A 57671-nucleotide genomic window follows, 5' to 3' on the forward strand; every position below is an offset into this window, starting at 1 on the left:
CTTCGGCTAAAGGGTTTCCTGTAGAAGTGTTTTATTTAAGAAATGGAGACATTCCTCAATATTTAAAAGATGGCGTTGTAGATGCCGCTATTATTGGCGAGAATGTTTTAATTGAAAAAGGAGAAGGCATTAATGTAGTTGAAAAATTAGGTTTTTCTTCATGCCGTGTTTGTATTGCTGTGCCAAAGGACGCCGATTACAATGGTGTTAAAGATTTAGATGGTACGCGCATTGCAACATCTTACCCAAATACAGTACAACAGTATTTAGAGAAAAATGGTATCACCGCAAACCTTCATATTATTAACGGTTCTGTAGAGATTGCTCCAAATATTGGTTTAGCCGATGCTATTTGCGATATTGTTTCTAGTGGAAGTACATTGTTTAAAAACAATTTAAAAGAAGTTGAAACGATTTTAACTTCGGAAGCAGTACTTGCGGTTTCACCAGTTTTAAGTGAAGAAAAGCAAGCTATTTTAGATACCTTTCAATTTAGAATTCAATCGGTTTTAAAAGGAAGAAATTCTAAGTATGTGCTTTTAAATGCACCAAATGATAAATTAGACGCTATTATTTCATTATTACCAGGTATGAAAAGTCCAACGGTATTGCCATTAGCGCAAGAAGGATGGAGTTCTGTACACTCGGTAATCCCGAAAAATGATTTTTGGAAAATTATTGAAGGCCTAAAAGCAAATGGCGCACAAGGTATTTTAGTTTGTCCAATTGAAAAAATGGTACTATAATTTATTTGTTTTTCTATTTCCGAGAAGTCGGAAATCGCATTAATAAATTGAGATAGTGTCGTTTTAAAAGATTTTCGCTTTCGCGGAAATGAAGAAAAAGAGATTCAAAATGCAAATAATAAATAACCCAAATAAAAGCGATTGGTCGGAAATTTTAAAACGCCCAACCCAAACGGTCAATGATATTGAAGGCACGGTAACAAGTGTTTTTCAAGATGTCATCGCTAGAGGAGACGCGGCTATAAAAGAATATACTATTCGTTTTGATGGTGTAGATTTAGAGTCGAATATTGTGTCTGCAGAAGAGATTGAAGCGGCTGTAAAAACAGTTGCAGAACCACTTAAAAATGCTATAAAGAAAGCAAAACACAATATTGAAGCCTTTCATAAAGCTCAAAAAACAACTAAAGTTGAAGTAGAAACAACAAACGGTGTATCGTGCTGGCAAGAAAAAAGACCTATTGAAAAAGTAGGTTTGTATATTCCTGGAGGAACAGCGCCTTTATTCTCAACGGTTTTAATGTTGGCAGTTCCAGCACAAATTGCAGGTTGTAAAGAGATTGTTTTATGTTCTCCTCCAAATAAAAAAGGGGAGTTGGCGCCAGAAATTTTGTTTGCGGCAAATTTATGTGGTGTTACTAAAATCATAAAAGTTGGCGGCATTCAAGCTGTTGCTGGTTTAACATTTGGAACAGAAAGTATCCCTCAGGTTTATAAAATTTTCGGACCTGGAAATCAATTTGTAACCGTGGCTAAGCAATTAGCAACCAAACACGGCGTAGCTATAGATATGCCTGCGGGACCAAGTGAGTTATTGGTTGTTGCCGATAAGAGCGCAAATGCAGCTTATATTGCTTCAGATTTGTTAAGTCAAGCGGAGCATGGCACCGACAGTCAGGTTATTTTGGTTTCAACGTCAAAAGATATTATTGAAAAGGTTTCTAACGAAATTGAAAAACAATTAGAGGTGCTTCCGCGTAAAGCGATTGCAGAAAAAGCGATTGCTAATTCTAAGCTGATTTATGTTGAAAATCATGAAGTTGCCTTAGAAATGATAAATGAGTACGGCCCAGAACATTTTATTATTTGTACTGAAGCTAACGACTTTTATGTGGATGGTATTCGCAATGCGGGTTCTGTTTTTATTGGTGATTATACACCAGAAAGTGCAGGAGATTATGCTTCGGGAACCAACCATACTTTACCAACTAACGGATTTAGTAAAGCGTATTCGGGTGTGAATTTAGATAGCTTTTTAAAGCAAATGACGTTTCAAAAAATATCTAAAGAAGGACTTTTAAATATTGGTGAAACTATTGAGTTAATGGCAGAAGCGGAAGGTTTACAAGCTCATAAAAATGCGGTTTCTATCCGATTAAAAGATTTAAAATAGGCAGGTCGTAAAACTTGTTTCAGTAAAACATAAATAATTAGACGCTGTGATAAATGCAGTGTAGCAGAATAATGAACATTCAAAATTTAATAAGGCCAACCATAAAAGCATTAAAGCCGTACTCGTCTGCAAGAGATGAGTTTCAGGGCAACAGTGATGCTATGGTGTTTTTAGATGCTAACGAAAACCCGTATAATAACGGTGTAAATCGTTATCCAGATCCGCAACAAAAAGGGGTGAAAGCCATTTTATCAGAAATTAAAGGGGTTTCAGCAAAACATATTCTTTTAGGAAATGGAAGTGATGAAGTACTCGATTTAATTTTTAGAGCCTTTTGTGAACCACATCAAGATAACGTGATTTCTTTACCGCCAACTTATGGTATGTATGAGGTTTTAGCGAATTTGAATGCTGTTGAAATTCGTAAAGTTAATTTATCGGAAACCTTTCAACCTAAAGTTGAAGCCATTTTGGAAGCGAGCGATACGAATAGTAAAGTGTTGTTTTTATGTTCACCAAATAACCCAACAGGGAATAGCTTTTCAACGGAGTCTGTAGAAAAATTATTGAAAGCATTTAAAGGTTTAGTGGTTATTGATGAAGCGTATATCGATTTTTCAACTGAAAAAAGTTGGTTAACACGTTTAGAAGAGTTTCCTAATTTAGTTATTACTCAAACGCTTTCAAAAGCTTACGGTATGGCTGGAATTAGACTGGGAATTTGTTATGCTTCTGAAGATATAATTGCTGTTTTAAACACCATTAAGCCGCCATATAATGTTAATGAATTAAGTCAGCAGAAGGCAATTGAATTATTGACAGACAGTAACTTAGCTAAAAATCAAATTAATAGTATTCTTGAGGAACGAACAGCGCTAGGTTTAGAGTTAGAGAAGGTTTCTTTTGTTTCAAAAATATATCCATCTGATGCTAATTTTATTTTAGCAAAAGTGGATGATGCTACAAAACGCTATAATCAATTGGTAGAAAAAGGGGTGGTTGTTAGAAATAGGACCACGCAGTTTGGTTGCGAAGAATGTTTGAGATTTACCGTTGGAACGAAGGAGGAAAATCAGGAATTAATAAAAAATCTTTTATTAATTTCGAAATCCTGAACTCGTTTCAGTAACTTATAAAAGTATCATGATTAATTAAAAGACCCTGAAATAAATTCAGGGTTATAACAAGTTATATGAAAAAAGTATTATTTATAGATCGTGATGGCACTTTAATTAAGGAGCCAGCAGACGAACAAGTAGATTCATTTGAAAAACTGGTTTTTTATCCGAAAGTATTTCAATTTTTAGGTAAAATTTGTAAAGAATTAGATTTCGAAGTTATCATGGTAACCAACCAAGATGGTTTGGGAACACCCGATAATCCTTCTGAAAAATTCTGGCCAATTCACAATTTTGTATTAAGTACATTCAAAAATGAAGGCATCGATTTTAAAGAAGTTTATATCGATGAAACTTACGCTAAAGATAATGCACCAACAAGAAAGCCAAACACCGGATTATTAACCAAATTCTTTTCCGATGATTACGATTTAGAAAATTCATTTGTAATTGGGGATCGCTTAACGGATATAGAGTTGGCTAAAAATCTTGGCTCTAAAGGCATTTTTATTAATGATGAAACGCATTTAGGAACCGATGAAATTACGGTGAAGCGTGACGCGCTAGATCCTTATATTGCTTTGGAAAGTAACGATTGGGAAGCTATTTATAATTTTTTAAAATTAGAAGATCGCGTTCAAGAAATTACGAGAAACACCAACGAAACTAAAATTTACATCAAACTAAATTTAGATGGTACTGGTAAAAATGATATTGATACTGGTTTATCGTTTTTCGATCATATGTTAGATCAAATTGGACGTCATGGCGCTATGGATTTAACAGTGAAAGTAGATGGCGATTTAAATGTTGATGAACACCATACTATCGAAGATACCATGATTGCTTTAGGGGAGTTATTCAATAAAGCTTTAGGTAATAAATTAGGTATTGAGCGTTACGGATTCTGTTTACCAATGGATGATTGTTTAGCGCAAGTTGCTGTGGATTTTGGTGGTAGAAATTGGTTAGAATGGGATGCAGAATTTAAACGTGAAAAAATTGGTGATATGCCAACTGAAATGTTTTTCCACTTGTTTAAATCGTTTACCGATGGTGCAAAATGTAATTTAAATGTTAAGGCCGAAGGCGTAAACGAACATCATAAAATTGAAGGTATTTTTAAAGCCTTTGCTAAAGCAATGAAAATGGCGGTTAAACGCGATTCCAACAAAATGTTTTTGCCGAGTACGAAAGGGATGTTATAGAATGGTTTTTTGGTTTTTAGTGGATGGTTATTAGTGTAATCATGCGATAAAGAATCAAAAACGAACAACAAAAAAATGAAATTAGTTATAATAAATTACGGAGCTGGAAATATAAAAAGCATACAATTTGCTTTTAAACGCTTAGGTGTTGATGCTATTTTATCGAACAATCCCGAAGAAATTTTGGCAGCCGATAAAATTATTTTTCCTGGTGTTGGAGAAGCGAGTTCTGCCATGAAAATGCTTGAAGAAAGTGGTTTAGCCGATTTAATTCCTACTTTAAAACAACCTGTTTTAGGCATTTGTTTGGGTATGCAACTCATGTGTAAAACTACGGAAGAGGGTAATACCAAAGGCTTAGGCATTTTTCAAACCGATGTAAAACGTTTTGATCATTCTGTAAAAGTACCACACATGGGTTGGAACGTGATTAAAGATTTAAAATCCGATTTATTTAAGGGTCTTAAAGACAACGAATACATGTATTTGGTGCATAGTTATTATGCTGAGCATTGTAATGAAACTATTGCAAAAACCGATTATGGCTTAAATTATGCATCGGCTTTACAACACAATAATTTCTATGGTGTACAATTTCACCCAGAAAAAAGTGGAACCGAAGGCGCTAAAATTTTACAAAACTTTTTGGATCTTTAGTTTCATTCATTATAATAGAACAATACAAAAACTATTAACGAGTAACCAATAACGATGAGAATAATACCTGCAATAGACATTATAGACGGCAAATGTGTACGACTTTCAAAAGGTGATTACAACACAAAAAAAATATATAATGAGCATCCTTTAGAAATCGCTAAACAGTTTGAAGCTCATGGTATTGAGTTTTTACATTTAGTAGATTTAGATGGCGCTAAGGCTAGCCATATTGTAAATCATAAAGTTTTAGAAGAAATAGCTTCTAAAACGAGTTTGAAAATTGATTTTGGTGGTGGTTTAAAAACAGATGACGATTTACGAATCGCCTTCGAATCTGGTGCTGGACAAATTACTGGTGGTAGTATTGCGGTAAAACAACCTGATGTTTTTAAAAATTGGTTATCCAAATTTGGTTCAGATAAAATCATTTTAGGAGCAGATGCCAATAACGAAAAGATTGCTATTAGTGGTTGGTTGGAAGAATCTGATGAAGATTTAATTCCCTTTGTTCAAAATTATCAAAAAGACGGTGTGCAGTATGTTATTTGTACAGATATAGCTAAAGATGGGATGTTAGAAGGTCCTTCTTTCGACTTGTATGAAAAAATGTTAGCACAGCTTCCAAATATAAAATTAATTGCAAGTGGAGGTATTTCAACGTTTGATGAATTACCAAAATTAGCCGAATTAGGCTGCGAAGGCACCATAATCGGGAAAGCCATTTACGAGAATAAAATAAGCTTAAAACAATTAGAGGATTTCATTTTAAATAAATCCTAATCCGTTTTTAGAAGGTTAGTTGCTGATTAACAGCAATCAACTAAAAACCAACAACATTAAAAATAATGCTTACAAAAAGAATAATTCCTTGCTTAGATATTAAAAACGGTCGTACTGTAAAAGGTGTGAATTTCGTTGATTTACGTGATGCAGGAGACCCCGTGGAACTAGCGAAACAATATGCCGATGTTGGTGCAGACGAACTTGTTTTTCTGGATATTTCGGCGACTTTAGAAGGTCGTGGTACCACGTTGGATATGGTTTTGCGTGTTGCAGAACAAGTTAATATTCCGTTTACAGTAGGTGGTGGAATTTCTTCTGTAGAGCATGTAGACGAACTTTTGCATTGTGGTGCAGATAAGGTATCTATAAACTCATCGGCAGTAAAACGTCCTGAATTAGTAAACGAGTTATCAAATAAATTCGGAAGTCAGTGTGTGGTTGTCGCTATCGATGCTAAACAAGTGGACGGACAATGGAAAGTACATTTAGCTGGTGGAAGTATTCCAACAGATATTGATTTATTCGAATGGGCAAAAGAGGTTGAAACTCGTGGTGCAGGTGAAATTTTATTTACATCAATGAATCATGATGGTACAAAAAACGGTTTTGCTAATGAAGCTTTAGCGAAATTATCAGAAAGCTTGAATATTCCAATAATAGCATCGGGAGGTGCGGGTAATGTTCAACATTTTATTGATACCTTTGAAATCGGAAAATCGGATGCAGCTTTGGCTGCTAGTGTTTTTCACTTTGGTGAAATTCCAATTCCTGAATTAAAAAAAGAATTAAAAGCAAATAATATCGAAGTACGACTTTAGTCGTCATACTGAATCTAATTCAGTAACCTATAAAAATTTATTATGATTATTAAATACGACAGTAACGGACTAGTGCCTGCAATTATTCAAGATGCAACAACAAAAAATGTTTTGATGTTGGGGTATATGAATGCTGAATCTTACGAAAAAACTTTAGAAACTAAGACAGTTACTTTTTTTAGCAGAAGTAAGCAACGTCTTTGGACTAAAGGTGAAGAAAGTGGTAACTTTTTAAATGTAGTCGATATTAAAAACGATTGTGATAACGATTCTCTTTTAATACAAGTAAATCCTGTTGGTCCAACCTGCCATACCGGAACTGATACGTGTTGGAAAGAAGAAAACAAATCTAATTACGGATTCTTTTCAACGTTAGAAGATGTTATAACCGAACGTGTTGCTAATAAGGATACTCAAAAATCTTATGTAGCGAGTTTGTTTGCAAAAGGCATTAATAAAGTGGCTCAAAAAGTAGGCGAGGAGGCTGTAGAAACGGTTATTGAGGCAATGGATAATAACGATGAGTTGTTTTTATACGAATCTGCAGATTTAATGTTTCATTACCTGATGTTGCTTCAAGCTAAAGGCTTCACGTTAAAAGATATTGAAAAGGAATTAGTAGGCAGACACAAGTAAACCGTTCCTTTTGAAAAAATATTTTTATTTAATTACCATTCAATATTTGGGCTATCGTTTTCATGGTTGGCAAAAACAGCCAGACGTGAAAACGTTGCATTTAATGGTAGATAGAACGTTTAATTTCATTTTAGAAGGTAAGCGTTTTAAAAGTTTAAGTTCTGGTAGAACAGATGCTATGGTGTCTGCCGAATGTGCAGCAATAGAGTTGTTTTTATTTGAACCTATTGAAGATCTATCTGCTTTTTTAGAACTCTTTAATCGTAATTTACCTCAAGATATTCGCGCCTTAGATATTAAGGAAGTTGATGCGAAGTTCAATATTATTCAGAATTCTAAAATTAAAGAATATTTATATTTATTTGCGCATGGCGAAAAATGTCATCCGTTTTGTGCACCTATAATGACCACTATTCTTGATGAGTTGGATATTGAGCTTATGAAAGAAGGAGCTAAGTTATTCGAAGGTGAGAATTATTTGAAAACGTACTGCTACAAACCTACCGATAATGGTATCTACACACGTGAAATTATGCTGTGCGAATTGGTAGAAAACACACTATATACTGCTAATTATTTTCCTGAAAAAACCTTTATTCTACGGGTGCAAGGCAAAGGTTTTATGCGAAATCAAATTCGTTTAATGATGGGAACACTTATAGATTTAGGTAAAGGTAAACTAACACTTCAAGACATAAAAGATAGTTTAAAACCTGATAATGATATTAAAATGAATTATATCGCTCCAGCATCTGGTTTAATTCTAAAAAACATCGATTTCATAGATTAATTTATAATCTTTTCTTCTTAATTAATTTAACTTTTTGTGTTTTATTTAACATAATTTAAGTTAAATATATCTTAATACCGTTAAAGCCTGTTAAAGGGCTTGACAATTTTTATATAGCCCTTATATTGAGTGGGAACACAAACAATAAATTATGAGCTATTTAAAAATGAACGATGAAGAAGTATTACCCGTGGTGGTAGAAATGAATATTTTACTAGCTGACTACCACGTTTATTATCAAAAATTACGAAGCAACCATTGGAATATTGTTGGAAGAAATTTTTTCGATTTACATGAAAAATTTGAAGATATGTACAATGATGCTCGTATTAAAATTGATGAAATCGCAGAGCGTATTCTTACGTTGCGCTATCATCCAATGAGTCAAATGGAAGATTATCTTAAGTCTTCAACTATAAAAGAAAAGGCAGCTCTTAAGTCAGATCGTGCAATGGTTTTAGAAACCCTAAATGATCATAAATTACTTTTAGAACAAATGGGAAAAGTAATGAAAAAAGCAAATGTTGCTTCTGATGAAGGAACCGCAGATTTAATTGGTGCTTACATTCGTGAACTTGAAAAAACAAGTTGGATGTTAGAGGCATGGACAAAAAAGCCATCTGAAATTGCACATCCCGAATCTGCAGAGGTTGTTTAAGTTTTGTTAATTTTTCTTAAAACTTAATTAATAAATCATAAAAATATATTTACAAAAATGGAAACAGCATTTAATAAGGCTTTTGATGGCCTAGTTATAAAATTAGAAAGTTGGTTTGCAACTATTATAGAATATTTGCCAAATTTAGCTTTAGCACTGTTAGTATTGGTATCTGCATATTTTGCAGCGAAGTACGTTAATAGATATACGTACAAATTAGTTTCAAAACGAATACAAAAGGACTCTGTTGCAAGCATGATTTCAAGAATTGCGGCAGTTGCTTTAGTGTTGGTAGGCTTGTATATTTCGCTTGGTATTTTAAACTTAAGTAAAACATTAACCTCTTTATTAGCAACAGCAGGTGTTGCCGGTTTAGCTATTGGTTTAGCGTTGCAAAATACCTTAAGTAATACGGTTGCAGGAATCTCGCTTTCCTTTAGAGATAAAATACGAATTGGAGACTGGGTAGAAACCAATGGGCATTCTGGAGAAGTTATGGATGTCAATTTAAAAGAATTTGTTATTAAAGAAGCCGATAATAATATTGTGGTACTTCCGAATAAAATGATTCTAGAAAATCCTTTAAAAAACTACTCTTTAACTACTCGAATGCGCGTTGCTTTAGAGTGTGGTGTCGGGTATGAATCGGATTTAGAAGAAGTAAAAACACTTACAAAACAAACTATTACAGACACTTTTGATCAAGTAGAAAACGTAGATGATGTGGAATTTTACTACGAAGAATTTGGAGGAAGTTCTATTAATTATTTATGTAGATTTTGGATTGATTCCGAAAGTTTACTTGAAAAATATAGAGCAAAAACAGCTGCCATTATAGCTATTAAGAAGGCTTACGATAAAGCTGGAATAAATATTCCTTTTCCAATCAGGACCCTGCAATTTGATAACAAATTATCTGTTGAAGGTGGCGAAGTTGCTAAGCAAAATGAATTCTCTAATAACTAGAGTTGGTTTATCATTTATGATAAATTATTAATTCAAATTATAAAAAATAAAAATGATGAAAAATTATATATATCTGTTTGTACTGCTTATTTGTGGTACAACCATAGCACAAGAAAAACCGAAACAAGTAAAACAAGAAACTATTGAAAAAACGGTTAAATATAACAACGGAGAAGAAATTACTGAAAGTAAATTAAAGGTAATTTCAAGAGAAACATCTAATGTAGAATTGGATTTAAGTGATAAAGAAAAAGTAAATCAAAAACGTATTGCTACAACTAAAAAAGTTGAAACTATGGTGATGGTTGATGATAATCGCGATCCTGGTTTTGACTTATTATCAAAAGAAACTCATTTTGTGAGCGATGATAAAAGTTTTAAGTTTTCTCCTAGTGATGGCGGCTTCAATATTGTTTTCGATAATAATGAAAATGAATTTGTGGTTGTTGGCAAAGCGTGGAGCACGAAAAACCCAGGTAGTTATATTGTAAAAGGTGAAACCTATAATGGCATTGGCTATATAACCGAAACTGGCGATTTTATTGTAGAATATTACAGCACCGATTCAAAAAGTATAGAAACAATTTCATACAAGCCCGTAAATAAATAGAGGCGGTGTTAAGTTATTAATAAAAGTCCCGATTCGTTCGGGACTTTTTGTATTTTAGATGTCTATTAAAAAGACTACAAATTTATGAGTGTATCCGTGCCTAAATCAGCTTTTACCTATTTAAAAAAGTTAGAAAAAAATAACGATCGCGATTGGTTTAACGATAATAAAACTGAATTTCAAGCCATTCAAAAAGAGATTAAAGTTTTTTTTAATGAGCTTATGGCACAGCTGAATGAGCACGACGAAATTGATAAACTTAAAATATTTAGAATATACAGAGATGTTCGTTTTTCTAAAAATAAGTTACCTTATAAAACACATTTTAGTGGCTCGTTTCACAGAACAAAACCCAGATTGCGTGGCGGTTACCATGTGCAAATAAAACCTAATAATGAAACCTTTATAGCAACAGGATTTTGGGATCCTGCTCCGGCCGATTTAATGCGTATTCGAAAAGAGTATGAAATGGACGATTCGGAAATACGTGAGATTATTAATGAAAAGATCTTTAAAAAAACATGGGGAGGTTTTGTTGGAGATGAAGTAAAAACAGCACCACGCGGTTTTAATAAGGAGGATAAAGCCATCGATTTAATTAAGAAGAAACAATATATTTTTATTAAGAAATATGCCGACGCTGAAGTTTTGAGTCCTAACTTTATCAATGAAGTGAGTGCTGATTTTAAAGTTATCCGACCATTTTTTAATTATATGAGTGATGTATTAACTACGGATTTAAATGGAGTTTCTTTGATTGAGGATTAATTCGTTTTCGGAAATAAATAAAAAACCGCCATTAAAAACAACTTGTTTTAATGGCGGTTCTTTTATAATCTAATATTACGTTTACACAGCTTCGCGTAATTCTGGTTTATCAAAAAGTTGAATATTACTCAATAATCTATCTTTTACAATATTCATCATGCGTTTGTTTAAGGCTGATGAATTTTCAGTATAAATTAAATATTCTTCCACGGTAAAAACGCCAATGATCATACCTTTTAAGGAGTTTCTAAACTTCATGTTTTTCTGAATGGCATTTTCAATATACTCCATACGTTTATCGAGCGTTAAACTATGAAAAACCGATTTATGCTTTATAATATAATTCCTAAAAGCAGCAACAAGTAAATCGTTTTGCATTTTTATACATGGACGGAGGACTAGGTTTTGGAACCGTTCCTCACCACTCATGGAGTCATTAATGGTTGCTGTTAAAATCTCTGGACGAATACTCTTCAAATTAAAATCTCTTGAATTCATAGTTTTGATTTTTACTCAAGATAGAAATTAATTAAGTTGTTTTAGTATTTCTACATTTTAATTATTCACGAGGTTATTAACATTTAATATTTTTTATCTTTATACGCTTATTACTCCGCATTTTTTTAAACTTCATTAATACAACGTTTTACATGAAATTTGGCAGTGTTACAAACCCCGAAACCATAGATTTTACGCTACCCCAAGACCATCTGGATACGAAGCGGGTTTTACAAAAGGTAAAGGATGATAATATACCTGAAATTTATGTAGGTTGCGCTAAATGGAATAGGGCAGATCTGAAGGGATTTTATCCTCGTGGTACAAAAGATGAACTTAAATATTATGCTTCGCAATTTAATTCTATAGAGTTAAACGCTACGTTTTATCGCATTTTTCCTGCGGAACAATTTGAAACCTGGTATAATAAAACACCCGAAGGTTTTAAGTTTTTTCCGAAGCTGAATCAAGAAATAAGTCATTATAAACGTCTAAATAATATTGAAGATGTTCTTCAGCAATATCTATATAATGCTTCTCATTTAAAAGAAAAGCTAGGCACTGTTTTTTTACAAATGCACAGTAATTTTACACCGAAAGATTTTGATAAAGTAGTCGCTTTTGCTGAAAATTGGCCAAAAAGTATCCCGTTAGCTATCGAGTTCAGACATACCGATTGGTATAACGATAAAGTGGTTTCAGAAGACTTGTATCAACTTTTGGAAGATAAGAATATTTCCAATGTTATTGTAGATACCGCTGGGCGTCGCGATTTAATGCATATGCGGCTAACTAATTCTACAGCCTTTGTGCGCTACGTTGGCGCAAATCATCCTTCAGATTATGCGCGATTAGACGATTGGGTTGACCGGATAAAACTTTGGAAAGAACAAGGAGTTAAAGAAGTCGATTTTTTCATTCATCAAAATATTGAGGAAGAATCGCCTTTGCTTTCAGCATATTTTATAAAACAGATTAATGATACCTTAGGATACACCTTAAATATTCCGAATGAGGAAAAACAGCAATCCTTATTTTAAGTTAATAATAAAAACACATACTAGAATAAGTAAGAGTAATTAAAAGGGTTGTTTTAATGCTGAGTTTTAGACTACCTTTATTTTATAAAAGAGCTAAAAAAATTAAAGATATATAATATGAGATTTCATACTAGAAAATGGGTTAAACCCGAAGATTTAAATGCCAATGGTACATTGTTTGGCGGTCGGTTATTAGAGTGGATTGATGAAGAGGCTGCTATTTATGCCATTATTCAATTAGAAAACCAAAAAGTGGTTACTAAGTACATGAGTGAAATCGATTTTAAATCATCAGCAAGGCAAGGTGATATTGTAGAAATTGGCATTGAAGTTGTTAAGTTTGGTAGCGCATCACTTGTGTTAAGTTCAGAGGTTAGAAATAAAATGACAAGAGAAACTATTATTACAATTTCTAACATTGTTATGGTTAATATTGGGCCAAATGGTAAAGCACTAGCGCATGGTAAAACAGAAATTGAATATGTGGCCGACAGGTTATAAAAATCAACCTAAAAACCTTTTAAAAATTGTAATCATTTCTAAGGTTTCATTGCATTAAATTCAAATAATATCAGTTCCGTTGGTAATTTTATAAAAATAAAGTAACTAATGGCTATAAAGTTTTGAAATACTGTAATAAACTCTAAATTTGTTACTCTTATAGCTTTAAAGCTATTTTAATACAAAAATTTAAATTTTTTATGAGTAGTACATTATTTGACAAAGTGTGGGATTCGCATGTAGTGCGAAACATTGCAGATGGACCAGATGTGTTTTATATAGACCGTCACTTAATTCACGAAGTTACAAGTCCTGTGGCTTTTGTAGGTTTAAAAAGTAGAGGCTTAAGTGTGTTGTACCCAGACCGTACATTCGCTGTTGCCGATCATAATACACCAACAATTAATCAACATTTACCTGTTGAAGATCCGTTATCTGCTAATCAGTTAAAAACATTAGAAGATAATGCTAATCAATACGGTATTAGTCACTGGGGATTAGGTCACCAAAATAATGGTATTGTTCATGTTGTAGGACCAGAAAATGGTATTACACTTCCTGGAGCAACTATTGTTTGTGGAGACTCTCATACATCTACTCATGGTGCTTTTGGAGCTATTGCCTTTGGTATTGGTACTTCAGAAGTAGAAATGGTGCTTACTACACAATGTATTATGCAACCAAAACCTAAAAAAATGCGTATTAGCATTAATGGGCCATTAAGTAAAGGTGTTACGCCTAAAGATGTTGGTTTATACATTATTTCTCAATTAACAACGTCTGGTGCAACTGGATATTTTGTTGAGTATGCTGGTGATGTTTTTGAAAACATGTCTATGGAAGGTCGTATGACGGTTTGTAACTTATCTATCGAGATGGGTGCACGCGGTGGTATGATTGCTCCAGATGAAAAAACGTTTGAATATATTAAAGGACGTGCCATGACTCCAAAAGGAGCTGATTGGGATAAAGCGATGACCTATTGGGAAACTTTAAAAACTGATGACGATGCTACTTTCGATAAAGAATTAGTGTTTAATGCAGCAGATATTGAACCAATGATTACCTACGGAACAAATCCGGGAATGGGTATGGGTATTTCTAAAAATATTCCATCTGCAGAATCTGTAGAAGGAGGTAAAGCTACTTACGATAAGTCTTTAGCTTATATGGGGTATGCTGAAAATGAAATAATGATCGGTAAGAAAATCGATTACGTATTTATTGGAAGTTGTACTAACGGACGTATTGAAGATTTCCGTGCATTTGCTTCTATTGTTAAAGGAAGACAAAAAGCAGATAATGTTACCGCTTGGTTAGTACCGGGTTCTCACATTGTTGAAGCTAAAATTAAAGAAGAAGGTTTACTAGATATTTTTGAAACAGCTGGTTTTGTATTAAGAGAACCAGGATGTTCAGCTTGTTTAGCAATGAATGATGATAAAGTACCTGCAGGAAAATATGCAGTAAGTACATCAAACAGAAACTTTGAAGGTCGTCAAGGACCAGGATCTAGAACGTTATTAGCTAGCCCTTTAGTTGCAGCAGCAGCAGCAGTGACAGGTGTGGTTACAGATCCTAGAGACTTACTATAAGTAGGCAGTGTATAATCAACAGTTTTTTAGTTAATGACTCAAGAATATGTTGATTTTATAAAAGAATAAAAAAATAATCGTCAGTTTATGGCAGCTTGCTGCCCACTGAATACTGGCAAACTGAATATTAAAAAAATGGCATACGATAAATTTACAACATTAACGAGTAGCATAGTACCGTTACCAATAGAGAATGTAGATACCGATCAAATTATACCAGCTCGTTTTTTAAAAGCGACCACTCGTGATGGTTTTGGAGACAACCTTTTCCGCGATTGGAGATATAATGGTGATAATACACCAAAAGAAGATTTTATATTAAACAACCCAATTTACACAGGGAAAATTTTATTAGGAGGAAAGAACTTTGGTTCTGGATCTTCTCGTGAGCACGCTGCTTGGGCGGTTTACGATTATGGTTTCCGTTGTGTAGTGTCTAGTTTCTTTGCAGATATCTTCAAAAATAACTGTTTAAATATTGGCGTATTACCAGTACAAATTAGCCCAGAATTTTCAAATGAAATTTTTGAAGCTGTTTATGCAGATCCAAAAACAGAAGTTGAAATTGATTTAAAAGCTCAAACTATTACATTACTTTCTTCTGGAACGAAAGAAAGTTTTGATATTAATGGTTATAAGAAAGACAACATGCTTAATGGTTTTGATGATATCGACTATTTACAAAACATGAAAAGCGAGATAGAAACATTTACAGAATCTCGTCCTTTCTAAAAAATGGAAGTAAAAAGAATTGAAATAATGGATACGACATTGCGCGATGGTGAACAAACCTCGAGCGTGTCGTTTTCTGCTTCTGAGAAGCTTACTATTGCCAAGCTTTTATTAGAAGAATTAAAAGTAGACCGTATTGAAATTGCCTCGGCACGTGTGTCGGAAGGAGAACTTCAAGCGGTTAAAGATGTTACAGCATGGGCTAAGGAAAGCAACTATTTAAATGCTGTTGAAGTTTTAACTTTTGTTGACAAAGGCATCTCTATAAATTGGATGCTAGAAGCAGGAGCAAAGGTGCAAAACTTGTTAACCAAAGGTTCGTTAAACCATTTAACACATCAGCTTAAAAAAACTCCAGATCAGCACTTTACAGAAATCAAAGAAAATATTTTACAAGCCACAGAGCATGGTATTGAAACTAATATTTATTTAGAAGATTGGAGTAATGGCATGCGAAATTCTAAAGCTTATGTTTTTGAATTTTTAGAATTTTTAGCGACACAACCTGTAAAACGTGTTATGCTTCCTGATACTTTAGGCGTGTTAACACCAGAGGAATCTTTTAATTTTGTAAAAGAAATTAAAGATAAATACCCAAGTTTACATTTCGATTTTCACGCACATAACGATTATGATTTAGGTGTTGCCAATGTTATGGCTGGTTTAAAAGCTGGAGCAGATGGTTTGCATTTAACAATTAATGGTATGGGCGAACGTGCAGGAAATGCACCAATGGCAAGTACTATTGCTGTTATAAACGATTTTATGCCAGAGGTTAAAATTGGTGTAAACGAAACTTTTTTATACACTATTAGCAAGCTTATAGAAACTTTTTCTGGTTTTATGATTCCTGCTAATAAGCCTGTTGTTGGCGCCAATGTATTTACGCAAACGGCAGGAATACATGCTGATGGTGACAACAAAAATAATTTATATTTCAGTGATTTAATGCCAGAGCGTTTTGGGAGAACCCGAAAATATGCTTTAGGAAAATCGTCTGGAAAGGCTAACATACAAAAGAATTTACAAGAATTAGGACTTCAGCTTGATGGTGAAGATCTTAAAAAAGTAACCCAACGTATTATTGAGTTGGGCGATAAAAAACAAGTCGTTACCAAGGAGGATTTACCTTATATTATTTCGGATGTTTTAGACAGAAGTTATGAAGAAAAGGTGAAAGTGAACGCATACGTGCTAACGCATGCTATGGGTTTAAAACCAACAACTACGGTTTCGCTTACTATAAACGATGAAGTTTTTGAAGAAAATGCTCATGGCGATGGCCAGTTTGATGCGTTTATGAATGCGATTAAAAATGTATTCAAAAAGAAACAATTAAAGTTACCTAAATTGGTGGATTATGCTGTGCGTATACCACCTGGAAGTAACTCGGATGCGCTTTGTGAAACTATTATTACATGGAAAAGTGCTGAAAAAGAATTTAAAACACGTGGTTTAGATTCCGATCAAACGGTTTCGGCAATTAAAGCTACTGAAAAGATGATGAATATTGTTGTGAGTTGAAATAACGACAATGATTGACGATAGAAGGAAGGTGGCTTGTTTGTGGATTTGTTCTTAACTGAAGATTAGAACTGACAATTGCAGGTTAACCCCGCGTTAGGGATTGAACGGTTTGTTTGAGCTCGCCGACGGTAGGAGGAAGCGAGTAGTGAAAGCCCGACTTTTTGCGATTCTGCCAAGTGTAGTACCAAACTTGTTTTGGTACTACACTTGGCAGGGATGAGTAAAAAGAAACGCCAAAAAAAATAAATAGAATTTAAAGTTTAAAAATTAATAAAGATGAAATTTAATATTGCAGTTTTAGCAGGTGACGGTATTGGACCTGAAGTAATGGAGCAAGCACAAAAAGTTAGTGAAGCGGTTGCGGAAAAATTTGGACATGAAATAACTTGGAAGCCTGCATTAACAGGTGCTGCCGCTATTGATGCGGTTGGAGAACCTTACCCAGATAGTACGCACCAAGTGTGTTTGGCTTCGGATGCTGTTTTATTTGGAGCTATTGGTTTGCCTCGTTTTGATAATGATCCTTCGGCAAAAGTACGTCCTGAAAATGGGTTACTTCAAATGCGTAAGCAATTGGGATTATTTGCTAATTTAAGACCAACGTTTACGTTTCCGTCTTTATTAGATAAATCACCTTTAAAACAAGAGCGTATTGAAGGAACAGATTTAGTGTTTTTACGTGAGTTAACTGGCGGAATCTATTTTGGAGAAAAAGGTAGAAGAGACGGTGGTGAAACGGCTTATGATAACTGTGTTTATACGCGTGTTGAAGTACAACGTTTGGCTAAAAAAGGTTTTGAATTAGCAATGACACGTTCTAAAAGATTATGTTGTGTTGATAAAGCTAACGTTATGGAGACGTCTCGTCTATGGAGAGAAACGGTTCAGGCTATGGAAAAAGATTATCCTGAAGTTGAAGTAAGTTACGAGTTGGTTGATGCAGTTGCTATGCGTTTGGTACAATGGCCAAATAGCTACGATGTTTTAATTACTGAAAACTTATTTGGTGATATTTTAACAGATGAAGCTTCTGTTATTTCTGGATCTATGGGGTTAATGCCATCGGCATCTATGGGGTCTGATATTGCTTTATTTGAGCCAATTCACGGGTCTTACCCACAAGCAACTGGATTAAATATTGCGAACCCAATGGCTATGGTTTTATCGGCTGCCATGATGTTTGAAATTGCTTTTAACTTACCAGAAGAAGGACAAGTAATTAGAGATGCTGTAAATAAAGCTTTAGCTGAAGGTATTGTTACTGAAGATTTAGCCGATGGCGGAAAAGCTTACGGGACTAAAGAAGTAGGAGATTGGTTGGCTGCTAACATCTAGGAGCTCCATTTATTTATATATTAAAGGCGTGAATTCAGAAATTGAATTCACGCCTTTTTTTATGAATTATTTTTAATTTCCGACTAAAATATGAAGTTTTTTTTTACCCTAAAACACAGATTAGCCTTGATTTTTAGATGTTAACGATTTAATAATTGATAATTAAACGGATTCTGTACTTTGTATGTCTCTTGTTTTTTCAAGTAAACCAACCTTAATTAACAACTAACTTTTAACTTATGCGAAAAATAATTACTCTAGCTATTTTAATGTCTCTTCCGTTATTCTCAAGCGGGCAAGTAAGTATTAAAGGAAATATGCTTACAGCATTAGTTGCTGTGCCCAACTTTGGTGTTGAAACCCATTTAGGCACACATACCACATTTCAGTTTGATGCGGCAGCTTCGTTTTGGACCAAAGATGGTGCTCCTATTAAGTTTATTATGGTTTTTCCGGAGTTTCGCTATTATACACGTGAAAGTGGTTCAGGTTTTTTTGTAGGCGCACATATTGGCGGTGCAAAATATAAATTACAAAAGCCGCAATATTTCGATACCGATTATTATCAAGATGGGTATAGCGTGTTTTACGGTATGACTTTAGGATATCAGTTTGAACTGAATGATCGATTTAATTTAGAATTATTTTTGGGTGGTGGTAACCAACAGGGCTATTATAAAGGTTTATCTTTAGAAACCGGTGAACGCGTTGAATCTGCAGAAAAATTTAATAAAAGTGGCGAGTGGTTGCCATATCGTGGTGGTTTAATGTTGGTTTATAAGTTGAAGTAGAAAACAAGTAAATACATGAAAAAAAGCGAGAATTCTAATGATAGAGTTCTCGCTTTTTTGTGAGTAATGTTTTAATTTAAACTATTTTTTTATAATTAACTTTTCTGAATAGTTGTCCGATTTAATAAAATATAATCCAGTGCTTAAATGGCTAACGTCTATTGTTTTTTCTTCGTAAGGTTGTACATTGACTGTTTTTATTGTTTTGCCTACAGTACTAATTAGCTTAAAATTCCCCCCTAAGTTAGATTTTATGGTAACCTGTTTATTCGTTGGGTTGGGATAAATAGAAAACTTAGAGATATCTATTGTAGAAGTTCCTAACGTAGCATCAACTAATATGGCCGATGTATCGGGAGTATAATTTATAGTTAAGTCAACATCAATATTTAATTCATCTTTTAATGTTCCTCCATTGGCATTTAATGTACCAATAGTTATTCCATCTGAATCAATTTCATTAGTCTGAATAGTATATTTAAATATTAAATTTTTAGAACCACTACCACTTTGGTAAGTTGCCTGACGTGTTGTAGCTCCAATAGTAATTGCTAATTCTGGTGTGCCAGATGTAGTATTAACGATAATATTTTCATCAAAATTAAGTATGAAATCAAGATCTTGATTAGCGGTGTAAGTGCCATCAACAGGCGCAGTAATGGTTGGGGAATATGCTTCGAAATTAAAATTAAGATTAGTGTTTCCTCCACCAAGAGAAGATTGTTGGTTTTCATTGAAAAACAAGATATAGTACACACTATTCTTAGCTATATTAATTAAGGTTAATGTATCTCTAAAGCCACAAAAGTTGCCTGATTGACCACTTACATAAGTTAATTGAGATGTATTTGTTGGGTTGGGAACATCTGGTGTGTATGCTATAATAGAACCGGCCAAATCAGTGTAATTGTCCATAGTAACAGTTAAATCTCCTTGGGCAGGAACTTGAACTCGATAAAATAAGACATTACAGCATGGTATACTAGAACAGCTTCCGTTCATTCCGGTTGCCAATGTACCTGCATTACTATTTTGATCGTATTCAATATGTGGAAATGCACTTATGGTCGTGGCTGATGCAACATTAATGTTGGTTTGAGAAAAGGATGTATTACCAACAAAAAATAGAGTGATAATAATAAGAGTAATTTTTTTCATAAATAATTTGGGGTTAGGTTAATATTCTAGAACAAATTTATATTTAAATTAAAGGAAATAAAAATAATTGCACATATATTCTTACTTAATTATCGTTTAAACTTGATTTTATTACTTTTTAATCGCTATTCATAAAATGAGGACTTAATCAGGACAATTTTTCATAAAGTAATATCTTTAGTTTTTATGAAGTACACCATACCAAATGGTTTTTAAGCTTAGATGTGATTTAAGAGGTCTTTTTAGAGTATAAAATATTAAATTTGCTTCATTACCAAACCTCAAATCCAAAAAATGAGCGAGAATATTGATGATTTATTGAAAGAAAACGCCTTATTAAAAGCGAAGCTTGAAAAATTGAACAAAAAATCAAGTTCTAAAAGTCGTAAAGGTTTATTCAAATTCATAGGTACGCTTATAGCTGGTAAAAATTTAAAGGAGAGTATTTACCATTCTATTAATGAGTTTAACGAGCAGCGTAAAATATCTTTAGATACCACATCAAACCTTATTGCGAGTTTAATAAAACGGATGACGCGTATTGGTGTAGTGGGGTTGCTCATTGCTATTTTGCCTACAACGCTCATGTTTTATCAAAATAATTTATTAAAAATTCAAAATAGTAAAATTGAAACCCAAACCCATTTAGCCGAAGCTTCTCGACGTTCTACGCAAATGTTTATTATGGGAGAAGTGCTAAGCGATGTTAATAATGAATTAAAAAATAACGGCACAGCCAGATTATCGAACACGCTTGCCGGTCGTATCATTGGGTTAAGTCGCGCCATGAAACCGTATCGATACATGGTTGACGATAAACTTATTGAAGAACCTATTAGTCCAGAGCGTGGACAACTTCTTATTTCTTTGTGTAAAAGTAAAATAGCTCCATCGTTTTTTGTAGATGAAATTTTACAGGAAAGTGATTTTACAAAATCAGAATTAATGCATTCCAAACTACGAGGTGCTGTTTTAAGAGATATTAATTTGAGCGATGCGAATCTCTCGGGATCCGATTTAATGAATGTTGATTTACAAAATGCCAGTTTGAAAAACACCAACTTAACACGTGTTGATATGGACGATGTTAATTTAATTAATGCCGATTTAGAAGCGGCGGATTTAACAGGAGCCTTTTTAATTAGAGCCCAGTTAAAAGGCGCCAATTTGAACGGAGCGATACTAGATAGCGTAAAAGTAGATCGTGGTGATTGGTTGGTCTATATTAAGGATAAACTTAAACTTAGAGGCGCTGCTGAATTGTATGAAACGTATAAAATGGATAGCGTGTATTACTACGAAACATCAAAACTTAAACAACCAATGATTTTAAGACGATAGTCTGTTTTTATTTTTTATTCTGAAGAATTCATAGTTTTTGAAACCTTTATAACATGTTTTGAGTTGAAAAAAAGGGATTTATATTCAACCTAAAAAAGATGAAAATTTCATAATTGAAAGTGTTATGATAGTTTTTATGAAATAATACTAATTATCTAAGAAAAAACGACTTTAAATTTTCAATAATAAGTAGATAAAAGTTTTAATTCTTTTATTTTAGAGAATTATTATATAATCTAACTTCATGAAAAAAATATTCGTTTTCTCCCTATCCTTATTAATATGCTTAGCGTCAACTTCTATCGAGGCACAATCTAAACGTAAAAAAAATAAAAAAGCAAAAACCGAAGCGGCGAAACCTCCTGAAGAAAAAAAGGAAGGTAAAATAAAGCCATATAACAAAGTCATTACGAAAGCAGCTATTTCTGATGAAGGTTTGTTTAAAACACATCAAGTTGGCGATGCCTATTTTTTCGAAATTCCCATGGATTATTTAGGGATAGATATGCTTTTGGTGAGTCGTCTTGCCAAACTACCAGCCGATTTGGGAGGTGGTTATATTAATGCTGGAACTAAAACCGGTACACGTTTGATAACTTGGGAGCGTTTTCAGGATAAGATTTTAATAAAAGAAAAATCATACAACGCTGTAGCGGAAGATAATCTACCCATCAACATTTCGGTTAAACAAAACAATTATGAGCCTACATTACACGCTTTTGATATTAGTGCGTTTAATGCCGATTCCACAGCTGTGGTAATTGATGTTACTAAATTTTATGCTACCGATGTTAAGGCTATTTCAGGATTATCATCGAAATTACGAAGCACTTATAAAGTGAAAAATTTAGACGCTTCTCGTAGTTTTATAAATTCGGTTAAAAGTTTCCCTAAAAATATTGAAGTGGTTCAAGACATGACTTACAACGCAGCCGAACCACCTGCTTTTAAAAGCGCAGAATCTATAAGTATCCAAATGAATCAATCGATGATTTTATTGCCGGAAAACCCTATGCAACGTCGTTTTGCAGACGAAAGAGTAGGCTGGTTTACTTTTGACCAAATTGATTATGGAAGTGAAGCTTTAAAATCTAAAACCAATACATATATTCGTAAATGGCGTATGGAACCAAAAGATCCTGAGGCTTATGCGCGCGGCGAATTGGTAGAACCTATAAAACCTATTGTTTATTATTTAGATCCGGCAACGCCTGAAAAATTAAGAAAATACATAAAAGAAGGTGTTGAGCTTTGGCAAAAACCTTTTGAAAAAGCAGGATTTAAAAATGCTATTATTGCGAAATACCCACCGACCAAGGAAGAAGATCCTGATTTTAGTCCAGAGGACATTCGGTATTCTGTAATCCGATATGTTGCAAGTACAACAAGAAATGCTTCAGGGCCAAGTGTATCCGATCCACGAACAGGAGAAATTATAGAAAGTGATATTATCTGGTATCATAACCATTTACGCTCGTATAGAAATCGTTATTTAATTGAAACAGGAGCAGCCAACCCCGCAGCTAGAACGTTGGATACTTCAGAGGAAGATGCAGGAGAAATGATGAAAATGGTTATTGCTCATGAAGTAGGGCATACCCTGGGTTTACCACACAATATGATTGCCAGTTATTCTTACCCTGTAGAAAGTTATAGAAATGGTGCCTTTACGCAAGAAAATGGTATCGCTGCGACTATAATGGATTATGCTCGTTATAATTATATAGCTCAACCAGGTGATGAGAATATACGCTTTATTCGAAAGTTAGGGCCATATGATAATTATGCTATTAACTGGGGATATCGTGTGATTCCAAATGCGGATACACCAGAAAAAGAACGCATTACTTTAGATGGTTGGATTGTTGAAAAAGCAGGCGATCCGCGTTATGCTTTCGGAAAACAAAGTAGCCGTTTCGATCCAAGAGCGCAAACAGAAGACATTGGTAACGATGCCATAAAAGCCAGTGATTATGCCCTTAAAAATTTAAAATATGTGATGGCGCATTTGCCACAATGGACAAGCGATGTGACTAATAATTACGAAGATCTAGAAGAATTATATGGTGAGTTGTTAGGAGCTTGGAGACGTTATGTTGGACATGTAGCTACTAATGTTGGTGGTGTTTATGAGAACTTCATAAAGCCAAATCAAGCCGGAACCCCATACCAAGCGGTTCCTAAAAGCATACAGAAGGCATCGATACAATGGCTGCATAAAAATGCTTTTAACACGCCAAATTGGTTAGTAGAAAAAGAACTTTTAACCGATATTGATTATGAAGGATATATTACGAGATTGGGCGCATATCAAAAACGTTTTTTAGATGGCATTTTAAGTCCTGAAACATTAAACCGAATAATAGATCATGAAACTATAAATAGTCAAAATTATAGTGCGTTAGCATTATTGCAAGATGTAAGATACGGTATTTGGATGGAAGCTAAAACAACAAAAAAGGTTGATGTGTATCGTCGTAATTTACAACGTGCTTATATAGATCGTATGGGGTTTTTAATTACTGAAAACTCCGATGTTAGGGCTTTGGTTCGGGGTGAATTAAAAATTTTGAAAGGTGTGCTTACTAATGCCTCTAACCGTGCAACAGATACTATTTCTAAATATCATTATAAAGACTGTATCGAAGAAATTAATAAGATTTTAGATCCGAAATAAGTATTATATATTAAAAAAGAAAAGCGTGAATTCTAATATAGAATTCACGCTTTTTTTATGCTTGTTTAAAATGGATTTATATTACTTTTTTATCATTAGTTTTTTAGAAGTTCCGTTTGCACCTTGGACAAAGTACATGCCTTCAGTTAAATCTCCAACATACACCGTGGCTTCAATGGTAGACACTGCATTAAAAGTTTTTACAGTTTGTCCTAATTGATTAATAATTTGAAAACGTCCACCTATACTAGATGTGATTTGTACTTCACTAGAACTAGGGTTTGGATATATTAAGAATTTAGATGTGTCAATAATATTCTTAATAGCTAATGTATAACCTCCAATATCTGCCATGGAAGTTTCACTTGAATTGGCGTTATATATGAAAGTATCACCACTATTATTATGACTTTGGTTTGAAGCAGAGAAAGTTATAATGTTTGTGCTTGGGCCGCTTGGAGCTGGAGCAGCTTTTACAAAGAAAGCTTGTCCAGGTGCTATTTGAATTGGATTAGAAGCTCCATATGCCTCAAATTCACTACCATTCCATATCCATAGTGTTTCTTCTGCAAGTTCTAATGTGTTTTCAGAAAGAAACGTTGCAGAATTAATATAGGATGTAAAAGGGTTTGACAGTAAACAGTAATCATTTCTAGTGCCGTTGAAAATGGGTACAGTTACATCACCCGTATTTACAGATCCCGTAAAAGAAACGTCATTAGGTCCGTCTATTTTCATCGAGAATCCTTGTCCTGCAGGAAGTGTGCCTGTAGCTGTATTTGTTTTATAGATCCAAGGGCTTACGTTATTAGCACTGTTGTTATTGTAATCAGCAAAACCTATATCGCTTCCTGATAAAGGAGCAAAAGCATAGGTTGGATCTGCAATTAAATCTTGGATTGTTTCATTAGAAACAGGAGAACCCATTAAATGCCACCCCGTTGTTGGTATACTTCTTTTATACGTTACAGTACCTGTTACAGTAGATTCTGGAATAAAACTAGCTCCAGATTCGATGGTCATGGAATTAAACTCGACAGCAGAACTTGCTGTTGGGTAATTTATTATGCTACTTGGTATCGTAATATCTGCATTTGATGCAGGAACACCATATGGGATCCAGTTTAATGTGACATCCCAGTTACTATTAAAAGCGCCTGTCCAAATAGCGGTGGGATTTCCAACTAAAACACCTGTTGTAGATCCTATACTGTTAAGTGTTAAAATAGCATCATTATTAGCACTATCTTTTATGGTAGCTGTATTGGTAATTATAGCACCAATAGTAATACCGTCTGTATCTGATTCATTAGCTTGAACTGTATATCTAAAATACATATTGTTTGAAGCACTTGACCCACTAAGATATTGAGCTTGACGAACTGTTGAACCAATAGTAATGGCTAATTGTGGCGTGGCACCAGCAACAATAATATCACTATCAAAGTTAACCGTAAAATCTAAGGTTTCACCAGAAGCATAAGTTCCATTTACAGGTACAGAAACACTGGTTATCGTTGGTGAATTAGTGTCAATAGTGAGCTCAAAACTTGTTGTGTCAGAAGCTGTATTGCCAGCTAAGTCTGTAACAGTCGCAACCACTTCAAAACTTACTCCATTCATAATAGTACCTAATGTACCAGATGCGGGTATATCAGATCCTAGATTTAGACTCCAATTACCACTAGCATCAGGAATAACATTGTAGGTTGCTCCATTAATAGTGACTGTCATTGTTTCTCCTGCAGGTAACGCAGTGCCTAATGAGTTTGTTCCTGTAATTGTTGGCGTTATATCATTTGTAGATTGTGCAACCACGGTTGGAGCTGTAGGGGCTGTAGTATCTATAGTGAGCTCAAAACTTGTTGTGTCAGAAGCTGTATTGCCAGCTAAGTCTGTAACAGTCGCAACCACTTCAAAACTTACACCATTCATAATAGTACCTAATGTACCAGATGCAGGTATATCAGATCCTAGATCTAGACTCCAATTACCACTAGCATCAGGAATAACATTGTATGTTGCTCCATTAATAGTGACTGTCATTGTTTCTCCTGCAGGTAACGCAGTGCCTAATGAGTTTGTTCCTGTAATTGTTGGCGTAATATCATTTGTAGATTGTGTAACAACGGTTGGAGAAGCAGGAGCAACAGCATCTACAAAAACATCCATGGTATCGCCCACATTATATAAAGTAAGGTTGGCATCAGTATTTGAGCTATTTCTTAAAGTTCCTCCGCCATCAACTAAAGTACCAATACTTATTCCGTCAGTATCTAAATCACCTGCTAGAATAGTATATCTAAATACTAGTGCATTTAATCCTGATCCGCTTTGGTATGTTGCTTGTTTGGCTGTACTACCAATTGTAATATTTAATAGCGGAATACCTCCAGTAGTATTAACGATAATGTTTTCATTAAAAAAAACAGTGAAGTCGAGGTTGTTTCCAACAGAATAGGTGTCGTTAGAAGGAGCAATAACAATTGCAACATCTGGAGCAGACAAAATACTCACTACTCTTGCACTACTATTAATACCGCCATTTGAATCGGTTGCTGTAATGGTTATTGTTCTGTTTGATGTTCCAGGACTTGTTGAAGTATTTCTATAGTTTAACGATTGAAGAACTTCTTGAACCCTAGCATTGGTAGCATTAGAGTTAAATGTTATAGTCAGTATTGTATTATTGAAAACAGTTCCTCCAGTTGCGCTTATATTACCAATAACAGATCCGTTAGAAAGAATATTAGAACCACTAGTTGTTATTGTTATCCCGTCAGCATCTGTGTCAGAAATACTTATTTCATCAGCGGCCTCACTATTCGCAGTAATTTGAGCTGATAATTTACCGCCATCCCAATCTGGATCACCATCGGCATCACTTATAGTTGCAGTAGCATCTATTTGAGTTGCTGTATCTCCCTCAGTATATGCTAAAATTGAACTATCTATAGATATTGCAGGAGCTACGTTTGGAACTCCAAGTGTGACACTGTCTAGTATAAATTGTTCGTTAATGGTGTAATTAGAGGTAATTAAAATTTGGGTTATGGAAGTCCAGTTTAAGTTAATATCGGCTACATTCCCGATGAAAGTAGACGTTTTTGTAACTACTGAATTTGTTCCGCCAACTGGGGTGAAAGTCCAAGTTCTTGCCTCTGCATTAGCTAAACTACCCATTTTTAGGCTAGCAATACTTACTGCTGAATCAAAACTAATAGTCATAACTCCGGTTTCTGCAGAAGTAGATTGATATACTGCACCAGCTGTAATTCCTAGAGCCCCTCCTGCACCAAAAGTATCAAGGTATATAGTTTGATCTGGATTGATTGAACTTGAATTTTCTATTCTAACAGTCATGGTTATACCAGATAAGGATTCACTTACTGTTTTTGGATTTACCCCTAATGTATTATTAATGGTACTAGCATCAGAAATATTAAAGGTTTGTGCAAAGATATTTTCGCAGCCCATTAATAATGCCATATAAATAAATGGAATTATTAAAAATTTTTTGTAGTAATTTTTCATTCGGTTGTTTTTTAGTGTTTTACATGTATTAAATGTAAAGAAAAATATTACATTAAATTAGCTTTACTTACATTTAATCGTGTTATTATTTGTTTTTAACTACTATATAGTCATTTCATCGATAAAATACGAAGTGATTAGATTTGTAAAAGGGAAGTGTTTATGGTGAATAACTAAAACTTTATTTTGATTTAGAGAAAAATCTTTCAAAGTGGTTTTGAAAAGTATAAGCCAAATGAAATAGCTCCAAAATTGAAATATAAAGTACGAGGAGCATATTATTTAATGGTATAAAGTAAAATTATTATAAAGGATAAATACCAAAAAAAAATGACCAAAGCTTTGTATTGCTTTGGCCAAATATATAGTATAGATGAAATTTTAGGAGTTATGTTTAAAACTACCTTGACTGGGTAATTCAAAAATTTCTAAATCGAAATAGGGGAGCGCAGCAATAAGATGATCGAAAATATCCGACATAATATATTCGTAATTCTCCCAGCGTTTATCACTACTAAAAGCGTAAATTTCTAAAGGTATTCCTTGAGTGGTTGGTGCCAATTGGCGCGCCATAATCATCATATCTTTGTTTACTGCCGAATGTTGCTTTAAATAGGTGTCAATATATTTTCTAAAAACCCCTAAATTACTTAAGTTTCTTCCGTTTAGCAATAGGTTTTTGTCTACGCTATTGGTGTTATTATAAGTATTAATATCGGCTTGTCTACTCTCTAAATAAGCAGTTAATAAATGAATGCTTTTTAGTTTTTCAACCTCGGTATCGGTTAAATATTTAACACCAGTTTGCTTGATATATAGCGCACGTTTAATACGTCTGCCTTCAGAATTTGTCATACCACGCCAGTTTTTAAACGAATCGGAAATTAAGGCGTAAGTAGGAATTGTGGTAATGGTTTTATCAAAATTCTGCACTTTTACAGTAGCTAAATTAATTTCGATAACATCACCATCGGCACCATATTTTTCAAAAGTAATCCAATCGCCAATACGTACCATATCATTAATAGATACTTGAATACTGGCTACAAAGCCCATAATAGTATCTTTAAAAACTAAAATAATAACAGCGGAAATAGCACCTAAACCGGTAACAAATTTAATAAATTCAATACCTGTAATAATCGCAATGGCCGACATAATACCGCCAATCCATGAGAATATCATGAAAACCTGTATATAACTATCTATTGGTTTATCTTTAAAATGTGGTAATGTTTTTAAATAATCTTTTAGGGCGTTTAATGAACTTCTAACAATCCAAAGAATTAAAATAATAGCAAAAACCTGAAGCCCTCTTTCAAAAACATCTTCAAAATTCGGGAAATCAATAAATATTTCGGGGACAAACCGAATAGCGATTAATAACGGGATAATATGTGCAACGTTTCGAGGTACTTTATTGGCTACCAATAAATCGTCAAAATTAGATTTTGAAACCAAAGCAAATTGAGAAAAAGCACTCACAAGTATTTTGCGCGTGATGTAATCTACAATAAACAGAATAATTAATAAGACTAATAACAAGCCTAGCATATTCAAGGTTTGTGCCCAACTTTCAGAAAAGCCATTTTCAATTAAATAATCAAAAAGCTTACATTCTAAACCACTCATTAAAGTGCCGGTTTTAAAAGTTTTCTTTCAACATAAAAAGTTCCGAAAGGGACAATAGAAGCTAAAAGTACAATACCAAAAGTTTTGGTGTTCCATTTCATTTCACCTTTAATTAGAAAAGCTAAAATGACGTATAATATGAAAAGTATACCATGCGGCATTCCTAACATTTTTACGTATTCTGGATTATCGGCAATGTATTTAATAGGTGTTGCAATAAATAGGAGTAAAAGGTATGATACCCCTTCAAGAAAAGCAATAATTCTAAAAATATTTAAGAATGAAAACATAGAATAGATTTTTCCGCAAAAATACGGCACAAAAAGGATATAACCGCATGTTATAGCCTTTAAAAATTCAGAAAATAAAAAGGAATATTAAATTATAAGGCACTAAAAATAAGCACGCCATAAATAGCAAAACGGATAAAACGTAAAGCGCCGTAAAGCATCACGTTTTTAAAAGGAAATTCGATAATACCAGCTGCCAAACATGCAATAGAAAAGGGTAGTGGCAATACGGCACCAACCATAATTAAAAAGCCTCCCCATTTTTTTGAATTCTTTAACTGCTTTTCCATTTTAACCTCTAAGTAATTATGTACCGAAGGTATTTTGGTAATGGTGCGCCCCATCCAATAAGATACTAAACCACCACTGTAAGACAGCACAGCTAAAATGCTTAAATACAACCAAGGCTGCGACATTTTGCCGGCCCATGCAATAAAAATTTCTGGAGGTACTAAACCAAGAAGTGTTTCTGAAGCAAAAAAGAATCCTAAAACACCATAAACAGGAAGTATCTCTGTAAGGTGCACTAAGGTTTCATTAATATCATAAAAATGATTAAAAACGTAAACCAAAATAACAAGACCAATGGCATAAGGCAAGGCTTTTTTTACGGCCTGCCAAACAAAGCTATAAAAGCCTGTATATGAATAATATTGATGTAAAAGCCGAAATTTAGATTTCTTAGCTTTAGATTTCGATTCTGGTTTCATTCGTTAAATTAAAAATCAGGGACGCAAATATATGATTAAAATTTTAGTCGTACTGCAAGTTGAGAGCTTACATCTATTAATATAAGAAAAATTTAACGTGTTGGTAAACGTGTTAAATGTCAAATAAAAACTTTATCTTACATATCGTCGGAATTTTACCGCTGAACTGCGTTGAATTTTGAACATTTATTAAAAAACACAGTCATTAGACTAATATGTTTGTTATTGGTAAATTATATTAATAATTTGCTCGTTTAACCCCAAGACCAACCTGCTTTTGAATAAAATACTACTATTTACAAGTTTCGTGCTATGCGGCGTTTTGCACGTTTTTGGACAACCAAAAATGGATGTAAAAAAGACTGTTGATAGCATTCATGTTTTAATTAAGTTGGCCAATTCTGAAAAATTAAATTCAAATTTTGGTAGTGCGTTAAGATATTCTACAAAAGCAGTTGAATTGGCTAGAGTTTCAGATTTAAAACTAGAAAAGGCACAAGCCTATAATGGTTTAGCAGGAACCTACAACATTTTAAATGATGATGATAATAGCAAAAAATATTTTTTATTAGCACTTCAATTAGGTCAGGAATTAGAGGATAATATCACTATTTCGGCGGCTTTAAATGGCTTGGGTGATTTGTATTCCAAAAAAGCAGAAACCTTAGATGTGGCTATTGAATATTACGAGAAATCTTTCGATTATGCCAAGGTTTCTAAAAACCCAAACCATATCTGTGGTTGGTATCTAAGTATGGCTAATTTGTATTTGAATTTTAAAAATGCCGATAAAGCACTGCTATTTATTGAATTAGCACAAAAACACCTTACCGAAAACAACTTAGAATATCCTATGTATTGGGCCACATATTATCATCATAAAGGGCTTTATCATTTTCAGAAAAAACAATACAGAGCAGCACTTGAGTCGTTAAATAAAGGAATTAGTATAGGACAGGAAAATAATTTACATATTGAACTGATTGACTTGTATGAGTTAAAATCAAAAATATATGAAGCCAGAGGGCAGTATGTTTTAGCCAACAAAAATTTAAAAAAGCTTCAAGAGTATAAAAACATGAATTTCAATGCTGAAAAAAATGTTCAAATTGAAGAAGTTAATACCAGGTTTAAAATTAGTGAGTATGAGCGAGACTTGGCCGAAGCCAAATATGAAAAGAAAATATTAGATTCTAGGAACGAAATAATCACCATTGTACTTATTGCTTTTGTATTATTTGCATTTTTGATTGGTTATATTATTCATACTGTGAAAGACAGGCAACGGGAAAGAGATTCCTTAGCCGAGCGTACCAAAATTGAACATTTAACCAAATTAAAATCTGAATTTTTAACCACTATTAGCCACGAGTTACGCACGCCGTTGTATGGGGTTATGGGAATTACATCCATTTTATCGGATGATAAAACATTGACGGTTGAGCACAAAAACCTAATAAAATCGTTACAGTTTTCAGGAAACAGACTGCATGAATTGGTTAATAAAATCCTCAGGATTACAGATATAGAATCGGATAGGGTAGCGGTGAATAAAAATATTGTTAACCTGAAAGGTTTAGTGAAAGATATTGTACAGTCGTTAGAGTATTCAGCAAACGAAAAGAATAACAAATTGATTATTAATCTAGATCCATCTGTAGATATCTTATATTATATAGACAGTTTAAAAATTTCTGAAATATTAAACAACCTTATAACAAACGCTATTAAATTTACCAATAATGGTCGAATTGTAATTCAGATAAAACGACTGCAAGCGGCTGAGGGGAATAATTATTTAAGTTTTAAAGTTATTGATAATGGTATTGGAATTGCTAGAGAAAACCATGAACTTATTTTTCAGAATTTTAAACAAGCTATTGAAGAAAACACGTCGTATGGTTCTGGTGTAGGCTTATCGATTGTGAAAAACTATGTGGAAACTTTAGGAGGTAAAATTGAGTTAGAAAGTGAATTAGAAAAAGGCAGTACTTTTAGTTTTGACCTGTATTGTGAAATTGCCACACCTAGTATTATTGCTCAACATTCGAATCACGTAAAAAGTAGGCCGCTTAAGGTTTTGGTGGTTGAAGACAATAAAATTAACCAAATGATAACCAATAAGTTAATTGTTTCTATTGGACATTCATGCACGATATCTCATAATGGTATGGAAGCTGTTGAGCTTTGTAAGTCGGATAATTTCGATTTAATTTTAATGGATATCAATATGCCAATAATGAATGGTTTTGAAGCTTCTAAAACTATAAAATCTTTTAAACCTGAAGCGAATATTGTGGCGTTAACTGCTTTAGAAATTAGCGAAGTTAAAGATCAGTGCTTTAGTGTGGGTATGGTTGGTATTGTAAATAAACCTATTGGAAAAAGTGAGCTTAACGATATTATCCAAATGAATGTGGCTAGTTAGTATTGTTTATCCTGTATTTTTAATCTTCTAATTTATAGGGATTGTTATTAGAACGTGTAGGCCTTAAAATATTCTATTTTACATAATATTAATTATAGTACATTTGTAACAATTAGCGAATAGCGCATTTCAACGCTATTTTACATAACTTATGTAATTGTGGCTTATAGTTTAAGATTTTATTTGATAGCTGTAATTATATAGTAATTAAACAATCGTGTTTTTGCTTCGCGTTTAATTTTAATATTCTGTACAATCGTTCAAGTTTTTTGAAATACGCGATTCTCAAGAAGCTTTACGTTTACACATTTGATACTATATTTTACGCTTACTAAAAATTGCGTATGCGTATTCGATAAAATGTACGTGATAAAAAATTTTAGACGATTCTCGTAAGCTTGCCACAAGAGTATAAAATTTAAGAAAAATAAATTTCTATACACTTGTTATATATAGAATTTCAATTAATCTTTTTTTTAATGTTTCATTATTAGGTATTTTAAAAATTGATACTCAATCAATTCTTTAAAATAGTATCTTGAAACAAAAGAAACAAAAAAATCAAGACTGCATATAATTTTGGAAACAATTACGGCTCGTTACGCTATATTTTAGGAAACAATGTAACTCATTAAAATTGCTTTGAAGTTATTGTTTATATAGAACTATTAAGAAACTCTATTACTAGACCCCTAAAATATGTACGCTCATTTCTCCTATTGTTTTGACCAAAATTTTATGAGGCCAAAAACTAAAAATAGGCAATCTCCTTTTTATTTATCTCATCAATAACAAAGAATAAATTCTCAAATCTTTTAAATATTTGAGGTTCACTAATTGTTTTTATTTTATCAGCAAAACTGGCTTTACTGCCTGTTATTTCATAGAGACTATCAATTTCTAATTTAGTTAGCATTTTGTTTTCTTCCAAAAATTCTTTTTCAAAATAATGCTCAATTTCAAAAAACTTAAACTCTTGTTTGGCTTGATTGTATTTTGCTAATTCATCTGGAATTGGTAAAATGATAGCATAAATATTTTTTGTTTTATGTTTTTTTACTAAACCAGATTTAAATATTTCATAATCTTCATTTTTAAAACCATTAAACTCCTGATGTCCAGAAGCATCATTATCAAAAATACCAATAATTGTTTTACCTTGATATTTTCCATTATCCATTTCTTGTGATATGCTATTTAATGTTTTGGCCAATTGATGTGTCCCTCCACCTTCTTTATTAGTTTTAATCTCACATGATTCTACGTTCCAATATGGTTCTGTATTACCTGTCAAAGCTTTAAAAGCTTGCATCATGTATATTGCGTCAGTCTTCCCTTCGGTATAAATTTCTACGCTTTTAATGGGTTTAATCGCTTCTAAACTAGTGAATCTAGTAACATCAACACCATTTTCAAGATAATACTTGATTCCTTTTTGCATTTTCTGCAGACGGTTTTTTAATTTGTATCTGTCTTTTAATTCATCTTTATTTTTGGGGTCAATAATATCAAGGCCATTATCGAATAATAAAGCGAAAATTGGATTTGATAGAGTGTTTTTTCTTGAATAAAATAAATCTAATTTATCATTTTCACCAAATTTATCCGATGTTAAAGTTGCTCCTATGCAAAACAACTTATACTTTAAATTAACAATATCACTAGCTAAACCAGTATTCTCAATTTTATCTAATTCCTGACTTAAATGGTCAAATGCTAATTTCAATGTATCTTCAAGGGTTTTAGAATTAAAATGATTGAAGAACCAAAAGAAGTTCATTAATGCAATATCAGTATCTCTTAAGTTTTTAAATATTGGTAATGTTGATGTTAATCGTTTAACATCTTGGTCAGCTTTTATTAACAGTTCCAATGATTTAATCACACCATCTTTTCTTAAATCAGAATCTGTAAGCCATAAAGATTGTAAAATATAACCTAAACCTGAAGATGCAATTAACTCATCCTTTAGTTCTGTATATTTATCAACTCTTATCAATAAGTCTCCTAAAAAATCTGGCATGTCTTTAGTCCTACCAGTAAAAAATATAGCAGTATTTTGCCAGCTAAATTTTGTGAAATTTTCAATTAGTGCTGGTACTAAATCTCGCCGCTGATTAAAAATTTCTCTTGAAGCATAATATTCCATAAAATAGTCATGCTTAAAATCTATTTTACCATTTTCATCCACATATAAAACACCTGTTCCCTCTGTCAAAGACTTAATAAGTTCTGGATAAACTTCATCTTTAATCGTTATATTCTTTCCTTTAAAAAACTTTTTTATATACGATTCAAAGTCTTCAATCGATTTTCTTGTATTATTAAGATCTTCAATAATATCAACTGCATAAATTGATAATATTCTTTCTTTTATTGTTATATCAAGAAATTCCAAACTAGATTTGACGGATGTTCTTCCTAATAAAAAAATATTAAAATTATCATATATATCAGTTATTGTAGCTGGAATTTCGTACTGTTTTTCTTCAAAAAGTATGGAGATTAACGATACAGTCAAAGGGGTTATTGGTATTTTTTCCAAAATATTATTATCATTTAAAGTAACCCAAAGTTTATCAGATTTTTCTAAATTAAACCTAAAAAAATTATCTAAAAATAATTTAACTTGGTTCATATCAAAATTGCTTAAGTTAACTCTGATATGGTCATTTAATTGAAAACCTTCTACTAGATAATCATAATTTCTTGTACCTATAATAAAGCGAATACTGAATTCTTCTTTTAAATCATGTATTTCATTTAAAACCTTCAATTGATTTTCCCTTTCAAATTCATCAATAGAGTCAACAATTAAAATTATTTGATACTCACTATATATTCGTTCGATATCAAATTCTTTATAAATTTTTAGTAACTCATCATCTAAAATGTTTTTAATTTCAAATTTTGATTCAAGAATACTACTAGCTTTAATTATTACAGGTATGTTCTTAAAAATTAATTCTTTATTTTTTTCAATAAGCTCCTTTCCTATTTCTTTTAGTAATGTACTTTTTCCCGTACCAGCTTCTCCCGAAAGTATATAATTACCGGATTTAATGATTTTATCTTTGTTTACTCTACTTTTGGTTAATGTTTCTGTTTCAGTATCTTCTTTATATATATACAATTTTGGTTCAATAAATATTTCTAATAATTTATCATACTTATCATCCAATTTCAATAAACTTTTTAAGTGTTTATCTGCTTGAACAGATTCATTAAAGCTAATTTCATATGGTTTTAAAAACGTGTCATTATGCGACCAAAAGTCTTCATAATAAAGGTTTATATTTTCAATTACTTCTTTTTTGCTCCAATATTCAATTACTGCCTTTGGGTTTTCATCATTTAACCAATTTTTAAAGTAATTTGAAAGTTTACTATCAGAAGTAACAATATATAATTGGTCGTATTTAGCATTATTTTTTTTTATTATTTCATCAATAGCTACAACTTTACCATTCAATTCACTTAAAGTAATTAAAAAACATATTTTTTGGTTTTTAAGAGCTGTTTTTTGAGTGGCTTCAATTAAGTTATCTGAAACTCTATTTACACTTTCCAAACCCATTTTAACTAATAAGTCTTCTATTAGTTTAGAGAAGTCTCCAACTTTATCTATAGTTTCAATAATTCTATTTTTGTTCATATTTTATACACCGATGAAATTATTCAACTAAAATATAACTATTGAACTAAAAATGAACTATAATTTAATTTAAATCCTTTCCATACACATTACGCTTCCCTCCTACGCCGTCGGGTAAAAAGTGTTTACTCACTCTCTTATATTTCAGAAATAATAACTGGTGAATCTCGTACCTCGATTTCATTAATATTGTAGTAGAGAATTTGAGAATAAATTTTTTAAAGAAACCGCAGTAACAACTTTCGCTTTAACCAAAGCTCAAGTTACATACTGAAGAACATTATAGCGCATTTCAACTCTATTTTACATAATTACAAATACGTCGCCTTCATGCTCATATCTGTATTATGTAACAGCTAATTGTGGCTTAGAGTTCTAGATTTTATTTGATAGCTGTAATTCTATACTAAGTAAATTATCCAGTTTTAAACTATTACAAAAATTAACGTTTTTTTGGATATGATAATCTATTAATGTAGTAATTTTGCACTTTTAAATTAATTATCAAGAATCTCTAAAAAGGAGATAGCAACCTGCAATAACGAGCAAGGTGCTAAATAGATAAGCCAATTAATTGGAACAAATGTTAACTCATATTTCTACTTATAAGCTGCTAAATCCTTTTTGAAATGAAAAAAGAAAAATGGCAAATTCGAAAACAATTACTCCAAAATTTAGTGCACTAATCCCCTTATTAGTATTTGTATTTACGTTTTTAGGTGTTGGTATCTATCAAAACGATTTTTATGCATTACCTGCTCCTATTGCAGTTATAGTCGGTATTATTGTGGCGTTTTTAATGTTTAGACAATCTATAAATTCTAAAATTAAAACGCTGTTAAAAGGTTGTGGAGATGATAAGATTTTAACCATGTGTTTAATCTATTTATTAGCAGGAGCATTTGCTACCATTACAAAAGCAACAGGTAGTGTTGATGCTATTGTAAATCTTGGGTTAGATTATATTAGTATACAATATATTTATTTAGGTGTTTTTTTAGTTGCTGGATTTTTATCCGTTTCCGCAGGTACTTCGGTTGGGGCTATCGTTGCTTTAGCACCTATCGTTATAGGTATTGCAGAAAAAAGTAATGTTGATTTATCTATACTTTGTGGAGCGTTATTAGGCGGTAGTATGTTTGGAGATAATCTATCTGTAATTTCTGATACTACCATTGCTGCAACTCAGTCTTTAGGCTGTAAAATGAGTGATAAGTTTAAAGAGAATATTAAAATTGCCCTTCCTGCCGCGCTATTTACTATAGGCATATTAATTATTCAAGGTTTAGGTTTAAAAGACGTAGCAACTGAAACTGTTGCTTATAGTTATTCTGTTGTAAAAATAGTGCCTTATATATTGGTTATTATATTATCTGTAGTAGGTGTTAATGTATTTATAACCTTATTACTAGGTGTTATTTCAGGTGTTTTATTAGGTTTAATTTATGGCGATTTTTCACTTATAGAATCTACTAAAATAGCCTATACTGGTTTTACAAATATGACAGAAATTTTCTTATTGTCTTTGCTTACTGGTGGCTTAGCGGCTTTGGTTAAAAAAAATGGTGGTATCGATTTTATACTTCTAAAAATTAAGACGCTCATAAAAAATAAAAAGTCTGCACAGCTTGGTATTGCAACTTTAGTCAGTACTATTAATATGGCTATTGCTAACAATACGGTTTCTATAATAATTGCTGGTCCTATTGCAAAAACAATTAATGATGAGTACGATTTAGACAATAAAAAAACAGCATCAATACTAGATATATTTGCTTGTATTACCCAAGGTCTTTTACCTTATGGTGCGCAAGTTTTAATGATATTAAGTTTCTCTAACGGAAAAATAGATTACCTAGATTTAGTTTCTAACACCTGGTATTTAGCATTATTATTTATATACACATTATTGTTTATCAGCTTTAAGCCATTGCGATTACGTTCTAATTAAAAACAAAAAAACAGCATCTAATATTAATTAAATGCTGTTTTTTTATAGTACTATCAGGAAGTAATTCCTTGCTTTATAATGCTTATAGATTATTTAGAAGCCTTTGGATAATCGGTATAGCCCTTTGTACCTGTGGTGTAAAACGTGTCTTGATCCCATGCTGCTAACTCTAAATTGTTTTCAAAACGTTCTACTAAATCTGGATTAGAGATAAATGGCTTTCCGTAAGCGATTAAATCTGCATCGCCAGCTTCTAATACGTTGTTTCCTTTTTCTTGATCAAACGCTGTGTTAATCATTAAAGTACCATTGTATAATGGTCTAAAGTGTTTTGCTATTTCTGTTACAGCAAAAGGAATATCAGAAACATCTGTAAACGGTTCAGATAAATGCACGTATGCTAAATTGTAATCATTTAGTTTTTTAATAATGTATTCAAACGTTGGAATGGTATCCTTATCCATGGTAATTCCGAATAACCCATCTAACGACGGATTAAAACGAACCCCGATTTTTTCCTGTGGAATCACTTCTTTCATAGCTTCTAAAACTTCGAAGAAAAAACGTGTTCTGTTTTCAAAACTTCCGCCATAGTCGTCTGTTCTTTTATTAGACGTTCCGTTGAAGAATTGATGAAACAAATAACCATTTGAAGAATGAATTTCTACACCATCAAAACCTGCTTTTACTGCATTTACTGTTGCATTTTTGAAATCTTGAACGGTTTGTTTTATGTCGGCAATAGTCATTTCCTTTGGAGTAACTGTATCCTTGAAACCTTCTGGAGTAAACGATTTTGAATTAGGATTTAAAGCTGAAGCCGAGACGGGTAATGCGCCATTATGAAAATCTGGATGAGACATGCGACCAACGTGCCATAACTGAATAAAGATTTTTCCGTCTTTATCGTGTACACGCTTGGTTACTTTTTTCCAACCTTCAACTTGTGCGTCGGTATGAATTCCGGGCGTATTAATATAGCCAACCGCTTGTTCTGATACTTGAGAACCTTCAGTAATAATTAAACCAGCCGAAGCACGTTGCTCATAATACAAGCCTTGTAATTCGTCTGTTGCTATTTTACCCGCGTTATCTGCACGACCACGCGTCATAGGTGCCATAACGATTCTGTTTTTTAAATTTATATTTTTATTATATGGAGTTAATAAGTGTTGTTTACTCATTTGATTTTTATTTATTGTTACTGAGGTCAAATTTACATTAGGTCTTTATTCTTTTTGAGATTTCTGCCTATTTTAAGAGTCATTTTAACATTAACACTATACGCATAAGACGTACGTAATTTATGTATTAAGATAGTATTTAAAAAAAATCATAAGATTCTTGTCTAATAATACAATCTAAAATCAAGTAGTTTACAAAGTTTGTAGTGCCTTTGGTGCAACTCCTCCACAACATCTAACATATTTTCATCCTCGTTAAATAAGTTAAAGAAGGCTATATCTAGACTTGAGCTAGTTATTCCATTATGTGCGTTACCGTATCCGGAAATACCTCTTGCGCCTGTGATATCCAAGAAATATTGCGCTTCTTCTTCGTCTAAATCTAGAACTTTTGCATTCGAAAAATGTAAAATCTTTCCTTCTAGGCGTCCTTCAAAAATTTCAGCAATTTCTTGTAAACTGTAGTAGTAATCATTTAAACAAATACTGTTTGCTTCACCTGTTATAATCAAGTAAATGATTTCATAATCTTTAAAATTATGATCTCCTAAAACCAATGTGTTTAAGCTGTCTTCTAATCCTTCAATGGTGTCGCATGTGTTGTAAATACTGGCTACTCCATATTGCTTAGTTAATTGCTCTAATTTTTTTTGTGCTTCGGTAACCTCATCTATTTCTATATCTTCAACGGCTTCCAAACAGTAAATGAAATAATCTGTATCTACTAATTGCTCTTGGGGTAATTGTTGTCTTTTTTCTAACAAATCTCAGAATTTTGGAAAGTATATAAAGAACAAAATTAATGTAAATCTTTTATTCTTTACAGCGATCTTAGTTAAAACATATAGAACTGTCAACAGTTTTAGCGTTTTTGTTGTAGAAGAAAAAGGAGGGATTGTGCTTAAAGATTAGTTTTTAAGGCGGTATTCCTTTCACATCGCGATTTCCTCATACGGTATCTGGTAATGATTTTTTAGAAGCTATTTCCTGCTATACGCTATATCTTTTTTGTAGTCAAATATTAAGAGGTTCTTCATCATGAAAATGGTTTTTAAAACCTCAGTTTAGTAAAGTCAAATAACATAAAAAAGGATGTCGCTGCTATCAGGGCTAAGCTATCTGTGTTTTTAGAATATAGGACCTTCATAAAGGTCGAAACGTCCATTTAATAAAACTAAAAAATTAATTCTTTTAATCTAAAATAAGTGCACGAGCCATCTTTAAAAGTAACTTTTTTTCATGAATCGATCTTTTTAAAGGCAGCTGGGCTAAACCTATCAATCGGCGCATAATTTCTATTCCGGCGACTTGAGCAAGTAATGATCTGTTTAATTTTGATGGATACCTGTTTTGTATGGTTTCTAGGCAATCTATATTCATAGTAATCATAACACTATGCGCAGCCATAACTCCAATGTCAAATTCTGCAAAGCCCATAAAGCTGAATTCTGGATCAATAACGTACGTATGATTTTCTTTTGTCATCCAACTTCCAGGGTAATAATCGCCGTGTAACAGCGTATTTCCTGCCGATAGGTATTGCTCGCCCACCTTTGCAATTTCTTTTTTTAAGGCATCATCATTTCTATAAATTAAAGCCAGTTCCTGAAGTCCTTCTTGAATGGCATCCAGTGAAAATTCGCTATCCTTCAGAAAAGGGAGTACAAATATATGCTGATGATTAAGTAAGCGCAATTCCATGTTTTCAGGATATGCTACAGGTGTAGATTTATGAATTTCCGAAGCGATATCTATAAGCTGATGTAGTTGAGGTGTTGCAATAGTTCTGTCATTATATAAGTACGACATATCTTTACAATCTCCTAAATCTTCAAGGATTAACAAATAATTTTCTGCATTATACGCCAATATTTTAGGAATATGTGGAGCAATAGTCTTATTTGTAATGGCTTTATAAAATTGATATTCAACATCAATACGTTCAATAGGCGCAGTGATTTCTTGATATTTCTGAACAAAAGGACGTGATTGCTTTATAATAAAAGACCGTATATTGGTGCGCACTCTAAGAACAACGTTCATGTTGCCCTCTCCTGGTTTTTTTATAGAAAGAATTTGTTCCTGTTTTGGGTCTAAAAAACCCATATTGTTTAAACAATTTTCAAAATCTGAAATGGAACTATGAGCATCTAAATACATAGGTTATTTTTTATTTAAGCTTTGCCAGAAATCTTTTTTCATAAGGTTTACATCTATTTCTGTATGAATTTTTATTAAGCGTTGCGTATTTTCTGGAGGTGTTAAAAACGTTTCAATTTTTGATAATTCAGGATGTGCAAGAGCTTCTATAATGGCAACATCCCACATAATCCAGCTTTTCTTTTCTGGATCGTCTTTGGTCCACCAACGTGTATAGTTTTCCCATCGGTTTATCAAATAATCAGAAATACCTCCTTTGTTTTTTAAATGCGCATCAACCTCATCCTTAGTAAAAACCAAGTGTTGACTCGTTGTTGCTGTCATGATGCTGAGGTCAAGTCCTTCGGTGTTAAGAAGAATCTCTACCGCTTTTGGATCGTTTCCTGTATTGAATTCCTTTTTATTATACGTATTGGTTTCCACAGTATGCCAAAAACCAAGATAGTGTACCTTTAGTTTTTCTATAATCGATGGGTCTTCCAAAATAGCACTAGCCACGTTGGTGCTCGACCCTAAAATAACAACATTTAGTTTTTGGCCAACAGGTAATTTATGTGCCATTTCAACTATAAAATTTGAAGCAGGCGAACTTGCTGGTTCTGTACTATGGGTGATAGGAGTATTACTCCCTAAAGGAAGTGGAATAATTTGATTCCCCATTAACTGAAGTATTTTTTCGTTAATATCTTGGCTTTCTTGAACCGTGTTTTCTGTTGCTAATGGCGATGTGTGAAACTGTGCTGAAGTAATACCTAAAATATTGAAATTAGGTTCTGTAATCGCTCTTACAATGGCATAAAGATCGTCCACTTCATTGGCCGTATCTGCGTCGATAATAATAGGTAAACGCATATCTTTAACTTGTGCTTCTGAAGTGAGATGAGCAAAAAAAGATATTGAAATTATAAATTGAAGCAAAGTAGTATGAATGGCTTTGTCTAGGTTTAAAGGCTTAAATATTTGGGGTTTAATGTTATTATTATGCATGTATGCTTTCTGTTTTTGTTGAAATAGGTTGTACAGCCTAAACTATACAACTCATTCTCCGTTTTGTCGTAGCAGTTGGCGGAACATTACTTTTTGAAGTGCTATACAGCTTACATAAATTAGTAAATAACCATAATTATGCAACTTTAGATAGTTGCATAATTATGATAACTATATATAGTGAGAGATTTTGTGTGAAAAAAATATTTTCGATTTCGACAAATTTGATAGTTAAACCTCTTTCCGTAGTACCTCTAAAGGCGGACTTCTCAAAACAGATTTCAAATTACTAAGTCCAACGAGTACCACTAAAAACGTAATACTCGGTAGAAATACCAAAAATGGAATTACAGATGGTATAAAAGGTTCTTTAAACAAAAATGTGGCTAATAATTGGCTTCCAATAAAAGCTAATAAAATACCTGTTAAGCTTCCTAAAACACCTAAATAAACGTATTCTAAAGCTGTAATTTGCAAAATTTGTTTGCTTTTTGCGCCTAAGGTTCTTAATAAAACACTTTCTTTAATACGCTGGTATTTGCTGTTTCTAACCGAACCTATAAGCACAATAAAGCCTGTTAGAATACTAAAGAATGCCATAAAATTAATAATCCATGAAATTTTATCTAGAATATCTTCAACAATGGTAAACACTTGGCGTAAATCTAAAATGGTAACGTTCGGGTACTTTTGAACCAAATCGCGTTGTAAGGCGGCTGAACTTTCCTCGTTAGGCACATGGGTGGTCATCACATTAAATGTTGGGGCATTTTCTAAAACGCCCGTTGGAAATAAAACATTAAAATTTATTTTCATAGAGGTCCAATCCACTTTTCTTATACTTCCCACAATGGTTTCCTTAAGTACCCCTTGAATATTAAAAACAACGGCATCACCAAGTTTTAAATTGGCATCTTTAGCAATATTATCTGTAACAGAAATATAGATGGGTTTTCCTGGTTCGGCTTGGCCTGTCCACTCCCCTTCTAAAACTTCTTCGGTGTCTACTAAACTTTCTCTATAGGTGACTCTAATTTCTCTATTTAAAACCCATTTACGCATTTTAATGGTGGTGTCTTGGCGAATCTCATTTACCGATTTCCCACGAATACTGTGCATACGCATGGTAATGATTGGTATATTATCAATCACCTCCAAACCTTTACTGTTAAAGGTTTCTAAAAGGGCGGTTTCTTGTTCGTTTTGTACATCCATTAAAATGATATTGGCATCATTTTGTTTGTTTTCAATAGTGGTTTTAGCCAATAGAATATCTTTAGTAAAATAAAGCGTACTAATTAAAAAAGTTCCTAAACCAATTGCTAATACCAATACCATAGTTTGGTTGTTCGGGCGGAATAAATTTAATAAACTTTGGCGTTTGGTATACCCCCAAGAACTTGGAAAATATTTTTTAATCAGTTGGATAAATACTTGGGCTATACCAGCCATAATAGCCACTGTAACAAAAATACCACCGGTAAAAATTAATCCGTTTAAAGCATCTTTAAGCATCCAAAAAGCGAATAAAAAGATAAAAAGCGCAATGGCTACGATGACTGTAATGCGTGCTTTTTTAGGTTTCTGAAGGTTGTCTTCCGAACCCCTTAAAACTTCCAAAGGCGATACATACCAAGTGCCTAGTAGGGGAAGCAATGCAAATAATACCGACATTAAAACCCCTAGAGTAATTCCCATAATTATAGGTTGCGCTGTAATAGAGATAGCCACACTAAAAGGTAAAAAGTCTTGTAAAATATAAGGGAATGCATATTGCAACGCCGTACCTATGGCCGAACCTATAAAACCGCCAATAAGCCCAATGCTAATAATTTGTAGGAGGTAAATTAAAAAGGTTTGTTTTCTAGAAGCGCCTAAACATTTTAAAACGGCAACACTTTTTAATTTTTCCTTAATATAAATATGCACAGAACTAGCAATACCAATGCAACCCAATAAAAGCGCAATAAAAGCGACTAAATTTAAAAATCGACTCACATTATCATAACGTTTGCCTAAACGTTTACTGGTGCTAATATGGGTGTCGAGATCGGCATTTTCGGCCTCAAGAATGGGTTCTAATGTTTTCTTTAAACTTTCTAAATTGGTGGATGGATCTTTAAAAAAGTACTGATACTCTTTCCTGCTGCCCAATTGTAAAAGTGCAGTTTCTTCTAAAAAACGAAACGGAATTAAAACGGTTGGTGCAACAGAAGACGAAATAGCTGTGCTCCCCGGAATAGATTTTAACTCACCTATAATTGGGATTGTTAATTGCCCAAGTTTGATGGAATCTCCGGTGGTTATATTATATTGTAAAAGCAGCGTGGCATCCACTAAAGCACCGCCTAACTCCTGATACGTGGCGCCTGCATTTTCTGGTGTAGTTTTGATATTGCCATAAAAAGGAAATGCGCCCTCAATAGCTCTAACTTTTACTAATTTGGTGCCGTTATTTTTAGGAAAGGCCGCCATGGAAACAAAGTTAACTTCGGAAGCATCGGCACCTAAAGAGTCTATAATGGCTTGTGTTTTTTCGGTAGGTTGTTCTTTACTATCGATAACAAAATCGGCCCCCATTAAGGCTTTGGATTGTAGCTTTATGTTTTGCTTTAAATTGTCGCTGAATAATTGAATGGAAACCACGGCAGCAATTCCTAAAATAATGGATGCCATAAAAAGCAGTAATCGAGAAAGACTGGCTTTCCCATCTCTCCAAGCCATTTTTAAAAGCCATTGAAAATTCGGTTTTGAATGGATCTTGCTCATTAATTAGCGCTTGTTTTTTCGTTAGAAATAATTTTTCCGCCTTTCAGTCTTAAAATTTGCTGTGTGCGATTGGCCAAATCTAAATCGTGAGTAATAATCACTAAAGTGGTTCCGGCTTCTTTATTCAATTCAAAAAGTAATTGAATCACTTTTTCGCCAGTTTCTTCATCTAAATTCCCTGTAGGTTCATCAGCAAATAAAATGGATGGTTTGTTGGAAAATGCACGCGCCAAAGCGACACGCTGTTGTTCCCCTCCCGATAATTGCGATGGATAATGGTGTAAACGATTTCCTAAACCTACTTTTTCTAATAAGGCGATACCGAATTTAGCAGCGTTTTTTTCGCCTTGTAATTCTAAAGGAACAATCACATTTTCTAGAGCCGTTAATGTCGGTAACAATTGAAAATTCTGAAAAATAAACCCCACTTCTTTGTTTCGTAAAGCGGCACGTTCATCTTCGTTCAAATCATGCAAAGCAGTGCCACATAATTCTATGGTTCCTGAGGTTGGATAATCCAAACCTGCGCATAAACCTAATAAAGTAGTTTTTCCACTTCCTGATGGTCCTACAATTGAAAATGCACTTCCCTGTTCTATTTCAAAAGAGATATTACTAATTACTGTTAATTTTTTAGAACCACTGGTATAAGTTTTCTCTAAATCATTAATCTTTAATATATTTGACATGACTCTAATTTAATGTTTTTACTAAAAAATCCCGATGTTGAAAAATAGACAATTGCTCGTAAATAGCAACACGAGAACTCTAAAGGTTTTCTTAAAATTTTGTTGTATTTATATACTGATGTTCTTGTGCTCTTGTAAACAAGATACTTCTAAAAATACAACAGCTTTAGATGAAACAAATTCTAAAACTGAAGTAGAAACTACTGAAAATACAACTTCTAAAAAAATAGTGTTTTTTGGAGATAGTTTAACGGCGGGTTATGGTTTAGAGGATGTTGACGACGCGTATCCGGGAATTATTCAAGATAAAATAGATGCTTTAGATTTAGATTATAGCATTGTAAACTCTGGTGTTAGTGGTGAAACTACTTCGGGTGGAAAAAATAGAATTGATTGGGTTTTAAATGAAAAACCGACTATTTTTATTTTAGAACTGGGTGCCAATGATGGTTTAAGAGGTGTGCCTTTAGATCAGTCTAAAGATAACTTGCAAACCATTATAGATGCGGTTAAGAAAAGATATCCAGATACAATAATTATTTTAGCTGGCATGCAAATCCCGCCTAATATGGGGCAAGATTACACTACAGAATTTAAAAATATGTTTCCTGAATTGGCTAAAAAGAACAATTTGCACTTAATTCCTTTTCTTTTAGAAGATGTTGGTGGTATTGCAGATTTAAACCAATCGGACGGTATTCATCCAACCAAAAAAGGTCATGAAATATTGGCTAAAAATGTTTGGGATGTTTTACAACCGATATTATAAGCGTTTAAATTTTTATAACGTAAAAACTCTAAATACCCACTTTATTAGTGAGAAATTAGTTCTTGTTCTTACGTTTTTTTCTCCAAAGTATATAAAGGAAAACCGCTAAAACGGGTATAATAATAAACACAATCAACTCAAACGGATCAGATAAATCTAGTGGTTGGTTATCGTCAGGGTTTGGTGTTCCCATGGGTAATTGTAAAATCGATGTTTTAATTAGAGCTAGCATATTTTTTTGGTTTATATCCAAATTTATGAATTTAAAAACGGCTAACCAATCTAAAACCAGATTACATTTTCTTTTTTTAGAAAAGTATAAAACTAAAAAAGGTGCTCAAATGTGAGCACCCTTTTTATATAAAATAATATTGATTTTTAAATATTAAAATGATTTGAAGCATTAGTAGGTGCACTAAGAAGTTTCTTAATTAAATTAAAGGTGAAAGCTTTTAATGTTGTAGGTTTAGCTTTTCCTGTATGGTTTACTGTGTTTGAAGAAAATAAATTCTTCAGTGAAAATATTGGGGTAAATGTTGTATTATTCAAAGCGTATTATTTTTAATGTTTAACAGAGCATTCTTAAATATCTCTGATGCAAATTTCCGAAGAAATATACCATTACTACTATACCCTTTTATCCAATGTATGTTCTATTTTTACATGGTTAATCTTCAGAATTGAAAAACACGTTATTCATTTGTTACATAAATAAAAAAACCGAAAGCAGAAGTCATTTAAAGCTTGAATATATTAATTATTAGTAAGATTAAGACAATCTTTAATTAGTAAAAAAACTTTCAATTTTAAGGAATTGTAAGTTTATGTGGTTGTTTAAGTGTTATTCTAAATTTATATAAGCCATAATTTGTAAATATGTAAAAAAACATTGTGAAAAAAAGTATCTTTGCGGCATATTGAAAGTGTAGCGAAGTGAGTTATATTTTCATTTAAAACATTAACATAAATAAAAATTATGAAACATAAAATTTTAGCACTCTCAGCTGTTGTAATGAGTGCGTTGGCTTATGGTCAAGTTCAAGTATCGGTGAGTACAGGTTATGCCTTTGCTAGTGCGGGCATGAAATTAGGAGAAACGGTCAATGTATCGGAAACAGGAAATTCTTATGGAAGTTATGGCGAAGGTGCCAATGTGCAACTGAGAGGGACTTATTTTTTTAACGACTCTTTTGGTGCCGATTTAAGTTTGGGGTATTTACAAGGTGCAGACCAAACAGTATCGGAGGTTAATATACCAAATACAGATATAAATGCCGTGGCTAGAGCACGTGCTTTTGGGGCATCGGCATCTGTGGTTTATAAGTTTACTAATAATATTTACGGGCGTTTTGGTGCCTTAATAAAAGTAGGCGGAAAAACGGAAGCTGTAGTGTCTAGAAAAGCGGCGTTTTCGGAAGCGGAGGCGAATGCTTTTAATGTGCCAGTTGGTTCTTTTTCTGAAACAACTTACACCGAAGATTTTCACGGACATTTTCCATTGGGTTTTGTAGGTGCGTTAGGTTATAAATTTGATTTAGATTCTAATTTTAGTCTGTTTGTAGAAGCAGAATATTACGGTATTAGTTTAAAGCGTAAAGACTCTGAACTTTCTGAGTTTAACACCAATATCGTATTACCTGATGGTACGGTTGCAGTAGAGGGATTTTACTCGTTAGACAACTTGCCAGATGGTACGGTTAAAAAAACAACGTATGTAGATGATTTGTCTAATACCAATACAGATCCATCTAAAAAATTATCTCAAAAAGTACCTTATTCTTCCTTCGGACTTAACTTTGGAATTACTTATAAGTTTAAAAAACGAGCGGAAAAATAGTAGTTTGCACTTTTAAAAAATGATAAGAAAAACCTTGTTCTTTAATTAGAACAAGGTTTTTTTTGTGGTTGTATTTAAGTATAATCTATATAATGTGGTGCACACTTAATTAATCATGGATTCATTTCATTCGTTTTACAATTTCTACGGCAATAATCTATTCTAATGAGGTAATAATTAGCGTGCAATTACTTTAACTTGTTTATTGTAATCAATACTCTAATTATAAAGCCAACTTATTTTCGGTTATAGCTTAAACAAAGCGCACTTTTTTTTAAAACAATAAAAAAGGAATATTATTTTTAAAAATCACGAATTCAATGAATCAAGATACTTCAAAATCAATATTTGCAGGAATTATTGGAACCGGAACCATGACAATCAGTATGTTAATGGCGCCTAATAATGGTATGCGGGAAATGACACTGTGGAAAATTCTATCGGTTGGTATGGGGGTTTCTGTAGTAGTAGCTTGGTTTTTACACTTCTTAATTGGTATTCTTTTTGCTTTAGGCTACAACTGCGCTTTTGCTCCAAACTTTGACATACAAAGTACCTGGTTAAAAGGTGCTACTTTTGGTATTGCCGCTGTGGGACTTTCTCTAATAGGTATGAAAATTATCGGAGAGATTTTCGATATTCCACGATTGGAAGGTTCGATGCCTATGCGATTAACAGCTATGCTTATTGGGCATGTTGTATTTGGTGTGGTAATGGCTAAAACTATGGAGGAATAACAATATGCGTTACTACCCTTGAAATTAAATTTACTAATACTAAAGTTGTATTAAATCAGTATTAATAAATACAATTTTCATTTTGAATACTTATGTTGTTTTTGGCAGCGTAAAGAAAAATGTTGAGCCCATTCCCTCTTGGCTTTCTACCCAAATGGTACCTTTGTAATAGGTGACAATTTTTTTAACAATTGAAAGCCCAATGCCAGAAGATGATCCGGTGCTTTCTAGTTTGGTAAAGACTTTGAAAATTTTGTCGAAATAATTAGATTTAATTCCCATTCCATTGTCTTTTACAAAAAACTCGTAATGCTCTGGTTTTTCTATAAAACCAACATTAATAATTCCGTTTTCTTTATCACTATATTTAATAGCGTTTTGAATTAAATTTTGAAACACTTGCTTAAATCGCCATGTATTACCTAACAATGTTGGAAAGTTTTCTTGAACTGTAATTTTAGTTTCATTTGGTGTTAATAGGGTTTGTAAAACCTCATCGATTATGGTATTTAAATCAACGTTTTTATCTTCAGAATCTAATCTGTCTACTATGGAGTAATCTAAAATGCCTTTTATTAAAAAATCCATTTTTTCTACATTAAACAGAGCTTGGTGTAACGGCTTAAAATCTTCTTTTGATATTTTATCCTTATGGTCTTGAATAAACCAGCCAACTAAGGTGTGAATATTAATTAATGGCGCTTTTAAATCGTGAGATACTACGTGAGCGTATTCATTTAACTCAACATTTTGTTGCGATAAACTTTTTAATAATTCTTCTTTTTTTCTTTCTTGTTCCTTTATCTGTTCTTCATTTTCTTTGCGTTGTGTAACATTTACTAACATATTTGCAAAAACAAATAGAATTTCTTTTTCCTTATCGTTATATTTATTAATCTGTTTAACGGAGTCAAAACCAATAAAACCGATTAATTCATTATTTTTAATTTTGGGTATGGTTATCAAACTTTTAATGCCTTGCGGTTCTAGAATAGCTTTTAAACCGTATTCACCTTCATCGGGTAATAAACTCACATCTTCAATATAAAAAGCCTCTCCTTTTTTATGAGCTTCCAACCATTGTGTAATAAAATCAATGGGAATGTTTTGTAGGTTGTCTATTTCTGGATCAATACCTGCTGCACACCATTCGTAAGTGTTTGAGGCGGTTTTGTTTACTAAGTCGTAAGAGAAAATGTAGCTTCTGTCTGATTCTACAAACTCCCCTATTTGTTTAAGCGATTTTCTAAGAAGTTGATCAATATCTGATAAATCAGAATTGATATATGTGGTTGAAATACTTATTAATAAATCTTGAAAACGAAGTTGACGTTCTATAATTCTATCTTTTTCTTCCTGGTTAAAATCAGTGCTTAAAATTGTTTTTTGGGAATCTTGTTGCTTTATTTTCATTCGATTTATATTGTTTAAGATAGTACGTACGCCACTAATACGTTGTCTAATATAATATTTAGATTCTTCTTATTAAAATATAAGTTAGTAGGAAATGAAATAAAATACTACAAGGCTGAATAAAGGTTATAGAAATTTAGTGAAGTCCGTATTCTTAATTTGATTTTTAAACTTTGTATTTAGTACTCTTTTTAGGTTTATAAAAGTATTGATCAAAAAAAAGTAAACCTGCGGAATTCTCACTCCACAAATTTACTTCCTTAAAAACATTAGCATGTAAATTAGCTTTGTTTTTTATTTAAATCTTTTATTAAGTTAGAAGCATAAAAAGCAATAATGAGTGCAGCCACACCAATACAACACCACATAAACCAAGGTTGTTGCCAAAACGATATTTCTGCTACGGCTTTACCAGTTTGTTTTACGGTGTTTATTGAAGTTATTGTAGCTGTTGGTAACATATTTTTTAAGGTGTTTGCGACTTCTGAAATATCGTAATCAGGGAAGTTAAGCGCTTTGTCGCCAGCTGTAACTCTGTAAGTGGTTTGGGGCTTTAAAGCGGCAACCATATATACAGGCTTTTGCATAAAAGAGATGCTGCTAATTTCAAGTTTGGGATTGTCTTTATTATCAATTTCTAAATATAGTTCACCTTCAACCGTTGTGGGAATATTAAAAACGAGATCGTTATCGGAACGTATGGACAATGTAGCAATAAAATTTTTGTACGTTTCCTTGTTATGCTTTTCTTCGCGCGATTTTAAAGTATATAATGTAGCATTACGACTATAAAGTGCCGGTTCTGTAATATTCAATTTCATTTGATGAATTACTTCTGGTCTTTCAAAAGTAATATGCACTAGTGTTTTTTTGTTTTCCTCTGAATAAGAAATTGTTTTTACAGGAATATCATCCATTTTTATTGGCGATATAGTTTCTTTCTCTGCACTCACCTTCCCTATTTTTAAAAGGTTTATTGGTAATGAATGCTTATCATTAAAAACCACTTTTAGATAACGGTAAGCGCCTAAAGGAAAATTAATAACCTTATAGACTTGAGTATCTTCAGGATGACTTAAATTATTTAATTGACCGTTGTTTACAATACCAAACCATTTTGTTTTATTGTTACTACCTTCTAGTTTGTAACTTTTATTACCTTGATAATTTGCAATTAAAAACACGGCTTGTTTGATGGCTTTATCTGGATTTTCAAAGATATAAGTCGAGGTGCTATCCGTTACTCGTGACGACGAAATAACAGCGTATTCTGTAAAATCTGAAACCTGAGTGGTTTTAAAAGCCGTTACCGATTTTAAAAAATAAGGCACTTGATTGCCTTGAGTGTCTAAAATTCTTAGATCGCGTAAATCGGCTGTAGCATGTGTGCGAAAATTATAAGGCACGGGAATGTGGTGCAACCCAGCTTCTGTTACAGGTTTTATTTCTCCTTCTACGGTGTGTTTTTGACCAAAAGCCATAGTAACACAAAACATTAAAAGTAGTTTAATCGATGTTTTCATTTTCTGTTGTTTTCTCATCATCAATAACCAAAACTTTTATTTTTTGATATATAAATGAAATAATTAAAATTAGGATTCCTAGTAATATAAAGGCGATAATTTTTCCAGTTTCAGAGACATTACTAATGTCGTAAGCAAAAAGCTTAACAATGGTTAGTCCTAAAAGTGTTAGCGCAATAATTCGTAGAGATTTTAATTGTTTTTTAATACCCCAAAGTAACAATACAAAAGCCAAAACGCCCCATAATACGGGAAGCCCTGTTTTTATTATTTTATATTGCGCCGTTGATATTAAAGCGTATTTATTAGTTTGTTCGTTTTGCGCTATGGAGAAGTCCATTAAATGAAGTCCTTGTAAAATGACTTCGGTGCTTGCTATAAGTACTAAGGCAAAAACGGCCAACCAAATGGTTAATTTATTATTAAATATAGAAAATACTTTTTGCGTTTTATTGCTGTTGTAAACCAAATACCAGAAATATAAAACAAAGGCCAAGCCAACAAAGTGCATGGCATAGGAAATACTATAATTAAAATCATATAGTAAGTTTTCTTCAAATTCTAACATGGGTAATTTGGCTATTCCAATGGCGAATATGGCTATGTTAAAAATAGCGACTACATTAATTAATTTATCATTGCTAGTTGTTCTGTTTCGGTATAAAACAAAACATAATACAGCTGAAAACAGAAAATGATATTGTAAACAAACGGATAACAACCCGTTCATCATAAAGAATTGATCTGCTTGATAAATCACTTCTGTTAATCCCACAAAATAACCCACAACTACAGCAGCAATGCGCGTTAGTTTTTTGTAGAATATTGGATTAAACACCAAACCAAACTTTTCTAATTTTTCAGTCTCCTTGCGTAATAATAGATGCACAGTAACTAGAGATAGTACAACTAAAAAGCCAGCTATAAATACAGGGTTAAGTATAATGTTAAAGGCTTCAGCATTAGTATAAACCTCCCAATCCATCACCAAACTACCTATCATTAAAGCTTGCACAATAACAGAAGCAAAACGGTAACTTTTAATTTGCGATTTTTGAGCCAACCACATCAGCATAACGGCTTCTATGGCCCAGAACACTGTAATGTTGTTTCCTGAAAACTGTATAGGAATGGCCAAAGTAATAAAGGTTAAACTTAAACCTATTAATAGATAAATTCCTTTTTTGTCTAAACCAAATTTCTTGAATAATAACAGCGAATACCCCATGTTCATTAAAGCTAAAAAGGCTGTGAAGAGCCCTCTTAATTCTGGATTATATTCCGATAAAACAAACATACCAATACCGTAGAATACAAAGTTATTGGTAGCCAACATACCTAATTGAATACCGGTAAAACTCCCTTTGTTTCGTAAATTGTTTATAGTGGTCATCACTATAAATATTAAGTAGAAAATAAAACCAAAAACTAAGGCGCCAAAATAATGAGGCTCTAGGGAAAGTAAATCTTTAGTAACCCAACCTCCAAATAGCAGTATAGTAAATATAAAGGCTAGAATATGTAAAAGTTGCCATTTTTTAAAATAGGCCAATGTTAATATGCCGATGTCTAAAATGGCGATATAGGTGAATAATACAACGTAATTACCGCTACCAGTACTAATCATGAATGGGACAGCAAAACCACCAATAAGTGATAATACAGCCAATTCCATTCTATTATATGATAATGAAATGAGACAACTAAAAGCCGTAATTATGACCATGATGGAAAAAGCAACTTCTTGGCCAAACAACTTATACTCGTGAAACGCAATAGCAATAGTAAAGTAAAAAATAGCAATAGCTCCTGCAACAAGTACAGAACTAAACGGCGCATATTTTTTACGCAATTTATGTGCGATAAATAACACTAAACTACCAGCAAGAATACCAATACCAACACGAGCAGGTTCGTTAATCCAATCTTTATCTATAGCGTATTTAACAAAATAGCTAATGCCCAAAACAAGGATTAGAATACCAATTTTGTTGATTAGGTTTTCGCCAATAAACTTTTCTAAATCGGGGTTTTTCTGTTTAAAACGTTCCCAAAGTGGTAGCGTAGGTTCTTTTTCTTCTTTTTTAATAGGTGCTGCCGATGCTAAATAAGTACTGTCTTGATCTTCTAAAGGAATTTCAGTATCCGTGTTGTTAGGAGTTTCAGCAGTAGTATTAAAAGTCTCGTTGTTGTAATATTTGTAATCATTTAACAAGGTGTTAATGAACTCTAAATCGCTAGATTCTTTAACGGTATTAATGCCAAGCACATCAACCATTTTATTTCGTAACCTATGTAAAGTTTCAGTGTCTTGAGACGTTTCCGCAGTAACTAATATATTTTTTATAATCTCAACATCTTTAGCTTTTAATTTAGTAACGCTAGCATAAGTTGGCAAGTAGTCGTTTTCTGAAGTATTCTGAACAATTTCAGAAGATTCCAAAGATTTTTCTATTGGAGGAATAATGATTTCAGGAACCACCTTTTCAATAGGTTCGTCTTCAACTTCGTAGTCAAAAGCATTATTCTGAACCGTTTCTTCTATAGAGGAATTATGAAATTGCTCACGCTTTAATAACTTGTGAAGTCCGTTAACTTTTTCATTTAAATCATCAATATCTTCCTTTAAGCGACTGTTGTTTTTGCTGTATTTAGAGTTCTGAAAAATTAATAAAAGTATAATGACGACTGAAAGAATATATTCCATAGGGAGTTGGATGTATTAAGTGCTTTAAATAATAATATGCAATGTAATACTAATCTTTAAGATTATATATTCTAGATAAAAAAGAAGAATAAAATGGATAGATTTTTTTGGTAAAAGCATCTTTTAACGAAAATATAGTTAAAAAAAACAGATTTATTTTTCACTTAAAAGATGCTTTGCTCTTGGTGGTTTTAGCGGTATAAGTTTTGAAAGCCGATTTGTAATTAAAGCTTAAATTAATTCCTTCATAATTTCGGCAAGCAATTCGTACGATCGTATTCTGTCTTTTACATCATAAATGTTAGTAACAGCAATAAGTTCATCTGCTTGAGTTTGTTCCATAAAGGTTTTAACTTGAGCTTTTACAGTCGCTTTGCTACCTACAAAAGAATACTTTAACATTTGGTGCACCTGCGGATTTTGAATAATCTCTTTTAAGTCTGCCGTCATGTCTGTTGGTGGTTGTACAAAATCACGTTTCCCAGTAAAAATGCCCACAATCATGCGTATTAATGAGGTGAATAAACGCTGTGCTTCTTCATCAGTATCAGCAATTATAATATTGACACCGGCCATAACGTAAGGCGTTTCTAAATCTTTGGAAGGCTGAAATTCTTTACGATAAATATCAATAGCGTTCCATAAATGTGTAGTTGCAAAATGACTTGCAAAAGCATATGGTAATCCGTTTTTAGCTGCCAAATGGGCACTATCTGTGCTAGAACCTAAAATATAAATAGGTACTTCTACACCTTCGGCTACGGTTGCTCGCACTTTGGAAGTTGCATTTTTCTTAGAAAAATAAGTTTGTATTTTTTCTAATTCATTTGGAAACGCATGCGCAGCATCCATAAAATCTGAACGTATGGCTTGCGCCGTTTCTCTATCGGTTCCAGGTGCTCTACCTAAGCCTAAATCTATCCGATTAGGGTATAATGATCCTAAAGTACCAAACTGTTCGGCAATAATTAAGGGCGAATGGTTGGGTAGCATAACCCCGCCAGACCCCACCTTAATAGTCTTTGTGCCTTGAGCTACAAAGCCTATTAAAACCGATGTGGCACTACTGCCAATATTTGGTGCGTTATGGTGTTCTGCTAACCAATAGCGTGTGTATCCATAAGTTTCAGCATGTTGAGCTAAGTTTAAAGCGTCGTTATATGTTTGTTTAAGCGTATGGCCATCAGACACTAAAGCAAGGTCTAAAATGGAATACGCGGTAGGTTTGTTTTTCATAAGTAAATGTTATGCGATTCTAAAGGGTGAATAAGGTCAAAATCCATACCGTTTTTAATTTTCTAGATATAAAGATAACGACTTTAACGTATCTTTTTATAGCAAAGAACTAAACTGTAAATGGTTTGCTCTTGTATTACTAAAACTTAGTTAAAGCCTGAAATTACCATGACAGTTTTTCTTTCGTTTTACGACAAAACCATAACTTTGAATAAAAACAAGTAGTATAAAATGAAAATCAAAAAACATCTTATAGTTATAGCTAGTATTACGACACTTTTAGCATGTAATACCAAAGTTAAAAAGGGAAATAATTCCATTTTAACCCAGGAAGAACCAACTCCTGAAGTTGTAACGCTTTCAAAAGCGGAGTTAATTCTAAATGAAGCCATAGAGGCTCATGGTGGCGATTTGTATAATACGGCGTATTATCAATTCGAATTTAGAGGGGATACGTATAAATTTAAAAATAACGGACAAAATTTTGAATACACGAAAATCTCAAGAAAGGATGATGCGTTAACGGAAGATGTTCTAAAAAACGACCTGTTCTCAAGAAAGGAAGATGGACATTTTTTAGCACTTACACAGAAGAAAATTAATAGTGCAAAGGGGGCTTTAAATTCGGTAATTTATTTTGCTACACTTCCATACAAATTAAATGATGCATCGGTGAATAAAACCTTTATCGAAAACACCACAATTAAAGGTGAGCCTTATGCTGTTATAGGGGTCACGTTCAATGAAGAAGGTGGCGGAGAAGATTTTGACGATGCTTACCATTACTGGATAAATACAACAAACCATAAAATAGATTATTTAGCTTATAATTATAGCGTAAATGAAGGCGGTGTGCGTTTTAGAAGTGCTTATAACAAGCGTGTTGTAAATGGTATTACTTTTCAAGATTACATTAATTATGAAGCTGAGGTTGGCACGCCTTTAAAAGATTTGCCAAAGCTGTATGAAGCTGGAGAATTAAAAGAATTATCTAAAATAGAAACTGAAAACGTTGTTAATTTAAATAAGCAATAGATTTTAAAACGATGTCTTAACGGCATTAATTCAATAAATACAAAAAGCGTAAGTCATTAAAACTTGCGCTTTTTTT

46 protein-coding genes and 1 riboswitch (1 of these 47 running past the window's edge) are annotated in these 57671 nt (G+C 32.9%); of the genes, 28 read left to right on the forward strand and 18 right to left on the reverse strand.

Features of this window, described 5'->3' with window-relative positions; genetic code table 11:
• From hisG to QWY92_RS17555, 13 genes are all read left to right on the forward strand, one after another.
• Positions 1-746: the 3' portion of an ATP phosphoribosyltransferase gene (gene hisG, locus QWY92_RS17495; protein WP_290273717.1), read on the forward strand. The gene continues 112 nt to the left of window position 1, outside the view; only the last 746 of its 858 coding nucleotides appear in the window; its start codon lies off the left edge, out of view; it ends in the stop codon at positions 744-746.
• Positions 747-855: 109 nt separating this feature from the next.
• Positions 856-2139, forward strand: a complete 1284-nt coding sequence (gene hisD / locus QWY92_RS17500) for a histidinol dehydrogenase (protein ID WP_290273720.1) — start codon at positions 856-858, stop codon at positions 2137-2139.
• Between the two features lie 71 nt (positions 2140-2210).
• Positions 2211-3254, forward strand: coding sequence for a histidinol-phosphate transaminase (gene hisC, locus QWY92_RS17505; RefSeq protein ID WP_290273723.1), 1044 nt, complete (start codon positions 2211-2213; stop codon positions 3252-3254).
• A gap of 77 nt (positions 3255-3331) precedes the next feature.
• Positions 3332-4465: a bifunctional histidinol-phosphatase/imidazoleglycerol-phosphate dehydratase HisB gene (hisB, locus tag QWY92_RS17510; RefSeq protein WP_290273726.1), complete on the forward strand. Its 1134-nt coding sequence runs from the start codon at positions 3332-3334 to the stop codon at positions 4463-4465.
• A gap of 75 nt (positions 4466-4540) precedes the next feature.
• On the forward strand, positions 4541-5122 hold the full coding sequence (gene hisH, locus QWY92_RS17515; protein WP_290273730.1) for an imidazole glycerol phosphate synthase subunit HisH: 582 nt from the start codon (positions 4541-4543) through the stop codon (positions 5120-5122).
• A 54-nt stretch (positions 5123-5176) separates the two neighbouring features.
• Complete coding sequence (gene hisA, locus QWY92_RS17520) at positions 5177-5905, forward strand: 1-(5-phosphoribosyl)-5-[(5-phosphoribosylamino)methylideneamino]imidazole-4-carboxamide isomerase (RefSeq protein WP_290273733.1); 729 nt, start codon at positions 5177-5179, stop codon at positions 5903-5905.
• 65 nt (positions 5906-5970) lie between these two features.
• Positions 5971-6726, forward strand: a complete 756-nt coding sequence (gene hisF, locus QWY92_RS17525; protein ID WP_042495030.1) for an imidazole glycerol phosphate synthase subunit HisF — start codon at positions 5971-5973, stop codon at positions 6724-6726.
• Between the two features lie 42 nt (positions 6727-6768).
• Entirely contained in the window at positions 6769-7362 is a 594-nt protein-coding gene (gene hisIE, locus QWY92_RS17530) for a bifunctional phosphoribosyl-AMP cyclohydrolase/phosphoribosyl-ATP diphosphatase HisIE (protein ID WP_290273743.1), read from the forward strand.
• A 10-nt stretch (positions 7363-7372) separates the two neighbouring features.
• Positions 7373-8152 carry a tRNA pseudouridine synthase A gene (locus QWY92_RS17535; RefSeq protein WP_290273745.1) on the forward strand — a complete coding sequence of 260 codons (780 nt, stop codon included), beginning with the start codon at positions 7373-7375 and terminating at the stop codon, positions 8150-8152.
• 151 nt (positions 8153-8303) lie between these two features.
• Positions 8304-8810, forward strand: a complete 507-nt coding sequence (locus tag QWY92_RS17540; RefSeq protein WP_290273747.1) for a Dps family protein — start codon at positions 8304-8306, stop codon at positions 8808-8810.
• Between the two features lie 57 nt (positions 8811-8867).
• Positions 8868-9776: a mechanosensitive ion channel family protein gene (locus QWY92_RS17545; RefSeq protein WP_290273748.1), complete on the forward strand. Its 909-nt coding sequence runs from the start codon at positions 8868-8870 to the stop codon at positions 9774-9776.
• 52 nt (positions 9777-9828) lie between these two features.
• The gene (locus QWY92_RS17550; RefSeq protein ID WP_290273749.1) at positions 9829-10386 is read left to right on the forward strand and encodes a hypothetical protein; all 558 of its coding nucleotides are present in this window, start codon (positions 9829-9831) and stop codon (positions 10384-10386) included.
• A gap of 84 nt (positions 10387-10470) precedes the next feature.
• A complete protein-coding gene (locus QWY92_RS17555; RefSeq protein ID WP_290273750.1) occupies positions 10471-11154 on the forward strand; it encodes a DUF2461 domain-containing protein in 684 nt (227 codons plus the stop codon).
• An 81-nt stretch (positions 11155-11235) separates the two neighbouring features.
• Here QWY92_RS17555 and QWY92_RS17560 read toward each other — a convergent pair whose 3' ends face one another.
• Entirely contained in the window at positions 11236-11652 is a 417-nt protein-coding gene (locus tag QWY92_RS17560; protein WP_290273752.1) for a glyoxalase, read from the reverse strand.
• A 152-nt stretch (positions 11653-11804) separates the two neighbouring features.
• Here QWY92_RS17560 and QWY92_RS17565 point away from each other — a divergent pair, with 152 nt between their 5' ends.
• From QWY92_RS17565 to QWY92_RS17595, 7 genes are all read left to right on the forward strand, one after another.
• Complete coding sequence (locus tag QWY92_RS17565; protein WP_290273756.1) at positions 11805-12692, forward strand: DUF72 domain-containing protein; 888 nt, start codon at positions 11805-11807, stop codon at positions 12690-12692.
• 117 nt (positions 12693-12809) lie between these two features.
• Positions 12810-13193: an acyl-CoA thioesterase gene (locus QWY92_RS17570; RefSeq protein ID WP_290273760.1), complete on the forward strand. Its 384-nt coding sequence runs from the start codon at positions 12810-12812 to the stop codon at positions 13191-13193.
• 200 nt (positions 13194-13393) lie between these two features.
• A complete protein-coding gene (gene leuC, locus QWY92_RS17575; protein WP_290273763.1) occupies positions 13394-14788 on the forward strand; it encodes a 3-isopropylmalate dehydratase large subunit in 1395 nt (464 codons plus the stop codon).
• Positions 14789-14923: 135 nt separating this feature from the next.
• A complete protein-coding gene (leuD, locus tag QWY92_RS17580; protein WP_290273766.1) occupies positions 14924-15520 on the forward strand; it encodes a 3-isopropylmalate dehydratase small subunit in 597 nt (198 codons plus the stop codon).
• A 3-nt stretch (positions 15521-15523) separates the two neighbouring features.
• Entirely contained in the window at positions 15524-17044 is a 1521-nt protein-coding gene (locus tag QWY92_RS17585; RefSeq protein ID WP_290273770.1) for a hydroxymethylglutaryl-CoA lyase-like TIM-barrel protein, read from the forward strand.
• 279 nt (positions 17045-17323) lie between these two features.
• Complete coding sequence (gene leuB, locus QWY92_RS17590; RefSeq protein WP_290273773.1) at positions 17324-18382, forward strand: 3-isopropylmalate dehydrogenase; 1059 nt, start codon at positions 17324-17326, stop codon at positions 18380-18382.
• Positions 18383-18621: 239 nt separating this feature from the next.
• Positions 18622-19173: a DUF3575 domain-containing protein gene (locus QWY92_RS17595; protein WP_290273776.1), complete on the forward strand. Its 552-nt coding sequence runs from the start codon at positions 18622-18624 to the stop codon at positions 19171-19173.
• An 81-nt stretch (positions 19174-19254) separates the two neighbouring features.
• On the opposite strand, the gene QWY92_RS17600 is transcribed toward QWY92_RS17595, so the two are convergent.
• The gene (locus tag QWY92_RS17600) at positions 19255-20331 is read right to left on the reverse strand and encodes a T9SS type A sorting domain-containing protein (protein ID WP_290273779.1); all 1077 of its coding nucleotides are present in this window, start codon (positions 20329-20331) and stop codon (positions 19255-19257) included.
• A 294-nt stretch (positions 20332-20625) separates the two neighbouring features.
• Here QWY92_RS17600 and QWY92_RS17605 point away from each other — a divergent pair, with 294 nt between their 5' ends.
• Together QWY92_RS17605 and QWY92_RS17610 are read left to right on the forward strand one after the other, a co-directional pair.
• Entirely contained in the window at positions 20626-21672 is a 1047-nt protein-coding gene (locus QWY92_RS17605; protein WP_290273782.1) for a pentapeptide repeat-containing protein, read from the forward strand.
• Between the two features lie 244 nt (positions 21673-21916).
• Positions 21917-24349: a zinc-dependent metalloprotease gene (locus QWY92_RS17610; protein ID WP_290273785.1), complete on the forward strand. Its 2433-nt coding sequence runs from the start codon at positions 21917-21919 to the stop codon at positions 24347-24349.
• Positions 24350-24430: 81 nt separating this feature from the next.
• On the opposite strand, the gene QWY92_RS17615 is transcribed toward QWY92_RS17610, so the two are convergent.
• From QWY92_RS17615 to QWY92_RS17630, 4 genes are all read right to left on the reverse strand, one after another.
• A complete protein-coding gene (locus QWY92_RS17615; RefSeq protein ID WP_290273787.1) occupies positions 24431-27883 on the reverse strand; it encodes a beta strand repeat-containing protein in 3453 nt (1150 codons plus the stop codon).
• A gap of 381 nt (positions 27884-28264) precedes the next feature.
• Positions 28265-29515: a mechanosensitive ion channel family protein gene (locus tag QWY92_RS17620; RefSeq protein WP_290273790.1), complete on the reverse strand. Its 1251-nt coding sequence runs from the start codon at positions 29513-29515 to the stop codon at positions 28265-28267.
• On the reverse strand, positions 29515-29805 hold the full coding sequence (locus QWY92_RS17625) for a DUF3817 domain-containing protein (protein ID WP_290273794.1): 291 nt from the start codon (positions 29803-29805) through the stop codon (positions 29515-29517). The genes QWY92_RS17620 and QWY92_RS17625 overlap by 1 nt, the downstream gene beginning before the upstream one ends.
• Positions 29806-29897: 92 nt before the next feature.
• Positions 29898-30515 (reverse strand): YqaA family protein, encoded by a 618-nt coding sequence (locus tag QWY92_RS17630; protein WP_290273797.1) that lies wholly within the window; start codon positions 30513-30515, stop codon positions 29898-29900.
• Between the two features lie 277 nt (positions 30516-30792).
• Here QWY92_RS17630 and QWY92_RS17635 point away from each other — a divergent pair, with 277 nt between their 5' ends.
• Positions 30793-32943: a tetratricopeptide repeat-containing hybrid sensor histidine kinase/response regulator gene (locus QWY92_RS17635; protein WP_290273800.1), complete on the forward strand. Its 2151-nt coding sequence runs from the start codon at positions 30793-30795 to the stop codon at positions 32941-32943.
• Positions 32944-33694: 751 nt separating this feature from the next.
• Here QWY92_RS17635 and QWY92_RS17640 read toward each other — a convergent pair.
• On the reverse strand, positions 33695-36598 hold the full coding sequence (locus QWY92_RS17640; protein WP_290273803.1) for an NACHT domain-containing protein: 2904 nt from the start codon (positions 36596-36598) through the stop codon (positions 33695-33697).
• 496 nt (positions 36599-37094) lie between these two features.
• Positions 37095-37192, forward strand: a riboswitch (SAM-I-IV-variant riboswitch).
• Positions 37193-37241: 49 nt separating this feature from the next.
• Here QWY92_RS17640 and QWY92_RS17645 point away from each other — a divergent pair.
• Positions 37242-38549 carry a Na+/H+ antiporter NhaC family protein gene (locus QWY92_RS17645; RefSeq protein WP_290273806.1) on the forward strand — a complete coding sequence of 436 codons (1308 nt, stop codon included), beginning with the start codon at positions 37242-37244 and terminating at the stop codon, positions 38547-38549.
• Positions 38550-38638: 89 nt separating this feature from the next.
• Here the strand turns inward: QWY92_RS17645 and QWY92_RS17650 are convergent, their stop codons facing one another.
• The 6 genes from QWY92_RS17650 to QWY92_RS17675 form a co-directional block, all read right to left on the reverse strand.
• The gene (locus QWY92_RS17650; RefSeq protein ID WP_290273809.1) at positions 38639-39733 is read right to left on the reverse strand and encodes an alkene reductase; all 1095 of its coding nucleotides are present in this window, start codon (positions 39731-39733) and stop codon (positions 38639-38641) included.
• A gap of 164 nt (positions 39734-39897) precedes the next feature.
• Entirely contained in the window at positions 39898-40497 is a 600-nt protein-coding gene (locus QWY92_RS17655) for a DUF6642 family protein (RefSeq protein WP_290273812.1), read from the reverse strand.
• 427 nt (positions 40498-40924) lie between these two features.
• Positions 40925-41893: a phosphotransferase gene (locus QWY92_RS17660; RefSeq protein ID WP_290273815.1), complete on the reverse strand. Its 969-nt coding sequence runs from the start codon at positions 41891-41893 to the stop codon at positions 40925-40927.
• A 3-nt stretch (positions 41894-41896) separates the two neighbouring features.
• Positions 41897-42880: a nucleoside hydrolase gene (locus tag QWY92_RS17665; protein ID WP_290273818.1), complete on the reverse strand. Its 984-nt coding sequence runs from the start codon at positions 42878-42880 to the stop codon at positions 41897-41899.
• 231 nt (positions 42881-43111) lie between these two features.
• Entirely contained in the window at positions 43112-45604 is a 2493-nt protein-coding gene (locus QWY92_RS17670; protein WP_377879028.1) for an ABC transporter permease, read from the reverse strand.
• A 44-nt stretch (positions 45605-45648) separates the two neighbouring features.
• Positions 45649-46338, reverse strand: a complete 690-nt coding sequence (locus tag QWY92_RS17675) for an ABC transporter ATP-binding protein (protein WP_290273826.1) — start codon at positions 46336-46338, stop codon at positions 45649-45651.
• Positions 46339-46456: 118 nt separating this feature from the next.
• On the opposite strand from QWY92_RS17675, the gene QWY92_RS17680 reads away from it, so the two are divergent.
• Entirely contained in the window at positions 46457-47107 is a 651-nt protein-coding gene (locus tag QWY92_RS17680) for an arylesterase (protein ID WP_290274139.1), read from the forward strand.
• A gap of 55 nt (positions 47108-47162) precedes the next feature.
• Here QWY92_RS17680 and QWY92_RS17685 read toward each other — a convergent pair whose 3' ends face one another.
• Entirely contained in the window at positions 47163-47339 is a 177-nt protein-coding gene (locus tag QWY92_RS17685; RefSeq protein ID WP_290273829.1) for an adenylosuccinate synthetase, read from the reverse strand.
• 744 nt (positions 47340-48083) lie between these two features.
• Between QWY92_RS17685 and QWY92_RS17690 the strand changes: the two genes are divergently transcribed.
• Together QWY92_RS17690 and QWY92_RS17695 are read left to right on the forward strand one after the other, a co-directional pair.
• Positions 48084-48944 carry an outer membrane beta-barrel protein gene (locus QWY92_RS17690; RefSeq protein ID WP_290273832.1) on the forward strand — a complete coding sequence of 287 codons (861 nt, stop codon included), beginning with the start codon at positions 48084-48086 and terminating at the stop codon, positions 48942-48944.
• Positions 48945-49264: 320 nt separating this feature from the next.
• Complete coding sequence (locus QWY92_RS17695; protein WP_290273835.1) at positions 49265-49681, forward strand: DUF6789 family protein; 417 nt, start codon at positions 49265-49267, stop codon at positions 49679-49681.
• Positions 49682-49771: 90 nt separating this feature from the next.
• On the opposite strand, the gene QWY92_RS17700 is transcribed toward QWY92_RS17695, so the two are convergent.
• The 4 genes from QWY92_RS17700 to QWY92_RS17715 all read right to left on the reverse strand — a co-directional run bounded on the left by QWY92_RS17700 (position 49772) and on the right by QWY92_RS17715 (position 56560).
• Positions 49772-51094 carry a sensor histidine kinase gene (locus QWY92_RS17700; protein ID WP_290273837.1) on the reverse strand — a complete coding sequence of 441 codons (1323 nt, stop codon included), beginning with the start codon at positions 51092-51094 and terminating at the stop codon, positions 49772-49774.
• A gap of 281 nt (positions 51095-51375) precedes the next feature.
• Positions 51376-52617 carry a hypothetical protein gene (locus tag QWY92_RS17705; protein ID WP_290273839.1) on the reverse strand — a complete coding sequence of 414 codons (1242 nt, stop codon included), beginning with the start codon at positions 52615-52617 and terminating at the stop codon, positions 51376-51378.
• The gene (locus QWY92_RS17710) at positions 52601-55324 is read right to left on the reverse strand and encodes a DUF2339 domain-containing protein (protein ID WP_290273840.1); all 2724 of its coding nucleotides are present in this window, start codon (positions 55322-55324) and stop codon (positions 52601-52603) included. Before QWY92_RS17710 ends, QWY92_RS17705 begins: the two co-directional genes overlap by 17 nt.
• Positions 55325-55555: 231 nt before the next feature.
• On the reverse strand, positions 55556-56560 hold the full coding sequence (locus QWY92_RS17715; RefSeq protein ID WP_290273843.1) for an LLM class flavin-dependent oxidoreductase: 1005 nt from the start codon (positions 56558-56560) through the stop codon (positions 55556-55558).
• Between the two features lie 231 nt (positions 56561-56791).
• Here QWY92_RS17715 and QWY92_RS17720 point away from each other — a divergent pair, with 231 nt between their 5' ends.
• A complete protein-coding gene (locus QWY92_RS17720) occupies positions 56792-57595 on the forward strand; it encodes a DUF6503 family protein (protein WP_290273846.1) in 804 nt (267 codons plus the stop codon).
• The last annotated feature ends 76 nt before the right edge of the window (positions 57596-57671 follow it).

The organism is Algibacter miyuki, from assembly GCF_030409805.1.
Classification (GTDB): Bacteria; Bacteroidota; Bacteroidia; order Flavobacteriales; family Flavobacteriaceae; genus Algibacter; species Algibacter miyuki.

Excerpts from the sequence above, each read along its gene's own strand:
- hisD (WP_290273720.1), top strand. The coding sequence starts at position 856 with ATGCAAATAATAAATAACCCAAATAAAAGCGATTGGTCGGAAATTTTA.
- hisC (WP_290273723.1), top strand. The coding sequence starts at position 2,211 with ATGAACATTCAAAATTTAATAAGGCCAACCATAAAAGCATTAAAGCCG.
- hisB (WP_290273726.1), top strand. The coding sequence starts at position 3,332 with ATGAAAAAAGTATTATTTATAGATCGTGATGGCACTTTAATTAAGGAG.
- hisH (WP_290273730.1), top strand. The coding sequence starts at position 4,541 with ATGAAATTAGTTATAATAAATTACGGAGCTGGAAATATAAAAAGCATA.
- hisA (WP_290273733.1), top strand. The coding sequence starts at position 5,177 with ATGAGAATAATACCTGCAATAGACATTATAGACGGCAAATGTGTACGA.
- hisF (WP_042495030.1), top strand. The coding sequence starts at position 5,971 with ATGCTTACAAAAAGAATAATTCCTTGCTTAGATATTAAAAACGGTCGT.
- hisIE (WP_290273743.1), top strand. The coding sequence starts at position 6,769 with ATGATTATTAAATACGACAGTAACGGACTAGTGCCTGCAATTATTCAA.
- QWY92_RS17540 (WP_290273747.1), top strand. The coding sequence starts at position 8,304 with ATGAGCTATTTAAAAATGAACGATGAAGAAGTATTACCCGTGGTGGTA.
- QWY92_RS17545 (WP_290273748.1), top strand. The coding sequence starts at position 8,868 with ATGGAAACAGCATTTAATAAGGCTTTTGATGGCCTAGTTATAAAATTA.
- QWY92_RS17550 (WP_290273749.1), top strand. The coding sequence starts at position 9,829 with ATGATGAAAAATTATATATATCTGTTTGTACTGCTTATTTGTGGTACA.
- QWY92_RS17555 (WP_290273750.1), top strand. The coding sequence starts at position 10,471 with ATGAGTGTATCCGTGCCTAAATCAGCTTTTACCTATTTAAAAAAGTTA.
- QWY92_RS17560 (WP_290273752.1), bottom strand. The coding sequence starts at position 11,652 with ATGAATTCAAGAGATTTTAATTTGAAGAGTATTCGTCCAGAGATTTTA.
- QWY92_RS17565 (WP_290273756.1), top strand. The coding sequence starts at position 11,805 with ATGAAATTTGGCAGTGTTACAAACCCCGAAACCATAGATTTTACGCTA.
- QWY92_RS17570 (WP_290273760.1), top strand. The coding sequence starts at position 12,810 with ATGAGATTTCATACTAGAAAATGGGTTAAACCCGAAGATTTAAATGCC.
- leuC (WP_290273763.1), top strand. The coding sequence starts at position 13,394 with ATGAGTAGTACATTATTTGACAAAGTGTGGGATTCGCATGTAGTGCGA.
- leuD (WP_290273766.1), top strand. The coding sequence starts at position 14,924 with ATGGCATACGATAAATTTACAACATTAACGAGTAGCATAGTACCGTTA.
- QWY92_RS17585 (WP_290273770.1), top strand. The coding sequence starts at position 15,524 with ATGGAAGTAAAAAGAATTGAAATAATGGATACGACATTGCGCGATGGT.
- leuB (WP_290273773.1), top strand. The coding sequence starts at position 17,324 with ATGAAATTTAATATTGCAGTTTTAGCAGGTGACGGTATTGGACCTGAA.
- QWY92_RS17595 (WP_290273776.1), top strand. The coding sequence starts at position 18,622 with ATGCGAAAAATAATTACTCTAGCTATTTTAATGTCTCTTCCGTTATTC.
- QWY92_RS17600 (WP_290273779.1), bottom strand. The coding sequence starts at position 20,331 with ATGAAAAAAATTACTCTTATTATTATCACTCTATTTTTTGTTGGTAAT.
- QWY92_RS17605 (WP_290273782.1), top strand. The coding sequence starts at position 20,626 with ATGAGCGAGAATATTGATGATTTATTGAAAGAAAACGCCTTATTAAAA.
- QWY92_RS17610 (WP_290273785.1), top strand. The coding sequence starts at position 21,917 with ATGAAAAAAATATTCGTTTTCTCCCTATCCTTATTAATATGCTTAGCG.
- QWY92_RS17615 (WP_290273787.1), bottom strand. The coding sequence starts at position 27,883 with ATGAAAAATTACTACAAAAAATTTTTAATAATTCCATTTATTTATATG.
- QWY92_RS17620 (WP_290273790.1), bottom strand. The coding sequence starts at position 29,515 with ATGAGTGGTTTAGAATGTAAGCTTTTTGATTATTTAATTGAAAATGGC.
- QWY92_RS17625 (WP_290273794.1), bottom strand. The coding sequence starts at position 29,805 with ATGTTTTCATTCTTAAATATTTTTAGAATTATTGCTTTTCTTGAAGGG.
- QWY92_RS17630 (WP_290273797.1), bottom strand. The coding sequence starts at position 30,515 with ATGAAACCAGAATCGAAATCTAAAGCTAAGAAATCTAAATTTCGGCTT.
- QWY92_RS17640 (WP_290273803.1), bottom strand. The coding sequence starts at position 36,598 with ATGAACAAAAATAGAATTATTGAAACTATAGATAAAGTTGGAGACTTC.
- QWY92_RS17645 (WP_290273806.1), top strand. The coding sequence starts at position 37,242 with ATGGCAAATTCGAAAACAATTACTCCAAAATTTAGTGCACTAATCCCC.
- QWY92_RS17650 (WP_290273809.1), bottom strand. The coding sequence starts at position 39,733 with ATGAGTAAACAACACTTATTAACTCCATATAATAAAAATATAAATTTA.
- QWY92_RS17660 (WP_290273815.1), bottom strand. The coding sequence starts at position 41,893 with ATGTATTTAGATGCTCATAGTTCCATTTCAGATTTTGAAAATTGTTTA.
- QWY92_RS17665 (WP_290273818.1), bottom strand. The coding sequence starts at position 42,880 with ATGCATAATAATAACATTAAACCCCAAATATTTAAGCCTTTAAACCTA.
- QWY92_RS17670 (WP_377879028.1), bottom strand. The coding sequence starts at position 45,604 with ATGGCTTGGAGAGATGGGAAAGCCAGTCTTTCTCGATTACTGCTTTTT.
- QWY92_RS17675 (WP_290273826.1), bottom strand. The coding sequence starts at position 46,338 with ATGTCAAATATATTAAAGATTAATGATTTAGAGAAAACTTATACCAGT.
- QWY92_RS17680 (WP_290274139.1), top strand. The coding sequence starts at position 46,457 with ATGTTCTTGTGCTCTTGTAAACAAGATACTTCTAAAAATACAACAGCT.
- QWY92_RS17685 (WP_290273829.1), bottom strand. The coding sequence starts at position 47,339 with ATGCTAGCTCTAATTAAAACATCGATTTTACAATTACCCATGGGAACA.
- QWY92_RS17690 (WP_290273832.1), top strand. The coding sequence starts at position 48,084 with ATGAAACATAAAATTTTAGCACTCTCAGCTGTTGTAATGAGTGCGTTG.
- QWY92_RS17695 (WP_290273835.1), top strand. The coding sequence starts at position 49,265 with ATGAATCAAGATACTTCAAAATCAATATTTGCAGGAATTATTGGAACC.
- QWY92_RS17700 (WP_290273837.1), bottom strand. The coding sequence starts at position 51,094 with ATGAAAATAAAGCAACAAGATTCCCAAAAAACAATTTTAAGCACTGAT.
- QWY92_RS17705 (WP_290273839.1), bottom strand. The coding sequence starts at position 52,617 with ATGAAAACATCGATTAAACTACTTTTAATGTTTTGTGTTACTATGGCT.
- QWY92_RS17710 (WP_290273840.1), bottom strand. The coding sequence starts at position 55,324 with ATGGAATATATTCTTTCAGTCGTCATTATACTTTTATTAATTTTTCAG.
- QWY92_RS17715 (WP_290273843.1), bottom strand. The coding sequence starts at position 56,560 with ATGAAAAACAAACCTACCGCGTATTCCATTTTAGACCTTGCTTTAGTG.
- QWY92_RS17720 (WP_290273846.1), top strand. The coding sequence starts at position 56,792 with ATGAAAATCAAAAAACATCTTATAGTTATAGCTAGTATTACGACACTT.